The sequence below is a fragment of the Pseudomonas sp. 22526 genome (genome assembly GCF_052044735.1).
GTDB classification, from domain to species: domain Bacteria; phylum Pseudomonadota; class Gammaproteobacteria; order Pseudomonadales; family Pseudomonadaceae; genus Aquipseudomonas; species Aquipseudomonas piscium.
This window is the reverse complement of sequence record NZ_JBQENK010000015.1, coordinates 57124-114060: the sequence shown is the minus strand read 5'-3', so window position 1 is coordinate 114060 and position 56937 is coordinate 57124. Positions and strand designations below refer to the sequence as shown.

Here is a 56937-nt window from a genome sequence, read left to right as displayed (position 1 = left end):
CGAGGTTGGCGCCTCCAGGGTCTGCAGGGCCTGGACTATGGCTTCGACGGTCGACAAGGCCCCCGGCCCGGGTGCCTTGCGCAGCCGGTAACGGGACACCGCGCCTGCGGCCAGGGTCACCCGTGGCAGCGCCGCCAGCAGCGGATTGAGGTGCAGCAACTTGCGCGCCTTGCGCCAGGTGCCGTCGGGCACCACCAGCAGCAAGGGTTGTTCGTCCGGCGCACTGGAGTAGGCCTGCAACGGCTGCGCGTCCTCCGCCGGGAACAGCAGGCGCGCCTGATAGCCGGGGCAGTTCAGCAGCTTCGGCAGATCGTCAAACACCTCGCCGACGATCAACTCCGCATTGTTCAGCCCCAGCGCCGCCAGCCGCGCGGTGTTCAACGCGTGGTTCACTTCGCTGGGATGCTGCAACAGCAGGACCCGGGTGCGACTGTCCAGCCGTGGAATCAGCGGGCACAGGCAATGGGTTTTCGGGCGCAGACAACGCGGACACTGGACTCTCGACATACTGGCCTCCTCAGACCTGGTTGAGCTGCGCCTTGAGCAGGTCGCGGAACGTCTGGATCAACGGCTCCCGGCTACGGCCGCGGCGCACGATCATCGAAAACGGCGCCTGATAGCCGAAGGTGGCCGGCAGCAGCACGCGCAAATCGCCCTTGTCGGCCCAGGCCTGGGCGTAATGTTCGGGAAGGTAGCCGATATAGGCGCCGGACAGCACCAGGATCAACTGCGCCTCCATGCTCTCCACCGTCGCCGCGCTGTGCTTGAACCCATGGCGCGCCAGCTCGGCTTGGCTCCAGTAGCCGCGACCGACCATGCGCTGCTGGGTGATCACCTGCTCGGGGATGCGTCGCTCGTTGAACAGCGGGTGCCGGCTGCTGCAATACAGCCAGTGCTGCTCGCGGTACAGCGGCATGTACACCAGCCCGCTCATGCGCGTGGAGAACGCGCCGATGGCCAGGTCCAGGCGGTTGTCCTGCACACCGAGCTGCAATTCATAGGGGCTGAGCACCGACAGATGCAAATGCACCGCCGGGTGTTCCTGGCTGTAGGCACCGATGGCTTCGGCGAACGGCAGCGCCTTGTCGCTCACCGTCGAGTCGATCACCCCCAGGTTGAGGGTGCCGCGCAGCTCGCCCTTGAGCGCCGCGGCATACTGCTCGAAGCCTTCCAGTTCGCCCAGCAGGCGCAGGGTTTCCTGATGGAACAGCTCGCCCTTGCTGGTCAGGCTGAAACCGCCGCGGCCACGGTGGCACAGCACCAGCCCCAGGGCCGATTCGAGCTGGCTCATGTAGGTGCTGATGGCCGACGTGGAGAGGTTCAGTTCGTGCTGGGCATTGGCGAACCCCTGATGCCGCACCACGCTGACGAATATGCGCAATAGTTTCAGATCAGGTAAAGCGTTGGCCATGGGAGCTCCACAAGGAAAATCGACAACAGTGATCAGGGGTCAGGGTCGTCCGGACCTTATTGGCGTTCCTTCATGGAGGGCCGGGTGACCTGGATGATGGCTGCTGTGCAGCCAATCGCGGGCAAGCCTCGCTCCTNTGCCCGCGATAGCGTCAGCCCTGACACCACCCACCCTCGACAGCAGGAAGTCTATCCTCTAGCGCCGCCATTAGTTTAGAAAAATCTGAACTAAGTATTTGCCCGTAGCGATTCTTCCCGCCCACTACATTTCGCAGAATCGGCCCCACTCGGTTTCGCCGGCACCCGTTGCTGCGCTGAAAACCCCATAAATAAAACAATGATGAGGCCAATCCCGTGGACAAGATTCTCCACCAACCACTGGGCGGCAATGAAATGCCGCGCTTCGGCGGCATCGCCACCATGATGCGTCTTCCCCATGTGCCTACCCCGGCCGGCCTGGATGCCGCCTTTGTCGGCGTCCCGCTGGACATCGGCACCTCGCTGCGTGCCGGCACCCGCTTCGGGCCCCGTGAGATCCGCGCCGAATCGGTGATGATCCGTCCGTACAACATGGCCACCGGCGCCGCGCCCTTCGACTCGCTGAACGTGGCCGACATCGGCGACGTGGCGATCAACACCTTCAACCTGCTGGACGCCGTGCGCATCATCGAAGAAGCCTACGACGGTATCCTCGAGCACAACGTGATCCCGCTGACCCTGGGCGGCGACCACACCATCACCCTGCCGATCCTGCGGGCTATCCACAAGAAACACGGCAAGGTCGGCCTGGTGCACATCGACGCCCACGCCGATGTCAACGATCACATGTTCGGCGAGAAGATCGCCCACGGCACCACCTTCCGCCGCGCCGTCGAAGAAGGCCTGCTGGACTGCGACCGCGTGGTGCAGATCGGCCTGCGGGCCCAGGGCTACACCGCCGAAGACTTCAACTGGAGCCGCAAGCAGGGTTTCCGCGTGGTGCAGGCCGAAGAGTGCTGGCACAAATCGCTGGAACCGCTGATGGCCGAAGTCCGGGCAAAAGTCAGTGACGGCCCGGTGTACCTGAGCTTCGATATCGACGGCATCGACCCGGCCTGGGCGCCAGGTACTGGCACCCCGGAAATCGGCGGCCTGACCACCATTCAGGCGATCGAGATCGTGCGTGGCTGCCAGGGCCTCGACCTGGTCGGCTGCGATCTGGTAGAAGTCTCGCCGCCGTATGACACCACCGGCAACACCTCGCTGCTGGGCGCCAACCTGCTGTATGAAATGCTCTGCGTGCTGCCGGGCGTGGCGCGTCGCTGAGGCCCGGCCATGAACGAGCGCGAGCAGGTCCTCAACGCCGCCGCCGAGCTGGTGGCGGCCTTCGCCCGTAACGATCGCGAAGCCTACTTCGGGGCGTTCAGCTCTGACGCCAGCTTCATCTTCTACACCCTCGCCCAGCCCCTGCTGTCCCGCGACGCCTACCAGGCGCTGTGGGACAGCTGGCGCCGCGAGGATGGCTTCGAGGTGCTGTCCTGCACCTCGAGCAACGCGTTTGTCAGCCTGCAGGGGGACAGCGCGGTATTTATTCATGACGTCGCCACCGAGCTGCGCATGCAAGGGGAGCAACACTTCAGCCAGGAGCGCGAGACCATTGTTTTCCGTAAACAAGGGTCCGGCACACAACAACAAGGCCTATGGCTGGCCTGCCACGAACATTTGTCCGCAATGCCGGAAGGGCTGCCACCCCCTTAGTCAGATAGGTGACGCTCGCACACGATGAGCGCGCCTTAGTGATCGGAGCAGATCATGAATAACAACAACAAAGAAAAAAGCCTTAGCAGCATCGAAACAAACGGGGTCGAACAGATCCCCGACCATGAACGCGACGCCCGGCCCAGCGACCTGTTTCGCCTGATCTTCGGCGGCGCCAATACCTTTGCCACCGCCGTGCTCGGCAGTTTCCCGGTGCTGTTCGGCCTGTCCTTCCAGGCGGGTGTCTGGGCGATCGTGCTGGGCGTGATCCTGGGGGCATTGATCCTCGCGCCGATGGGCCTGTTCGGGCCGATCAACGGCACCAACAACGCCGTTTCTTCCGGTGCGCACTTCGGCGTGCACGGGCGGATCGTCGGCTCGTTCCTGTCGTTGCTTACCGCCATCGCCTTCTTCTCCCTCTCGGTGTGGAGTTCCGGGGATGCCCTGGTAGGCGGCGCCAAGCGCCTGGTCGACCTGCCGGAAACCGACCTGACCCTGGGCCTGGCCTACGGCCTGTTCGCGATCCTGGTGCTGACGGTGTGCATCTATGGCTTTCGCTTCATGCTGTGGGTCAACCGCATTGCCGTGTGGGCGGCGAGCTTGCTGTTCCTGCTGGGGATCTTCGCCTTCGCGCCGGCTTTCGACAGCCAGTTCGCCGGTACCGTGGCCCTCGGCCAGGCGGGATTCTGGGCGGCCTTCATCGGCGCCGCGCTGGTGGCCATGAGCAACCCGATTTCCTTCGGCGCCTTCCTCGGCGACTGGTCGCGCTATATCCCCCGCGAGACGCCGAAAGGCCGGATCATGCTGGCGGTGATCGCCGCGCAGATCGCCACCCTGATTCCCTTCCTGTTCGGCCTGGCCACCGCCACCATCGTGGCGATCAAGGCGCCCGACTACATCGCCGCCAACAACTACGTCGGCGGCCTGCTGGCGGTCTCGCCGAGCTGGTTCTTCCTGCCGGTGTGCCTGATCGCGGTGATCGGCGGCATGTCCACCGGCACCACCTCGCTGTATGGCACCGGCCTGGACATGTCCAGCGTGTTCCCGCGGGTGCTGTCGCGGGTCAAGGCGACCCTGTTGATCGGCGTGCTGTCGATCGCCTTCATCTTCATCGGGCGCTTCGCCGCCAACCTGGTGCAGAGCGTGTCGACCTTCGCCGTGCTGATCATCACCTGCACCACCCCGTGGATGGTGATCATGCTGATCGGCCTGCTGGTGCGTCGCGGCTTCTACTGCCCGGACGACCTGCAAGTCTTCACCCGTGGCGAGCAAGGCGGCCGCTACTGGTTCCAGCACGGCTGGAACTGGCGTGGCCTGGGGGCCTGGATCCCCAGCGCGCTGGTCGGCCTGTGCTTCGTCAACCTGCCCGGGCAGTTCGTCGGTCCGCTGGGCAACCTGGCCGACGGCATCGATATCAGCCTGCCGGTGACCCTGGGCCTGGCCTCGCTGGTGTACCTGGCCCTGCTCAACCTGTTCCCGGAACCGCCCGCGGTCTACGGCCCCAAGGATCCACGCAGCAAGAGCACGGATTCGCTCGGTAAACCGGTCATGCGCCAAACCGCCTGACTCAAGCATGACCTGTAGCAGCAGGCTCGCCGGCAATCACGCCTCACACGACGGGTCCGCCAGACCGCGTCGCCTTGATTGCGGCACGCCTAGCTCCTGCGGGAAGCCTCTATAAGAAAGACAATCGGAGACACGCCACCATGGCTTTAGATCTATTCGTCGTACTCATCTATGCCGCCGGCATGCTGGTGCTCGGCTATTACGGCATGCGCAAGGCCAAGACCCACGAGGACTACCTGGTGGCCGGCCGCAACCTGGGCCCGAGCCTGTACATGGGCACCATGGCCGCCACCGTGCTGGGCGGTGCCTCCACCGTCGGCACCGTGCGCCTGGGTTATGTCCACGGCATCTCCGGTTTCTGGCTGTGCGCGGCGCTGGGCCTGGGCATCATCGCCCTCAACCTGCTGCTGGCCAAACCCCTGCTCAAGCTGCGGATCTTCACCGTTACCCAGGTCCTGGAAAAACGCTACAACCCGATGGCCCGCCAGGCCAGCGCGGTGATCATGCTGGCCTACGCGCTGATGATCGGCGTGACCTCGATCCTCGCCATCGGCACCGTGCTGCAAGTGCTGTTCGGCCTGCCGTTCTGGATCTCGGTGCTGCTGGGCGGCGGCGTGGTGGTGATCTATTCGGCGATCGGCGGCATGTGGTCGCTGACCCTGACCGACATCGTCCAGTTCGTGATCAAGACCGTCGGCCTGATGTTCATCCTGCTGCCGATCTGCCTGTACCGCGTCGGCGGCTGGGATGAACTGGTGGCCAAGCTGCCGGCGGCAAGCTTCAGCTTCACCACCATCGGCTGGGACACCATCGTCACCTACTTCATGATCTACTTCTTCGGCATCCTGATCGGCCAGGACATCTGGCAACGGGTGTTCACCGCCAAGACCGAAAAAGTCGCGCAATACGCAGGCACCGTCGCCGGCTTCTACTGCATCCTCTATGGCCTGGCCTGTGCCCTGATCGGCATGGCCGCGCACGTCTTGCTGCCAGACCTGGACAACGTCAACAACGCCTTCGCCGCCATCGTCAAAGCCTCGCTGCCGGACGGCATCCGTGGCCTGGTGATCGCCGCGGCCCTGGCCGCCATGATGTCCACCGCCAGCGCCGGCCTGCTGGCCGCCTCCACCACCCTGACCGAAGACCTGCTGCCCAAGCTGCGTGGCGGCAAGCAGTCGAGCCTGGGGATCAACCGCCTGTTCACCCTGCTGACCGGCATCCTGGTACTGGGCATCGCTCTGGTGGTCAACGACGTGATCAGCGCCCTGACCCTGGCCTATAACCTGCTGGTGGGCGGCATGCTGATCCCGCTGATCGGGGCGATCTTCTGGAAACGCGCGACCACCGCCGGCGCCATCGCCAGCATGGGCCTGGGCTTCCTCACCGCGCTGGTGTTCATGTTCAAGGACGGCCTGGATGCCAACACCCCGATCTACTACAGCCTGGCTGTCGGCCTGATCAGCTTCGTGGTGGTGAGCCTGCTGTCTCGTCGCCCGGCAACCCTGGCCAACGCGATCTAACCTCAGGTCAGACGCCGTACATTTTTCTTCGGCGGGTGCAGCGTCGGTGGCTGCACCCGTTTTTTTTCGCCTGGAGGAAAGTCGATGAAGATTGTCAGCCGCGACCGCTGGTTCGAAGTCAGAAGCCTGAGCGACGGGATTCGGCTGATCCACGAGCCCTATATCCGGCCGTTCTATCGCTGCAACCTGTGGCATATCCAGGGCCGCGACCGGGACCTGCTACTGGACAGCGGCTCCGGTCTGGTCAGCTTGCGCGAGCAGTTGCCCTGGCTTACCGAACGGCCCTTGCTGGCGGTGGCCAGCCATTGCCATTTCGACCATATCGCCGGGCATCACGAATTCCCCGAACGCCTGGTACACCCGGCCGAAGCACAGATCCTCGCTGCGCCCGACGGCGCCAATACCCTGTCTGCCGCCTATGTCGGCGACGAGATGTTCGAGGCCCACCCGGATTGCCCGCTGTGCTACGCCGAATATCGGGTCAAGGCCGCCCCGGCGACGCGCCTGATCGAGGAAGGCGACGTGCTCGACCTGGGCAACCGTAGCCTTCAGGTGCTGCACACACCCGGTCATTCCCCCGGCGGTATCAGCCTCTGGGAAGCGGCCAGCGGCACCCTGTTCAGCGGCGACATCATCTACGACGGCCCGCTGGTCGAAGACGCCTACCACTCCAACCTGGAGGACTACGCCGCCAGCCTGGAACGCCTGTACCAGCTGCCGGTGCGTACTGTGCACGGTGGCCATTTCGGCAGTTTTTCGGGGGCGCAGTTGCGCGCGATGATCGAGGATTGGATCCGTCGGCACCCCTGAAGCTGTGCTGTACTGCACACAATCCCGCCCGCTTCAAAGACCATGCGCAGGCCCCTGGCGAAAAGAGCGACATGAATAGAGCCCAAATCCGACAAGCCGTGCATGACTTCATCAGCCGCCTGCTGGATGACAATGACGGATTTTCCGACGACCTGAGTCTGCAGGAATTGGGGTTGGACAAGCAGGATATCGAAGACCTGATCTTCCACCTGGAAGATGAGTTTGGAGTGACCGCCTTCACCCACGAAGAAGACCAGATGCTCAAGGCGGCGAACAGCGCCAACGACCTGAGCCGGTTTCTGCTGACGATTTCACGGCGCTAAAGACTTCACGGCGCTGGGCGCCATTGGCGGGTTGGATCAAAAGGCGGCAACCGTTCGCGAGTGAACCTGCCCTCGCGCGGCTGAAAAGTGACGGGAGCAGGCTGGATGCCTGCCCCACTCCCGAGTCGATGGTTAGCGGCGACGCTGTTGCCGACGTCGTTGCTCATCGTCTGTGCGAATTGGCACCGGCTGCAATGGCGGCTCGATCAGTCCCAGTGCGACCCCGAGGTCGTGAAGCCAGTTTTGCAGTTTCTCTTTCATAGTGCCCCCCTTAAGGGTCGTGCCCAGCGGCAGGGTTCTGGAGCCGCTCAGCTCTGATAATAGCGCTAAGTTCCGCGCATTGCTCAACCTGGATGGCAATGATCTGTTACCGGATTAATCTGAATCAGCCAGCCCGTTTCAGGCCGTCGCCCGCTGATCCGTCTGACTCGCCTGTTGCAGCTCGATCCAGGCATTGAGGTTGGCGCCGAGCATGCCCTTGCGCCACATCAACCAGGTAGTGGCGCTGGCGAACGGCTCGGCCAGCGGATGGGCCGCCACGCTCTCGCGGCCGGGCAGACTGGCGAGCATCGACTCCGACATCAGCGCCACCCCGGACCCGGCAATCACGCAGGCCAACATCCCCTGATAGGACTCGATTTCTATCGCCCGCCCCATGGCCGCATGGTCATGGGCGAACCAGGACTCCAGGCGCAGGCGGTACGAACAGCCGCGGCGAAAGGTGAATACCGCGCGTCCTTCGACATCCCGGGCGCTGCGGATCGGCGGGTGATCCGCTTCGCTGATCAACACCAGCTTTTCATCGCACAGCGGCACCCCGTCCAGGCTGGCCAGCTCCAGCGGACCGTCCACCAGCACCGCATCCAGGCGCCCGGCCAGCAAGCCTTCGAGCAACTCGCTGCTGGGCGCCGATTGCACCTGCAGGTTCACCGCCGGGTAGGCGCGGTGGTAACGCGCCAGCAGCGCCGGCAATTGAATCGCCGCCGTGCTGTACATGGTGCCCAGCACGAAATCCCCGGCAGGCTGACCGCCCTGCACCGCCCCATGGGCCTCATCGCGCAGGGCGAACAGACGCGCGGCGTAATCGAGCAGCACCTTGCCCGCCGGCGACAGTTGCAGCCGCTGCCGTTCCCGCAGAAACAGCTCGACCCCCAGTTGCTCTTCCAGTTGTTTGAGCCGCGTCGACAGGTTGGACGGCACCCGATGCAGGCGCTCGGCCGCCCGGGTGATGGAACCTTCCTCGGCGACCGCCTGGAAGATGCGCAGCTGGCTGAACTCCACGGATATTCTCCAAAAACGAACAAGTTACTTAATATTATTCATTTTTATAGAAAGTCAATCAGTCCTAGCCTGACGGTCATTGTCTCTTCGACGGAGCCCGGACCATGTCACCACTGATTCGCTTACTCGCCAGTTTCATCGCCCTGATGATGGCCATGGGTATTGGTCGCTTCGCCCTCACCCCGCAACTGCCGCACCTGCTGAGCGAGGGCCTGGTCGACCTGACCGACACCGGCCTGATCGCCGCCGCCAACTACCTGGGGTATTTCATCGGTGCGCTGGATGCCATGTGCGCCCGCCGCCCGGCCCAGGTTCGCCGGCGGCTGCTGGGCGGGCTGTGGCTGTGCGTGTTGTTGACCCTGGCCTCGTTCTGGGCCGGCGGCTTCTGGGCGCATTCGGTATTGCGCTTCGGCACCGGCGTGGCCAGTGCCTGGGTGATGGTGATGATCGCCGCCCTGAGCCAACCCCTGGCACACGCCGCCGGTCGGCCACGCCTGGGCGCCCTGGTGTTTGCCGGGCCCGGGCTGGGGATTTTCCTCACCGGCCTGCTGGCCCTGGGCTCGAACCTGCTGGGGCAAAGCTCCGCGACCCTGTGGCTGGTATACGCCGCGGCCGCCCTGCTGATGCTGCTGGCAATCCTGCCGACCCTGCCGCAACCCGCCACGCCCGCACTGACCGCACTGACCGCGCAGATGCCACAGGCCTCGAATCACGCCGGCATCCCCCGCCTCGGGCTGGTTTATGCGCTGTACGGCCTGGGTTACATCATCCCGGCGACCTTCCTGTCACAGATGGCCAGCGCGCGTTTTCAAGGGCAATGGCAGGCCGACCTGTTCTGGCCGTGCTTCGGCCTGGCGGCGGCCGTGGGGGTGGGGCTGGTCAGCCTGCGCCGACACAGCCCGAACGCCACCCGGCACTGGCTGATGGCGACCTTATGGCTGCAAGCCATTGGGGTCTTCGCCTGTCTGCTGGGCAATGGCGCCGGCCTGGCGCTGGGGGTGATGCTCTGCGGCACGCCGTTCCTGGCCTGCATGCAACTGGTGATGCAGCGCTCGCGGGAACTGGCGCCCCACGCCACTCAGCGCAACGCCGGTTTGCTCACGGCCTGCTTCGCCATGGGCCAGTTGAGCGGGCCACTGCTGGCGGCCCTGAGCAGCCATTTCAGTGGTGGCCTGCAACCGGCGCTGATCGTCGCCGGCAGCAGCCTGCTGCTGGCGGGGGTCTTGCTGTTGAGGCAACAACCGCTTGCCCGGGAATGCCACGCCACCGCCTGAGCCTGGGGTTACAGCAGGCTGCGGATCCGCCGGCGCAGCCACTGCTCGGCGCTGACGAAGGTGATGCCCAGCAACACCAGCACCGCGCCGATCACGAAGTTGAGGCTCAGGGGTTCGTCCAGCAACAGGACCCCGAAGGTGACGCCGAACAGCGGCGTCATAAAGGAAAACACCGCCAGGTTGGCGGCCAGGTAACGGCGCAGCAGCCAGAACCAGGTCAGGTAGCTGAAAAAGGACACCACCAGCCCCTGGAACAGCACGCTGGCCACCGCCACCGGGGTCAGGCTGACATGGGTGACCTGGCCGCTCAGCGCGGCAATCAGCAGCAGGCCGACAAAGCCGACGATCAACTGATAGAACAGGGTCAGGGTCGCCGGCGCCTCGGACAGGCGCGACGCGCGCACCACCACAGTGGTCGCGCCCCAGGCCAGGCCGGCCAGCACGCCCAGGGCGTCGCCCAGCAGCATGCGCGTGTCCAGGTTATCCAGCGAGATGCCGCCGGCGAAGGCAACGCCGATGCCGACGAACGCCAGCAGGATCCCCAGCCATTGCAGGGGCCTGAGGCGCTCGCTGGGCAGCAGCCAGTTCACCCCCAGCGCGGTGAAGATCGGCGCGGTATAGAGAAACACCGACATATGCGCGGCGCTGGTGAGCTTGAGGCCTTCGGCGATAAACAGGAACTCCAGGCCGAACAGGCCGCCGGCCAGCAAACCGCCGCGCCAGGTGCTGCCGATCTGCGACCAGCCGCCCTTCCAGCACATCAGCAGGGCCACCAGCAGCGCCGAGATGCCCGAGCGGGCGGCGGCCTGCATCACCGGCGCGATATCCGCCGCGGCCCACTTGATCATCACCTGCTGCACGCCCCAGATCAGGCACAGCCCCAACATCACTTGCAGGGCGAAACCATCGGCGCTACGCCGTTCGATGCTCACCGCAGCCCCTCAGGCAGATTCATGGACATGGCAGTTACTCGATAGAAACGACAAAGCCCCGGAACAGGTCCGGGGCGAAGAATGGATGTGCTGTCGATTATCAACCAAACGGACAGAAAAACATGCCCGAAAAAGAGCTTCGAGAGAACGAATACTCAGGTCAGTTCAATGCGGTCGGCATGAATAACGATCTGGCCGTTCTTGTACAAGGCACCTATGGCCTTCTTGAAGTTGCCCTTGCTGACCCCGAACAGGCCACTGATCACCGTCGGATCGCTCTTGTCGCTGACCGGCAGGGTGCCGTTGTTTTCCCGCAACTTGGCGAGGATCTTGGCGTTCAGGCTGCTGGCCAGTTCTTCGCCCACCGGTTGCAGGCTGAGGCTGATCTTGCCGTCGGCACGGATCTCTTTGATGAAGCCCTTTTCCTGTTTGCCCGGACGCAGGAACTTGAACACTTCGTTCTTGTGAATCAGGCCCCAGTGCTTGTTGTTGATGATCGCCTTGAAGCCCATGTCGGTGCTCTCGGCCACCAGCAGATCGACTTCCTGGCCAACCTTGTAGGTCACCGGAGCCTTGTCCAGGTAGCGGTCCAGGCGGGCCGTGGCGGTGATGCGGCGGGTGTGTTTGTCGAGGTAGACGTGCACCACGCAATACTCGCCGGCGGTCAGCTGACGCTTTTCCTCGGAGTACGGCAGCAGCAGGTCCTTGGGTAGGCCCCAGTCGAGGAATACACCGATGCTGTTAACTTCCACGACTTTAAGACTGGCGAACTCACCGACTTGAACTTTTGGTTTTTCGGTAGTTGCAATTAACTTGTCGGCGCTATCCAGATAAACAAAAACATTCAACCAGTCTTCATCTTCACTGGGAATATCCTTGGGAATATAACGATTGGGCAGCAATATTTCGCCGTCCGCCCCGCCGTCCAGATATAAACCGAAGTTAGTGTGTTTAACCACTTGCAAACTGTTGTAGCGCCCGACTAAAGCCATTTCCAATACCCTCATTGCGTGGGCGGCATTCTACCCGGTTTTCCGGGCCTGGTTGGCCCGAGTCGCCGGATAGCAGTGGATATTTTCCTGAATGCCTTGATTTTTATGGCTTTGCGCCAGCAACGGGTTCCGCCCGTCAGGCCAGCCGGCAGCGACTTTTGCCTCAGCGCCGCCGAGCAAGCCTTTGTTTGTGCCATTGTCTTTATTTAAAACAGCAGCTTATGGGGATATTCCCGAGATCAACTTAGGAATATTCGGGAGTTTTTCCGCTGTTATTTCAGGAGGATATTTACCAAGCAATTGTCAAGCATTTCATGTATGATGGCTGGCCAAATTAATTTTCTGAAGGTTAATGGCCGCCATGCGTGTAAAAGCATCCAACAGCAAAGCAAAGCCAGCTCCAGCCGTTGAAACCAGCGAATCGATCAACGATCAGATTGCTGCTTTCCTGAAGTCCGGCGGCGAGATCCAGCAAATTGCCAAAGGCGTCAGCGGCCAGACTTTCGGCCCGTCCAAGCAGATCAGCCTGGGCAAGAAGTAATCCCCCGCAATACCTCCTGGTCCCTATGCGCTTTGAACCTCAAGGCGCTAGGACTAGAGTTCTGATCCTTCCCCTCCTGTAAAAATCGACGAACGGCCCTCATCCCCGAGGTTTCGCCGGTATCCTTGCACACGTCTAGATCGGGCATTTCAGTAGGTTCCGCAGTTCCTGCTCCTTGCATTTCATGGAGTGAAGCATGCTCAAACCCTCCCATGTGCTGCTTGCCAGCCTCCTCGCCAGCCCCTGGGTCCACGGGCAGATCTTCCAGCGCGAACTGGGGGATTTCGACCTCAAGCTCAGCAGCACCCCCAGCCGCAGCATGGCCCAGGGCCTGGTCAAACCCTCGGCCAGCGGTTCGTTCCATGGCGGCCTGGACCTGACCCACGACAGCGGCTGGTACATCGGCCAGTGGTCGCCGAGCATGGGCCTGGGCGAGAGCGACCTGGAAGTGGACTCCTACCTGGGCTTCAAGCGTCCCTTCGATCAGACCCTGGGTTATGAGCTGGGGATGATCCACTACAACTACCCGCAACTGGCCCCGCAGGACAGCCAGGAGTTCTACGGCGGCCTGACGCTGCTGGGCAGCCGCTTCGGCGCCGCCTTCAGCCAGGACCCGGACAAGCGCAACAGCACCCTGTTCGCCGACCTGGGCGGCAACCAGCCCTTCGGCATCGGCGTCAGCATCAAGTACACCACTTATCAGTTGGGCAACCCGGCTTCAGTGAGCAACGGCTACGTCAGCAGCTTCAACGACTGGTCGATCAAGTTCTCCCGTCCCTGGATGGGCATCGACCTGAAACTGATCTACAGCGACTCCAACCTCAACGGCAGCGATTGTTCGGCCTATTCTGGACATAACGCGCAATGCGACGGGCTGCTCACCTTCAAGGCCGAGCATTCGTTCTATTGAGCGGCTGAACGGCCGGAAGCTTTCCGGGTTCAGATCAGAAACCCATGCCTTACAAACCCAGGCCTTCGCAAGGACTTGCCATGTCGCGTCGGTTGCAACACCTCACCCTGTTCTTGCTGTTAAGCCTGGTGCTGACCTCCTGCAACCGTGTCGGCCTGGCTTACCGCAACCTCGATGTGATCATTCCCTGGACGCTCAACGACTACCTGGAAATGAACCGCGAGCAGAAAATCTGGTTCAACGATCGCCTCAAGGAACACCTGAGCTGGCACTGCAGCACACAGTTGCCCAACTACCTGGACTACCTGGACCGCCTGCAGCAGATGGTCGAACGCAATCAGGTAAACGATGCCGAGCTGCAAGAATTCACCCGCGAAGCCAAGCAGGCCATTGCCCAGACCGCCCGCGCGATCGCGCCGTCGGCCATCGAGTTGCTGCGAGGCCTGGACGACCGACAGGTCGCGGAAATGAAGGCGGCCTTCGCCAAGGACATGCGCCAACGCCGCAGCAAATACCTCAAGCCGCCACTGGAGCAACAGATAAAACTGCGCGCCGAACGCATGGACAAACGCCTGACTACCTGGCTCGGCCCCCTCACGCCCGAGCAGACCCAGCGGGTGGCGGACTGGTCAACCTCCCTCGGCGAACAGAACCAGCTCTGGCTGGCCAACCGGGCCAACTGGCAGGCGCAGTTCAGTGCCGCGCTGGAGCAACGCCAGAGCAGCGACTTCGACAAACGCATCGAGCGCCTGCTGGTGGATCGCGAAAGCTTCTGGACACCGGCTTATCGCCAGGCCTATGCCAACAGCGAACAGGCGGCGCGCAGCCTGCTGGTGGACGTGATGGCCCAAAGCACGCCCGCCCAGCGCGAACACCTGCGCAACAAGCTGCAGAACGTGCGCAATGAGTTCGAGGCGTTGAAATGCATGAAAGAAACACGCCCGGAGTAACGCCTGAAGTGCTCTCGCCCCATGACGGGGCCTGAGTTCAGACCCCAGTTATAAGTCGCCATCCGGATTCAGCCTCCTCCAATTCGAACAGGCGGGCGACCGTTGGGCGGGACCGTCCGGCGGCTGTCGATCTGCCCGCGGGCGAAACGACTAGCCTGTGTAGGCACTGTCGCCGCGCCACCTTTGTCGCAGGAGAAGACATCATGCACCTCAACGATCATCCGGTCGTATCCCGGGAACAATGGATACAGGCCCGCAAGCAGCACCTCATCCACGAAAAGACCTTTACCCGCCAACGCGACCAGCTCAGCGCCGAGCGGCGTGCCCTGCCCTGGGTAAAAATCGACAAGCCCTACCGCTTCCAGGGCCCCCACGGCGAAATGAGCCTGGCCGACCTGTTCGGCGGTCGCAGCCAGCTGGTGGTCTATCACTTCATGTTCGCCGAAGGCTGGGACGAAGGTTGCCCGGGCTGCTCCTTCCTCAGCGATCACATCGACGGCGCCAACCAGCACCTGGCCCACCACGACATCGCGCTGGTGGCGGTATCCCACGCGCCCTTCGCCGAATTCCAGGCGTTCAAGCGGCGCATGGGCTGGAAGTTCGACTGGGTCTCGTCCGTCGGCTGTGATTTCAACTACGACTTCGGGGTCTGCGCCCGCCCCGAGGAGGTCGCCGCCGGCACCGCCACCTACAACTACGAAAAAACCGACGGCGCCGAAGAAGAGCTGCCCGGCCTCAGCGTGTTCTACCGCAATGAAGACGGCGAGATCTTCCACACCTACTCCACCTACGCCCGTGGCCTGGACCTGCTGGTGGGGGCCTACAACTACCTGGACCTGACGCCCAGGGGTCGCAACGAAGAACAGATCATGGATTGGGTCAGGCACCACGATCGTTATGACGACAAACCGGCCGCCAGTTGCTGCCATGGCGGCTCCTGAGCGCTAGACCGCGATCACGAACAAGCCCGCCCCAGCAGGAGCGAGCTTGCTCGCGATCTCGTCCGTCCTGTCACGACAAAAAAACCGGCCGACGCAAACCCACCGTCTCGCCCCCGGCTAAACTTGGCTCCATGAGCCCTGCCTATCACAGCCTCCACGAATACACCCAACGCATGAACCGGGTGCTGGAGTATATCGACCAACACCTGGACCAGCCGCTGGAGCTGGCCGAACTCGCGCAGGTCGCGCATTTTTCGCCCTTTCACTTCCATCGCCTGTTCACCGCCTGGGTCGGCGAAACCCTGGGCGACTATCTGCGCCGACGCCGCCTGGCCTGTGCCGCCTATCAGCTGGCCAGCCATCCGGAACTGAGCATTCTGGAGGTGGCGCTGGAAGTCGGCTTCAGCTCCGGCGAAGCGTTCTCCCGGGCGTTCAAGCAGCATTTCTCGGTCACCCCGAGTACCTGGCGCAGCACCGAACCCAAACGCTGGCACCGCCGCCTCAGCGACGTCCGCGAACGGCGCCTGCGCGAATTGAGCAATCCTGATCAGACACACATCCCGGCCTTCGACGATCCTGACGCCTTCATTCACCTGAAGGAGCTCACGATGAACGTCACCCTCAAGGAACTGCCACCGGTCCGCGTCGCCTACCTGCGCTATATCGGCCCCTACGGGCCGGGCATCGGCACCTTCTGGCGCGACACCGTCGCCCCCTGGATGGTCGAGAACGGTCTGCTGGGCCGCGTGCGGTACGGCATCGGCCACGACGATCCCTACGTCACCCCACCGGAAAAATGCCGCTACGACGCCTGCGTCGAAGTCCCCGCCGACTTCAAGGCCAGCGCCCCCGCCACCGTCACCACCCTGCTCGGCGGCCTCTACGCCGTCGCCCACTACCAGGGCAAAGGCCCCGACATCGCCGACGCCTGGACCGAACTGTGCCGCGACTGGCTGCCCAAGAGCGGCATGCAGTTCGACGCCCGACCAGCGTTCGAGCGTTATCCGGTGGAGGCGAAATACGATATGAAGACGGGGGAACTGGAGTGTGAGATCTGTATTCCGGTGAAGGCGTTGTAAGCCGCGCGGGGTTTGGGCGAAACGATACGGGGCAACCGTGCTGCCCCGTTTTTTTTCATCTCAGGAATGCTCGGTCTAGAGACTGTCGCTGGTAGAGAACCCGCCCCCACCCGTCGATCGGGAAGAACTGAACGAGCTGCTGGAACCTGAGCTACTACTCGAGGAACTGCTCGGGCGGCTGCTGGAACGGCTGCTCGAGTTGCCGCTGGAGCCGCTACTGGAACCGCTGCTCCAAAAACTCGGAGCCGGCCTGCTTGCGCGACGATGGCTCCCCACCTCATTCGCTACTTGGGAGAGGGACAGCGCGCCCTGCATGAACCCGGCAACCAGAGAGTCAAGATTCATACCTGCGGAATAGCTGTAGCTACTGCTGATATACCCACCCGACTGCAGATCGCGCTCAAGCTGCTTGGCTTTCGCATAGTCGCGCTCGGTATCCCTGCACTTCATCTCCAGGAACGGCACACGCAGCCGCAGGTCATCGAGTTCAGCGCGTAAATCACGCACCCTCTGCACCAGCTCGTCGTCCTGCTGCGTCGCTGTCTGCCCGGCCAGATGCTCAAGCTTGGCATCACTCATCTCGGCCAATTGTCGGGACAACAATTCAGCAACCTGAGCAAAATGCTCGTCCCCCTTGGAGACAAACAGCCCCAGGCGCTCATGAACGGCATTGGCCTGAGCCTTGCCGGCCTCCACCGCCTCGCGCTCCGTCTTCAGGCGCGCTTGCAGCACCGACAACAGGGTGCCAGCCAGGGCTTCCTGATACAGCCTTGCCAGCTCGGCCTCCTGGACGGCCCGCTGGCTGTCCCGTTGCCACTGGGCGCCCTCATTGGCTTCCTGCATGGCCAGAAGGCTCTGCTCGATCCCATTGTTCTGCGGGAAATTACACAGGCGGGCAATCCATCGATCCAATTCCCGAAAGAACGTTCGGCCAACATAACGATCCGTACCGAACCCGCGGCCCTTCAAGTAGAGGTACAGAGGCTCGGTCTGAAAAACCCGAAGCTTGCCGCGACATTCATCACGCAGCTCCTGGTAAGACGCAGCCGCCTCGTTGCAGCGCTCGACGGCCTCCGCGAGGATCGCAGCTTGCTGTTGGTACGCTGGCTCTACCATCAACTGCCGGTTGACATCAGCAACGAGGAGCTCGATCTCCTGGGAAACCCTCGACATCTCCTGCAGGTGCTTGGCAACCCCCGCCTCCGCCACCGCCAACTCCTCACGCAACCCGGACTCGGTCCGCTCCCGCTGATCCAGCAAACGCTGAACCTCGTCCGACACCCGAGCCCCGCCGACCAACTGAAGGTTGGCAATCTGTGGAAAGACGCCAGCGATCTGTTGTTGCAGGCGCAGCTCCTGCTCGTGGGCATTGGACAACTCGAGCTGGAACCTACGCAGTTCGGCCTCGTATCGCCGAGAGTTCTCGCCAAGGGACGCAATCATGCTGCTCGAGTTCATTACCACTCCAGGATGTAATCAGGTTTGGTTTTGACAGGCCCTTTAACGAAGGTAAAGGTCAGCGAGTTGGCAGCCTTTTTACCCATCAAGCGATCATCGACATGACCATCCAGAAGCTTGTCATTCTTGGCGGCCTGATAGGTTGCCTGACTGACGCGCACGCCAAAGATCGAGGCATAACGCCGTTCCCCGCTCTCGATGCTGGTGATGGGGACCGCCACCACATTGCCCGAGGCATCGCTGGCCTCGGTCAGCAGGTACCAGCTCTTGCCCCCTGTCGGGTCATAGTTGCGCTCGATCATCGACTTCTCGCCGGTACGGCTGACCACTTCCAGGGTCAAGGGCGTGGCTGCGACGGTCCGCAGTCGTTCGAGCTCCTGCAGGCCATGCTCGGCTGCCGCCGTATTCAACCCCAAGACAGCCTCATTCACCGCTGCCAACAGGGGTTGAAACTGAGCCAAGTCCTCTGTACTCAACCCCATCTTGCGGACCCCATTCTGTGCGTCCTGCAAGCGGGTGAGATAGGGGCTGATCATGTTGATCCGGGGGATCAGGGCGCCCAGCTTATCGACCGCTGTCCGCGCCGCCGGCACACCTTGGGTGTCGGCATGGTCCAGCGCGGATCGCGCATCGGCAGCCTTGGCCATCAATTCAGGGAAGGTACTGCTGAGTGAGGTGTACGGGGCAGAGGCCAGCAGCTCTCTCAATTTCGCTTCGGCAGCCAGGAGCTGCGACAGGTCATTCAACCAAGCCTCGACAGCCTGGAGATCAGCAGTGCCTTGCTGCAAACTCTTGTTCGCCTGGTCGACCAGTGCGAGGTCATTTTTCCGGCTCTCGGCGGAGACCTTCGACGGGAGTGTGATCCGCATCAGGCCACGAACCCGATCCAGCCGTTCTCTAGCCAGCTCGAACATGCGCTCTGCTGCCGGCACATTTGCCGCAAACATATCGGCCTCAAGCGCAGACAGGCGATTTTGCAGTTGCCCAAGCTGCACAGCCTCACTTTGTGCAAGCCCCTGGGCCCTGTCGACCTTGCCCTGGACAAGACTTGTCTTCATCCCGCCCAAAAAACTCGACGAGGCAGTAAAGCCGAATATCACCACCCCGCTCACGACAAAAGCGACGGACGCAGGTCCGAGCCATTTACTGCGACTGATGTAGAACTCAGCCAGAAGTCTTGACCAGAAGCCGAGCGGTGGGGACTGGTAGGTAAAACGGGCCGCAAAGAAATTGCGCACGCCCTCCTCGACCAGGGCGTCCTCGACCTCGATCCCCCTGGAGCGGTAAAACTCGCGAACCCGTTCAGCCACCAATTGCCGGTGCTTGGGCAGGTCGAGATGTTTCTGCACCTCGGCCTGGCTGTGCCGCAGCTCATCGATGAGGGCCATGGCCCCCATCTGTTCGGTGAGGGAGACACTGCTCACCTTAGAGTCCCTTTTGCAGGAGTGCGCTGAAACGACGTTTGCTGTCCTCGGTGATCGACTCGATCTCGGCGGCCGCCGAAGCGGACTCCTTGCGCAGCTCCTGGATCAGGCTCAGGCTGCTGGCCTGGAAGTCGACCACCGCCTCGGCCAGAGCCTTGACCGAACTGACTTTCAGGTTGGTCCCGTAGCCCGCTTTGAGCGCGGCCTCGAGCTGCTCCCCGCCGACCTTGGCCTGGGCCTCGAGGCTGGAGTTTATGCCGTCGTTCATGGCATTGAGGGTCTGGGTGACCTCGGCCAACCCGCCGGACGACGTGAAGCCCGCCGCCAGGCCGGTGAGCACGATTTCATTGGTGGCGAAAAAGCTCACGGCGCGCTGATACAGACGCTCCTTCACCGAGTGGTACTGGCTCAAACGCGCAAACACCAGCTCGGCTGCGTTGTAGGCCGCCTTCAACTGATCGGCGATGTCGGTGATGATCTGGTAACGCTTGTCCTCGTCCTGCAGATTGCGCAGCGCCACATCCCGCGCCAACTCCAGCTTCACCCGCTCGGCCGCCTCCAGCTCGGCGACCTCAAGCGCCGCGCCGGCATCCGCCAGGGTCTTACGCCCGGCATCGAGCTGCGCCTGAGCCACCTTCTGCACCTCACAGGCATCGACCTCGGCCGTCTTCATGGCCAGCCGATAGTCCTGATAAGCCTCCAGAATCAGGGTTTCCAACTGGATCTGCTCATTGGCCGACTTCGCCACCGCCAGATAACTCTTGCGAATGTCCTCGAAGCGATCCGGAATCGACCCACGGCGCATGTTCAGCCAGGCCAGCTGGATGCGCTCGGAGAATTGCAGCTTGCCGTCGGCCATCCACTCCATCATCTGCTGCGCGTCGGCCTGGATCGAATCGAAGCTGGCGGCGATGTCGGCATACCGGGTACTGATATCCATGCTCTGCAGCTTGTCGCGCACCGAGGCATTAAAGACCGTGGACTGTTGCAGGGTGGCAGCGATATTGGTCACCCGGTTGGCGTCATACACCGACACCTTGTCCAGCAGAGCCAGCACGGGTGCATCCTGGGTGGGAAAGTTGATACCGACCGAGCGGAGGGCGGACATGGAGCGTTCGAGGTAGTTCATGAGCGTATTCCCAGTGTGGAGCCTTGGTTCAAAAGCTCCATCATCCTTTGACAGGTGAATAGGCGAAGGGGCTTCCACCCCTCGGAATCAGGTACAGACAGGAGCATCGAAAGCACCGCAAGGGGCGATGCCTTCTAGAAATCCAAGTGATGTGCACGCACGCTCCGCACAAGGCGTTACGAGAGACAGACCGCCATCGGAACCTGTGGAAACAGCGGCCCCAAAGCCCTGCCGAACTGACGTGCGGGCGAAATAGTAACAGAGCCCGAGACTGAAAGTTCTTGCCTGGGCTGTCGATTTTGCCAATGGCTGACTTGGTCTTTCCCCCGTCTTCGTTCGGAACAAGCAAGCGTCAAACCAGGCGTTATTCCCGAAATCACCTCCCACCTTCAGAAGAGATCTCCTCCTTGAATACGGAGCCAGCCAAGGAGATCAACGACGAGTTGCAGAAGATGGACCTGAGCACGGCCAGCAAGGATCTGCCGGACAAGTGCCAGTCGATCGACCAGCGCCTGAAGGAGCTGGACGCGGCCGAGAGGAAAGCCAACAACTGATCGCCGGCCAATAAAAAGCCCGGACAGGGTCCGGGCTTTTTGTGTTGCGCTACGGCTTATTCGGCAGCCGGTGCCGGCTTGCGGCGCTTGAGCGGCGCCATGCCGTCCTGGCTGACCAGGGCATCGCTTTTCGGCCGGTTGGCGGTCTTGCGTTTGGTCGGGGCCTTGGCCGCGGCTTTTTTCTTGTCGCCCTTGGCGTCGGTCTTTTTCTTCTTCACGCCCGCGGCCTTGCCGGAGGCCTTGACCTTCTTCGGCCCGCCGTAGGTGCCTTTGACTTCCTTGATGGTGCGGCGCTCGAAGTTCTGCTTGAGGTAGCGCTCGATGCTCGACATCAGGTTCCAGTCGCCGTGGCAGATCAGCGAGATGGCCAGGCCGTCGTTGCCGGCACGGCCGGTACGGCCGATGCGGTGCACGTATTCGTCGCCGCTGCGTGGCATGTCGAAGTTGATCACCAGATCCAGGCCGTCAACGTCCAGGCCGCGAGCGGCGACGTCGGTGGCGACGAGGATTTTCACCCCGCCCTGCTTCAGGCGATCGATGGCCAGCTTGCGGTCCTTCTGGTCTTTCTCGCCGTGCAGGACGAACGCCTTGTATTCCTGGGCCACCAGGCGGCCGTAGATACGGTCGGCCATCACCCGGGTGTTGGTGAAAATAATGGCCTTCTGGTAGGTCTCGTTGGCCAGCAGCCAGTTGACGATCTGCTCTTTGTGCTGGTTGTGGTCGGCAGTGATGATCTGCTGACGGGTGGTGTCGTTCAGCTGGCTGACCGCGTTCAGTTGCAGGTGCTCAGGGTTGTTCAGGACCTTGGCGACCATTTCGCGCAGGCCCGAGCCACCGGTGGTGGCGGAGAACAGCATGGTCTGCTGACGGTTCGGGCACTCGTCCACCAGGCGCTGCACATCGTCGGCAAAGCCCATGTCGAGCATGCGGTCGGCTTCGTCGAGGACCAGCACTTCCACTTCTTTCAAATCGAGGTTGCCGGCATTCAGTTGCTCGATCAGGCGACCCGGGGTGCCGATCAGGATGTCCGGCACCTTGCGCAGCATGGCGGCCTGGACCTTGAAGTCTTCACCGCCGGTGATCAGGCCGGCCTTGATGAAGGTGAACTGCGAGAAGCGTTCGACTTCCTTCAGGGTCTGCTGTGCCAGTTCGCGGGTCGGCAGCAGGATCAGGGTCTTGATGCTGACGCGGATCTTCGCCGGGCCGATCAGGCGATTGAGGATCGGCAGGACGAAAGCGGCGGTCTTGCCGCTGCCGGTCTGTGCCGTCACCCGCAGGTCACGCCCTTGGAGCGCGAGCGGAATGGCCGCTGCCTGCACAGGCGTTGGCTCGACAAATTTAAGCTCGGCCACGGCTTTGAGCAGGCGTTCGTGCAGGGCGAATTGGGAAAACACGGGTGCTACCTCGAAGATATGCAAAAAAACAGCTGCATAGGGTAACGGTTTCGGGCGCGAAGGCCGAGTTTCTTTATGCAAACAGCAGCAAACAGCTGGTTTTTTGTTAGCCGGTTTGTCCTTAACGGTAACTTTCAACGGCTTAAATGTTCTAATCGATCCGTCTCGTCTCATAGAGGAAGCTTCTGACCCCATGGATTTCAAACAGCTCTGGCTCAACGTTCAAGACCTCTGGGGGGCGCTCGATGAGCACCCGCTCCTGCATTCCAGCCTGGCCCTGTTGGTGTTGCTGGTGGTGGCGCTGCTCGTCGGACGAGTGGCGCGCTACCTCATCCTGCACGCGGTCAAGCTGCTCGGCCGCCAGCCGTCCCTGCACTGGCTCAACGACCTGCGCCAGAACAAAGTGTTCCATCGCCTGGCGCAGATGACCCCGTCGCTGGTGGTCCAGTTCGGCCTGCACCTGGTGCCGGAGCTGAGCAAGACCAGCCTGGTGTTCCTCGGCAACCTGGCCCTGGCCTTCACCATCCTGTTCCAGGTGCTGGCCATCAGCGCCCTGCTCAACGCCCTGCTGGACATCTACGCCCGTACCGAACACGCGCGCACCCGTTCGATCAAGGGTTACGTGCAGTTGGCGAAGATGGTGCTGTTCGTGTTCGGCGCGATCATCATCGTCGCCACCCTGATCGACCGCTCGCCGCTGCTGCTGTTGTCCGGCCTGGGTGCCATGTCGGCGGTGATCCTGTTGGTCTACAAGGACACCCTGCTGTCGTTCGTCGCCAGCGTGCAGCTGACCAGCAACGACATGCTGCGGGTCGGCGACTGGATCGAAATGCCCCAGGTCGGCGCCGACGGCGATGTGGTCGATATCACCCTGCACACGGTCAAGGTGCAGAACTTCGACAAGACCATTGTCTCGATCCCCACCTGGCGCCTGATGTCCGAGTCGTTCAAGAACTGGCGCGGCATGCAGCAGTCCGGCGGCCGGCGGATCAAGCGCAGCCTGTACATCGACGCCAGCGGCGTGCGCTTCATCAACGATGAGGAAGAAGCGCGCCTGGGCAAGGTCCACCTGCTCACCGACTACATCAGTCGCAAGCAGGCCGAGCTCAAGAGCTGGAACGAAGCCCAGGGCAATGTCGCCGCCATGTCGGCCAACCGCCGCCGCATGACCAACCTGGGGACCTTCCGCGCCTATGCCCTGGCGTACCTCAAGAGCCATCCGGACATCCAGCCGAACATGACCTGCATGGTCCGCCAGATGCAGACCACCGCCCAGGGCATTCCACTGGAAATCTACTGCTTCACCCGCACCACGGCGTGGACCGACTACGAGCGCATCCAGGGCGATATCTTCGATTACCTGCTGGCGGTGATGCCGGAGTTCGGCCTGAGCCTGTACCAGCAGCCGAGCGGCAACGACCTGCGCGCCGGCCTGCTGCCGGCGGTGCTGGGCGCCAGCCATATCCCCGAAGCGGAAAAACGCGCGTTGTAACCCCCGCCTGATCGCCCCGTCCCCCGGGGCGATCAACCCAATCCTTTGTAGGAGCGAAGCTTGCTCGCGATAGCGATCTGGCAGGCAACGCAAAGTCAGGCCGCTGCGCGGATCGCGGGCAAGCCTCGCTCCTACAAGATCGTGGCCTTCGTGCCGCGACGGCTGATCCACACCGCAGCCAGAATCACCAGCGCCCCCAGGAACAGACGCCCCAACGCTTCATGCTGGTTCCAGATCAACAGGTTGATCAGCAGCCCCACCGGCACATGCAGGTTGTTCATCACCGCCAGGGTCGCGCCAGTGACCAGGCAGGCGCCCTTGTTCCACCAGTACAGCCCCAGCGCGGTGGACACCAGCCCGAGAAACAGCAGCACCGCCCATTGCAACGGCGCTTCGGGCAGGAAGTCCGGCTTGCCGAACAGCAGGAAGGCCGGCAACACCACCGCCAGCGCCCCCAGGTAGAAGTAGCCGAAACGCCGGTAATGCGGCAGGTCGCTCGGATAGCGCGCCACCAGGTGCTTGTACAACACCTGCCCGGCAGCGTAGGTGAAGTTGGCCAGTTGCAGCAGCAAGAAGCCCATGAAGAAATCCGGGCTGATGCGGTCGTAGCGGATCACCGCCGCCCCGGCCACCGCCACCAGCGCCGCCAGCAGGCCCCAGGGGTTGAAGCGCCTATTCAGCGCGTCTTCGATCAGGGTCACATGCAGCGGCGTGAGGATGGTGAACAGCAGCACCTCCGGCACCGTCAGCACGCGGAAACTCAGGTACAGGCAGACGTAGGTCACGCCGAACTGCAAGGCGCCGATCAGCAGCATGCCGCGCATGAACGCCGGCTCCACCTGGCGCCAGCGGGTCAGCGGGATGAACACCAGCCCGGCCAGCAGCACCCGGACCAGCACCGCGAAATAACTGTCGACATGCCCAGCCAGGTATTCGCCGATCAGGCTGAAGGAAAACGCCTGGATCAGCGTGACAAAAAGTAGATAGCCCATGGCTCGCCTCATCTTGAAGAGGCGGCGACGATAGCGGTTTTGCCGCGAACAATGAAACACCTTCCCCGTAGGAGCGAAGCTTGCTCGCGATAACGATCTGACAGGCACCGCAAAGTCTGGCCGCTTGCGCGGATCGCGGGCAAGCCTCGCTCCTACAGACGCATCAGAAAATCGCGGGCAAAAAAAAGCCCGATCTCGCAAAGCGTTCAATCGGGCGGGAGCACTCAGGAGCAACAAGTGCAAAGGGAGGTTCGATGCGCAAAACAAACTTGAAGGGGAGCGCAGGGCCTACTAGACCACTGCGCGATTATCTGGCGATTAACGGATCAGGCGACCTGGGCCAGTTTGGCGTTGGCCTGGTTCAGGCCCTTCTCCTGGAAGTCGCCGCCCAGGTTCATGCCTTCGGCGTGAATGAACTCGACGTCGTGGATCCCGATGAAACCCATGACCTGGCGCAGGTAGGGTTCCTGGTGATCCGCAGTGCTGCCGGCGTAGATGCCGCCACGGGCGGTCAGCACATAGGCACGCTTGCCGTTGAGCAGGCCCTGGGGACCGGTTTCGGTGTACTTGAAGGTCACACCGGCACGCAGCACGTGGTCCAGCCAGGCTTTGAGGGTGCTCGGGATGGCGAAGTTGTACATCGGCGCGGCCATCACCAGCACGTCGGCGGCCAGCAGTTCATCGGTCAGTTCGTTGGAACGCTGCAGCGAGGCCTCTTCGATCTCGTTGCGCTGCCCGGCGGGTTTCATCCAGCCGCCCAGCAGGTTGCTGTCCAGGTGCGGCACCGGGGTTACCGCCAGGTCACGCAGGGTGATCTGGTCGGCCGGGTGGGCCGCTTGCCATTGCTTGATGAAGGTCTGGGTCAGCTGGCGGGAAACGGAATCCTGCTGACGGGCACTGCTTTCGATGATCAGAACGCGGGACATGGGATGTAGCCTCCATCGGGAATGCTGTAGGTCGATGGAGCGCAGATTAAACAGAGTCATATCGATGAAAAAGCGCAAATAACTGCTATAACCAATCAATAAATTCGTTTATAAGCGGAGCAGGTCGCGCACCCTGCTCCGCGTTGCGCTTACTTGGCGGTACAGGTCAGGTCGATGCGCAGCTTGATGATGCTGCGGTTGAACTTGGCCGTGGCGTTCTTGAACTTGCCGGCCGCCACTTCCACCTTGCGCGTGCGCGGGGCTTCGGGGCCGTTGCGGAAGACCACCGTGCAGGCGGCGTCGGTGGTGCCGTAGTTGTTCACCTGGATCGAACCGATGTCGGCATCGGTGTCGTAGGCGGTGTAGTCGATGCTCACGCCTTCGAGGTGTTTCTTCACGTCGATGGGATAGGCGAACGCACTGAGCGGCAGCAGGGCCAGCAACACACAACAGATTTTTCTCATTCGGCAGTCTCCAATAAGGAGCGCCAGCTTAGGACAAGAGGAGCTCCTCATGAAAGCGCCCCGCGTTACCCTCGATCAATGGCGGACGCTGCAGGCCGTGGTCGACCACGGCGGCTTCGCCCAGGCCGCCGAGGCGCTGCACCGTTCGCAATCTTCTGTCAGCTACACCGTGGCGCGCATGCAGGACCAACTGGGCGTGCCGCTGCTGCGTATCGACGGGCGCAAGGCCGTGCTCACCGAGGCCGGCGGCGTACTGCTGCGCCGCTCGCGGCAACTGGTGAAACAGGCCAGCCAATTGGAAGACCTGGCCCACCATATGGAACAGGGCTGGGAAGCCGAGGTGCGCCTGGTGGTGGACGCCGCCTACCCCAACGCGCGCCTGGTCCGCGCCCTGACCGCCTTCATGCCGCAAAGCCGCGGCTGCCGGGTGCGCCTGCGCGAGGAAGTGTTGTCCGGGGTCGAAGAGGTGCTGCTCGAAGGCGTGGCCGACCTGGCCATCAGCGGCTTCAATATCTCCGGCTACCTGGGCACGGAAATGAGCTCGGTGGAGTTCGTCGCCGTGGCCCACCCGGAACACGCCCTGCACCGACTGAACCGCGAGCTGAATTTCCAGGACCTGGAAAGCCAGCTGCAGGTGGTGATCCGCGACTCCGGCCGCCAGCAGCCGCGGGACGTCGGCTGGCTCGGCGCCGAACAGCGCTGGACCGTCGGTAGCCTGGCCACCGCCGCCACCTTCGTCGGCAGCGGCCTGGGCTTTGCCTGGCTGCCGCGCCATATGATCGAACGCGAACTCAGGGAAGGCCTGCTCAAGGTGCTACCGTTGGACCAGGGCGGCAGCCGGCACCCGACCTTCTACCTGTATTCGAACAAGGACAAACCCCTGGGCCCGGCCACGCAGATCCTCGTCGAACTGCTGCGCACCTTCGACACCGCGCCGCTGGACGCGCCGTTCGCCGCCCCGGAACAAGCCTGAACCCGCACTTGAACCCTCCACGCGCCTGAACAGGAATTCAGCCATGGCCTATTTCGAACACGAAGGATGCACCCTGCACTACGAGGAATACGGTCATGGCGAACCGCTGGTGCTGGTTCACGGGCTCGGTTCCAGCACCCTGGACTGGGAAAAGCAGATCGCCGAGCTGTCCGCCCATTACCGCCTGATCCTGCCCGACGTGCGCGGCCATGGTCGCTCCGACAAACCCCGCGAGCCCTACAGCATCGCCGGTTTCAGTGCCGACCTGGTCGCCCTGCTGGAGCACCTGAACCTTTCGCGGGTGCATCTGGCGGGCCTGTCCATGGGCGGCATGATCGCCTTCCAGCTCGCGGTGGATCAGCCCGGCCTGCTGAAAAGCCTGTGCATCGTCAACAGCGCGCCCGAGGTGAAGATCCGCAGCGCCAACGATGCCTGGCAGTGGTTCAAGCGCTGGAGCCTGATGCGCCTGCTCAGCCTCGAAGCCATCGGCATTGCCCTGGGCGGCAAACTGTTCCCCAAACCGGAGCAGGGCGAGCTGCGGCAAAAGATGGCCGAGCGCTGGGCAAAAAACGACAAACGTGCTTATCTCGCAAGCTTCGATGCCATCGTTGGCTGGGGGGTCCAGGAACGACTTTCACAAGTCGCCTGTCCAACCCTGGTCATCAGCGCCGACCGTGACTACACCCCGGTCGCACTGAAAGAAAGTTATGTGAAACTGCTGCCCGACGGGCGCCTGGTGGTGATCGCCGATTCGCGTCACGCCACCCCGCTGGACCAGCCGCAACGCTTCAACCAAACCCTGCTCGAGTTTTTAACCGCAGTCGACACCACCACCCAGGATCACTGACCCATGCTGAAAAAAATCGCCCTCGTCGCCGGCTCCGTTCTGTTCGCTGCCAACCTGATGGCCGCCCAACCGGCCAAGGCGCCTCACGTCCTGCTGGACACCAGCTTCGGCAAGATCGAAGTCGAACTGGACCCGGTCAAGGCGCCGATCTCCAGCAAGAACTTCCTCGACTACGTCGACAGCGGCTTCTACACCAACACCATCTTTCACCGGGTGATCCCGGGTTTCATGGTCCAGGGCGGCGGCTTCACCCCGCAGATGGTGCAGAAGGAAACCCGCGACCCGATCAAGAACGAAGCCAGCAACGGCCTGCATAACGTGCGTGGCACCCTGTCCATGGCCCGCACCTCGAACCCGAACTCGGCCACCAGCCAGTTCTTCATCAACGTCGCCGACAACGCCTTCCTCGATCCGGGCCGCGATGCCGGTTACGCGGTGTTCGCCAAAGTGGTGAGCGGCATGGACGTGGTCGACCAGATCGTCAACTCGCAGACCACCACCAAACAAGGCATGCAGAACGTGCCGATCGACCCCGTGCTGATCAAGTCGGCCAAGCGCATCGACTAATGCGTCACCGGGAGTCCCGGCGCAGCGCTGACACAGCGCTGCGCCTGCTTACTGATAAGGAGAGCCCGCCACGCGGGCGTCAGATCCCATGCTCTATCGTCGTTTTGAACAGCTGATCGATATTTTCCGCGACGCTCCCACTGCCGCTCCCCCCAACCGCGTACTGCCCTTCTACCTCTATTACATCAAGCAAGTCTGGCCAAGCTTCGTCGCCCTGCTGGTGGTCGGCCTGTTCGTGGCACTGATCGAGGTGTCGCTGTTCAGCTACCTGAGCACGATCATCGACCTGGCCCAGGGCACGCCCAATGTCGAGATCTTCAAGACCCACGGCCTCGAACTGGCCTGGATGGCGGTGGTCGCGCTGATCTTCCGCCCGCTGTTCGTCGCCCTGCATGACCTGCTGGTGCACCAGACCATCAGCCCGGGCATGACCAGCCTGATTCGCTGGCAGAACCACAGCTACGTGCTCAAGCAGAGCCTGAACTTCTTCCAGAACGATTTCGCCGGGCGCATCGCCCAGCGCATCATGCAGACTGGCAATTCGTTGCGCGACTCGGCGGTGCAGGCGGTGGACGCGCTGTGGCACGTGCTGATCTATGCGGTCAGCGCCCTGGTGCTGTTCGCCGAGGCCGACTGGCACCTGATGATCCCGCTGCTGATCTGGATCGCCAGCTACATCGGCGCGCTCTGGTACTTCGTGCCGCGGGTCAAGGAGCGCTCGGTGATTTCCTCGGACGCCAATTCCAAGCTGGTCGGCAGGATCGTCGACGGCTACACCAACATCACCACCCTCAAGCTGTTCGCCCACACCCACTTCGAGCAGAACTACGCCCGCGAAGCCATCGGCGAACAGACCGAGAAAAGCCAGCTGGCCGGTCGTGTCATCACCAGCATGGACGTGGTGATCACCGCCATGAACGGCCTGCTGATCGTCTCCACCACGGGCCTGGCCCTGTGGCTGTGGACCCAGTCGCTGATCTCGGTCGGCGCCATCGCCCTGGCCACCGGCCTGGTGATCCGCATCGTCAACATGTCCGGCTGGATCATGTGGGTGGTCAACGGCATCTTCGAGAACATCGGCATGGTCCAGGACGGCCTGCAGACCATCGCCCAGCCCATCAGCGTCAGCGACCGCGAGCAGGCGCCGCGCCTGGCGGTGGCCAGCGGCGAGGTGCGTTTCGAGCATGTGGACTTCCACTACGGGAAAAAGACCGGGGTCATCAGCGACCTCAACCTGATCATCAAGCCCGGGGAAAAGATCGGCCTGATCGGCCCGTCCGGCGCCGGCAAGTCGACCCTGGTCAACCTGTTGCTGCGGCTCTATGACCTGGAGAGCGGTCGCATCCTGATCGACAACCAGAACATCGCCGAGGTGACCCAGGAAAGCCTGCGCGAACGGATCGGCATGATCACCCAGGACACTTCGCTGCTGCACCGCTCGATCCGCGACAACCTGCTGTACGGCAAGCCCGACGCCACCGACGAGGAACTCTGGGAAGCGGTGCGCAAGGCCCGCGCCGACGAGTTCATCCCGTTGCTGTCCGACGCCCAGGGCCGCACCGGCTTCGATGCCCATGTCGGCGAGCGCGGGGTGAAACTCTCCGGCGGCCAGCGCCAGCGCATCGCCATTGCCCGGGTGCTGCTCAAGGATGCGCCGATCCTGATCATGGACGAGGCCACCTCGGCCCTGGACTCGGAAGTCGAGGCGGCGATCCAGGAAAGCCTGGAGACCCTGATGCAGGGCAAGACCGTGATCGCCATCGCCCACCGGCTCTCGACCATCGCCCGCATGGACCGCCTGGTGGTCCTGGAAAAAGGCCGCATCGCCGAGAGCGGCACCCACGCCGAGCTACTGGCCCATGGCGGTTTGTATGCACGCCTGTGGCAGCACCAGACTGGAGGTTTTGTCGGTATCGACTGAACCGCCGAGAACCCGCCAAAAACGCCAGCGCCCTCCCGGGCCCTGGCGTTTTTTACATCTCCACGCCCCACCGCATCCCTGTAGCCGCTGCCGAGCTTGCAAGGCTGCGTTCGAGGACGTAGTCCTCGCAAAACCTGGGCACGCGGTATTCCAGAAAGAACAGGTTGTCCGGTTTTACGACCGCTACGCGGCCGAGCGCAGCCTCGCAAGCTCGGCAGCGGCTACAGGTGACCTGAACTGGAATTGTAAAAAAAGCCTGCTGTACTCAGACCCTAGGTTCTGGAGCAGGGCCTGTAGCCAGGCTGCACGGCTGCATAACGGCTTTATCGGATCGATAAGGAATAACTTCTATGTCGCTGTTCAAACGTTCAGTCACTGAGTTGTTAGGTACCTTCTGGCTGGTATTGGGTGGTTGTGGCAGCGCGGTACTGGCGGCCGCGTTTCCGGATGTCGGGATCGGCCTGCTGGGCGTGTCGCTGGCCTTCGGTCTTACCGTCCTGACGATGGCCTTCGCCATCGGCCATATCTCCGGCTGCCATCTCAACCCCGCGGTGTCTGTCGGCCTGGTGGTGGGCGGGCGTTTTCCGCTCAAGGAACTGCCTGCCTATGTGGTCGCGCAAGTGATAGGCGGGGTGATCGCCGCAGCGCTGCTGTACTTCATCGCCAGCGGCAAGCCCGGTTTCGAGCTGGCCAGCGGGCTGGCCTCCAACGGCTATGGCGAACATTCGCCGGGAGGTTATTCACTGACGGCGGGTTTTGTCAGTGAGCTGGTGATGACCGGGATGTTCGTGGTGATCATCCTCGGCGCCACCGATAAACGTGCGCCGGTGGGCTTCGCACCGATCGCCATCGGCCTGGCGCTGACGCTGATCCACCTGATCTCGATTCCGGTGACCAACACCTCGGTCAACCCGGCGCGCAGCACCGGGCCGGCCTTGATCGTCGGTGGCTGGGCGATCCAGCAGCTGTGGCTGTTCTGGCTGGCGCCGATTCTCGGCGCGGTGGTCGGCGGCGGCATCTATCGCTGGCTGGGCAAGGAAGACAGCTGACAGCAACCCCGAGGGTCACGCCTGCCGATAGGGCAGCGCGGCCCTCGCCTCTTCGGCGTAAGCCAGCACGCCCACCCGCTCCTGCTGGAGAAAATCCTCCACCGCCGCTTTCAAGCCGGGGTGCCGCAGGTAGTGCCAGGACCGGGTAATCACCGGCTCGAACCCGCGAATCAGCTTGTGCTCGCCCTGGGCCCCGGCGTCGAAGCGCTGCATGCCCTGGGCAATGGCGTAGTCCATGCCCTGGTAGAAACAGGTTTCGAAATGCAGGCGATCGAACTCCGCCAGGCAACCCCAGTAACGCCCGTAGAAACTGTCGCCGCCGATCAGGCTGAAAGCCATGGCCACCGGCCTGGCGTTCTGCTTGGCCAACACCACCCGGATGGCCTCGGGCATGCGCTCGGCCAACAGGCTGAAAAAGGCCCGGGTCAGGTAGGGTGACTGGCGCCGCACCGCATAGGTGTTGGCGTAACAGGCGTAGACAAAATCCCACTGCGCCTCGCTGAGCTGCCGACCTTCGAGCCACTCGAACTCGATGCCCTGCCCCGCCACCTGCTCGCGCTCCTTGCGCATCTGCTTGCGTTTGCGCGAGCTGAGGCTATCGAGAAAGTCCTGGAAGTCCCGATAGCCGCGGTTCTGCCAATGGAACTGGCAACCCAGGCGCTGCAGCCAACCGACTTGCCCGGCCAGGGCAGCATCGGTAAAGGCATCGGTGAAGTTGATATGGGCGCTGGAGAGCCCTTCGATCTCCAGGTAACCGGGCAGGCTTTGCAGCAGTTCGAGGCCGTCTTCCAGGCTCGCCGCCAGCAGCCGCGCGCCGCTGACCGGGCTGAAGGGCACGGCGCTCAGCAGCTTGGGGTAATACTCGATGCCGGCCCGGGCGCAGGCGTCGGCCCAGCCATGGTCGAACACGTACTCGCCGTAGGAATGCCACTTGCGGTAGCTCGGCAGCGCCGCGATCAGGCGCCCGTCTTGCACATGCAACAGGTGCTCGGCCTGCCAGCCGGAACGCGGGCCGAGGCTGCCGCTGTCTTCCAGCGTGCTGAGGAAGGCGTGGCGCAGGAACGGCTGGCCGTCACTGAGCAGGCCGTCCCATTGCTGCGGATCGACGGCGGCCAGGCTGGTCAAGGATTGCAACGGCATTGGGTTCCCCACAAGTGATGCCACGAACGCGCCGAGTATCGCCCATCACTGCCCCAGGTGCAGCAACAGGAAATCGATGAACGCCCGCGACTTGTGCGGCAGGTGCGAACTGTTGGGAAACACCACGTTCACCGACTGCGAAGGCAAGGCGTACTCGGGCAGCAGGCGCACCAGCCGGCCGCTCGCCAGGTCGTCCTCGACCACCCAGCCGGGCAGTACCGACACGCCGAGGGACGACAGGGTCATGGCGCGGATGGCGGTGGAGGAATTGGACTCGAAGTGATTGGGCCCGTTGACTTCGACCTGGCCCAGTTGCGGGTGGCTCAGGGTCCAGTTGGTCGGCCCTTGCAGGTTGCTGTTGGCGATCCACGGCACGCTGTTCAGGTCCAGGGGCTCGACCAGCGGATGGCGCACCAGAAAGTCCGGGCTGGCCACCAGGACGATCTCGTAATCGGCCAGCTTGCGGCTTTTGAAAGCCGAGTCGGCGAGGTTGCCCAGGCGGATCACCAGATCGAGTTTTTCCGCCACCAGATCATTCAACGAAGAGTTGAAGTTATAACAAAGACGGATCTCCGGATAACGCTCGGTGAACTTGGAAATGATCGGCAGTATATAGCGCTCTCCATATTCGCTAGTTGAACTGAAGCGCAACTTTCCGGAGATACGATTATGCCCGTGCAGGACATTTTCGAAGGCATTGTCGATGTCCGCGACAATCCCCTTGAACTCGTTATAAAAGTCCTGGCCTATTTCCGTCAGGGATATATTGCGGGTATTGCGGATCAACAGGGTCGCCGACAAAACTTCCTCGAGCGCCTTGACATGCAGGCTGGCCATGGCTTTGCTGATGCACAGGTAGTTGGCCGCCTTGGTATAGGAACCGAAATCGACAACCGCCAGGAATGTCTGGACGCGATTTAGATGCGTGTGCATGTTATGGCTCACCGTTTTTGCAAATCATTGTTAAATTCCATCAAACAATGTTTCAAGTATAGGCGTATCGACACCCTCGGTCTATCGCTCCTATGATCCCGCCGCAAAAGGGAGATCATATGACTTATCGCTACAAAGTGGCTCTTATATTCCTCATCGGATTCTTTATCGACTGTATAAATATATTCATGTCGGCAGTGGCTTTACCGAGCATTGCCCATGATATGCAAGTTTCGACTTCATCCGTGGCCTGGGTGGCCAATGCCTATATTCTCGGCCTGACCCTGATCATTCCAGTGAGCACCTGGCTGGCCGGACGATTCGGCAGCCGCGAAATCCTCACCGCCTCGATGCTGCTCTTCAGCGGCGCCGTGTGGATGTGCGGGATGGCCGGCAGCTTCCATGAACTGGTGATCTGGCGTTTCGTCCAGGGCATCGGCGGCGGCTTGCTGATCCCGGTGGGCCAGGCCCTGACCTTCAACCTGTTCCAGGGCCCGCAACGAGCCAAGATCTCCACCCTGGTGATGGCCGTCGCCCTGATCGCCCCGGCCATTTCGCCGACCATCGGCGGCGTGATCGTCGACAGCAGCTCCTGGCGCTGGGTGTTCCACAGCAACATTCCGTTCTCGCTGATCGCCGCCGCCCTGTCCTGGCTGTGGATCAAGGAAGCCCGGCCCGCCAGCCTGGCGCGCCCGGACATCAAGGGCCTGCTGCTGGTCAGCGCGGCCCTGGGCAGCCTGCTGATGGGCATGTCGCTGTACGGCGGCGACTACCCGCCGCTGGCCGCCCTGAGCTGCCTGATGCTGGGCGTCACCTGCGTAGTGCTGTATGTCCTGCACTACCGCCGCTGCGACAACGCCATCGTCGAGTTGAGCCTGCTCAAGAGCAAGAAGCTCAGCACCTCGATCTTCATCTACTACGCGATTCCCGGGGTGTTCACCGGGGTCAACCTGCTGAGCATCTTCTTCCTGCAGAACAGCCTGCACTTCAGCGCCAAGCTGACCGGCATGTTCATGATCCTCTACGCCAGCGGCGCCTTCATCGCCATGCTGGTCTGCGGCCGGGTCTACAACCGCTTCGGCGCCCGGCGCCTGTTCACCCTCGGCATGCTCCTGCACAGCGCCGGCATCGCCACCCTCTGCCTGGTCGACAGCGCCGCCGACCTGCCGATCATTGTCATTGCCTACTGCCTGATGGGCATCGGCGGCGGCATTGGCGCCAACACCGCGCAAACCACTTCGCTGATGGACTTCGAAGGTGCCGATACCCACAAGGGCAGCGTGATCTGGAACATCAACCGGCAGATGTCCTTCAGCATCGGCGCCGCGCTGTTCCTGATGATCTACAACCTGCTGCTCGCCAGCCTGGCGTCTACCCCGGCCTATCACCTGACCTTCGTCATCGCGGCGGTGATGGGTCTGTTACCCCTGTTGCAGATGAGCAACCTGACCACGCAAAAGGAATGTCATGCACAACACAATCGTTGAACAGGCCAAACACAGCATCCATGCGGTCCACGAACTGATCCACGCGGTCTTCACCGACCAGGACGGCAACGGCGCCGCCGCCATCGACCGCCTGCTGCCGGCCTTCGCCGAGCACTTCAGCATGGTCACCACCGCGGGCGCCATCGTCAGCCGCGAGCAGGTCGAACAGATGTTCCGCGGCGCGGTCGGTGCCCGCCCCGGCCTGGAGATCCTTGTCAGCGACCTGCACACCGTGTGGCACGAAGGCCACAGCGCGGCGATCCGCTACAAGGAAACCCATCGCCTGGAGCAGAAGGAAACCTCGCGCCTCTCGGTGGTGGTGATCCGTATCCATGAGCACTCGGCCCAGTGGCTGTACCTGCATGAAACACCGTTAAGCTGACAGCGAGTCACCCCATGAATTACCAGATCACCCAGTGCCTGATGCTCTCGCCAAGCATCAAGGAAATCACTCTGGCGCCTCTTGTGCCGGCCCCCTGCGAGGCCACCGCCGGGGCCCACTTCAAATGGTGGATTCCCCAACTCGAGCAATGGCGTCACTACTCCCGGGTCGAACTGGCCGAACATGAGCTGCCCCAGGGCAGCCTGGTGTTCGCCATTCGCCTGAACCCCGACTCGTCCAGCAGTGCTTATATCCGCCAGCTGAATATCGGCGACCAGGTACGACTCGACGGCCCGTTCAACGCCTTCGACTACCAGCTGGACGACAGCGACGGCGCCGACATCGCCCTCGCCGGCGGCATCGGCATCACGCCGTTGACCGGCATCCTCGGGCATCTGCGGGCCCGGCAGCGCCCGGCGCGGCTGCACTATTTCGCCAAAAGCGCGGGCGACGCCGCCTATGCCGCGCAAATGCGCGAACTGTTGCAAGACAGCCTGAGCCTGCACTGCTCCGACTCGGCCGAGGGGCGCCCGTCGGTGGCCGCGGTGCTGGGCCAGCTGCAACCCCGGGACCGCCTATATGTGTGCGGCCCACAAGCCATGCTCAACGACGTGTTCAGCCATGCCCAGAACCTGGGCTTTCCTCGCGAACGCATCCACTTCGAAATCTTCAACACCACGCTGGCGGAAGACGAACCCGGCTTCGCCGTGCATGCCGCGGACTCCGGCATCGACCTGCGGGTGCAGCCCGGCCAGTCCCTGCTCGACGCTCTCGAAGAGGCCGGCCTGGAGCCGCTCTACGACTGCCGGCGCGGCGAATGCGGGGTGTGCGAGCTGGACGTGCTGGAAGGTGAAGTCGATCACCGCGATTTCATCATGAGCCCGCAGCAGGCCGCCTGCAGCAACAAGATCTACCCCTGCGTATCCCGGGCCAAAAGCCCAAGCCTGAAACTGGTCATCTAAAGAGAGAACCTCGTTGGACAACTACTTCAACGGCAAGGAAGTGCATCGCACGCTGTTCCTTGATCCGTCGCTCTTCGAGCGAGAACAACAACAGGTATTCGCCGCCAGCTGGTGCTACCTGGGCCATGAAAGCCTGGTGCCGGAAACCGGCGACTTCTTCACCGGCGACATCGCCGGCCAACCGCTGGCCATGGTCCGGCAGAAAAACGGCGAGATCGTCGTGCTGCACAACCGCTGCCCGCACAAGGGCGTGAAAGTGCTGGCCGAGCCGCAAGGCAATGTCGGCCGCTTCATCCGCTGCCCGTACCACGCCTGGACCTTCAAGACCGACGGCCAACTGCTGAGCATCCCGGTGAAAAAGGAATACGACGACTGCGACCTGAGCAGCTGCGCCGCCCACAAGGGCATGCAGCCGGTGGCCGCGGTGGAGAACTACCGGGGCTTCGTGTTCGTGCGCCTCAAGGAACAGGGCGTCGGCTTCAACGAGTTCTTCGGCGACTCGCTGTCGACCCTGGACAACATGGTCATGCGCTCGCCCCAGGGGCAATTGCGCGCCATCGGCCAGCCCTTGCTGCACCGCCATCGCTGCAACTGGAAGATGGTGGTCGACAACCAGACCGACACCTGCCACCCGATGGTCGCCCACGAATCCTCGGCCGGCGAAGCCATTCGCCTGTGGAAGGAAACCGGGCATGACGGCCAGCCGCCTATGGCCGTGGAACTGTTCTCGCCGTTCATGGCGTCCTACGAGTTCTTCAGCGCCATGGGCATCCGCACCTGGCCCAACGGCCACGGCCACACCGGCGTCAGCAACTCGATCCACAAGGCCTATTCCAGCATCCCCGGTTACTGGGAGCTGATGGTCGAGAGCTACGGCGAAACCCAGGCCGCGGCGATCCTCGACGACACCCGGCACAACACCGTGTATTTCCCCAACCTGATGGTCAAGGGGCCGATCCAGACCCTGCGGGTGATCCGCCCGATCTCGGCCAGCGAGACCGTGGTCGAGTCGTGGATCTTCGAACTGGTGGGCGCACCGGTGCAGTTGCTGGAAAGAACCGTGCAGTACAACAACCTGATCAACTCGCCGTGCTCGATGGTCGCCCACGACGACGTGGAAATGTACGAGCGGGCCATGGACGGGCTGCGCAGCCAGGCCAACGACTGGGTGAATGTCGCCCGCCTGTTCGAACCTGGCGAATCCCATGAGCAGACCCAGGTGGTGTCCGGCACCAGCGAACGGGCCATGCGCAACTTCTACAACACCTGGCAGCAGCTGATGCAGGCCCAAGACGGATCGACCGCCCATGGATAATTCGCCCCTCGAACAGCTGATCTACCAAGAGATCGCGCTTCTCGACCAACAGGATTTCGCCGCCTGGCAACAGCTGCTGTGCGACGACTTCCACTACTGGATTCCCCTGCGCCACGATCAAGCCTGCCCGTTGCGCGAATCCTCCCTGCTGTATGAGGACCGCTTCCTCACCACCCTGCGCATCAACCGCCTGGCCAGCGCCCGCAATTTCTCGCAGCAGCCCAAGAGCCGCGGCCTGCACATTGCCCAGCGGCCGGCGATCAGCCTCGACCCGGACGGCCTGAGCGCCCGTTGCCTGACCCCCATGCTGTATTGCGAAGCCCGTGGCGACAGCGAATGGCATTACCCGGTGACCGTGGAACACCAACTGCTGTGCCTCGCCGGCCAGTGGAAAATCCAGCGCAAGAAAGTCCTCCTGCTCAATCCGTCCCGCGCGTTTGAAAGCCTGCAGCTCATCATCTGATTTCCGAGACCCTTACCTGTGAACTCCTCCCACTCCGGTTTCGAAGAAACCCAAGGCACCCGCTCGTTCCCCAACATCGACCTGTTGTACGACTATGGGCAATTCCTGCGCCGTGCCACCCAGGCCATCGGTCACCTGCCGCCGGCAATCGCCGACAAGCACATCGGCATCGTCGGCGCCGGCCTCAGCGGCCTGATCGCGGCCTATGAACTGCTGCGCGCCGGTGCCACCCGCATCACCCTGTTCGAAGCCTCGAAAGACCACCTTGGCGGACGTTTCCTGACCCAGTGCTTCGACGAGACACAACCGCAGTTCATCGCCGAGATGGGCGCCATGCGTTTCCCGCCGAGCGAAGTCGGCCTGTTCCATTACCTGGACCGTTTCGGCATCGGCACCACCGAGGCCTTCCCCGACCCGGGCGTGGTCGACACCGAAATCCACTACCGCGGCGAAACCCACCACTGGCCGGCCGGGGAGAATCCGCCGCCGATCTTCAACACCGTGCACCGGGGCTGGAACGCCTTTCTCAAGGAGGGCGTGCGCCTGGACGACGGCACCTACCTGGCGCCGCCGCTGCTGCTCACCGACCTGCTGGAAAAGCAGCAGTACGAGGAAGTGCAGCCGGAATGGCAACGCTACCTGGACTGCTTTGGCGACCACTCCTTCTACTCGGCCATGGTGCAGATCTTCACCTCGAAAAACCCGCCGGGCGGCAAGCACTGGCGCAAGCCGGAAGACTTCCACCTGTTCGGCTCCCTGGGCATCGGTTCGGGTGGTTTCCAGTCGGTGTACCGGGCCTCGTTCACCGAGATCCTGCGCCTGGTGATCAACGCCTTCGAGGTCAACCAGCGGCTGGTGCCCAACGGCATTTCCACCCTCTGGGAGCGGATCGCCGACGAGGAATTCCATGGCATCGCCCTGCGCGACCGGATCTGCCGCACCCGCATCGAATCCATCAGCAAGGGCGCCGACGGGCAGATCCTGCTGCAGGGATGCAACGGTGAAACCTATGGCTGCGACCGGGTGATCACCACCGCCACGACCCGCGCCCTGCAAGTGAACATGCGCCTGACCCAGGCCGAGCAGTTCGTCAATCGCGATGTCGCCCGGGCGATCAACGAAACCCACATGGTCGGCTCGTCCAAGCTGTTCATCCTGACCCGCGACAAGTTCTGGCTCAAACATGGCCTGGCGCAGAACATCCAGACCGACACCCTGGTCAAGGGCGTCTACTGCCTGGACTACGCCCCGCAGGACCCGGACTCCTGGGGCGTGGTGCTGATCAGTTACACCTGGGAAGACGACTCGCACAAAATGGTTTCGATGACCGACAAGGTCCAGCGCTGCAAGCGCCTGGTGGACGAACTGGCGATGAGCGCGCCGGAGTTCGCCAGTCACCTGGTGCCGCTGGACGGCGACTACCAGCGTTACGTACTGGAATATGACTGGCTCACCGACAAGCAGGCCCTCGGTGCGTTCAAGCTGAATTTCCCCGGCGACGACCTGTACTCCCAGCGCCTGTTCTATCAGTTCAAGACCGCCCTCGACCCGCAGCAGGACACCGGCCTGTACCTGGCCGGCTGCGGCAGTTCGTTTACCGGCGGCTGGGCCGAAGGCGCAGTGCAGACCGCCCTGAACGGCGCCTGCGCGGTGATCGCCAGCCTTGGTGGCGAGCTGCTGGAAGGCAACCCGCTGTTCGATCTGCAATCGCACTTCCGCTATTGCTGAGCCCAGGCCCCTACCGACTTTCGTTGAGACTTTTTCATGTACAGCCAGCTTTCGATCGAAGCGCTCGTTGACGGGTTTCGCCAGGGCAGCCTCTGCCTGGATTCCTGGCACCGCGCGCTGCTCGACCAATACGCCGACGCCGGGCACCTGAACAGCTTCATCAGCTTCGCCCCGCAGGCATTCAGCGGCGACACCGGCACGCCAGAGCAGCGCCAGGCGCCGCTCTATGGCATCCCGGTTTCGTTCAAGGACAACATCAATGTCAGCGGCCTGCCGACCACCGCTGGCACGCCCGGCCTGGCCGACTACCAGCCGGCCGCGGATGCCGGCATCGTCCAGCGCTTCAAGGCGCTGGGCGCGCGGGTCGCCGGCAAGAACAACATGCACGAGCTATCGTTCGGCGTGACCTCGGCCAACCTGAGCTACGGCGCGGTGGTCAATCCGCGCCACCTGCAACACAGCGCCGGCGGCAGCAGCGGCGGTTGTGCCGCGGCGGTGGCCGCCGGCCTGGTGCCCTGCGCGGTGGGCACCGACACTGGCGGCTCGGTGCGGATTCCCGCGGCCTTCTGTGGCGTGGTGGGTTTCCGCCCGAGCACCGGGGTCTACCCGGGCGACGGCATCGTCCCGGTGTCCCAGACCAAGGACTCGCCGGGCCTGCTGACCCGCAGCCTGGAAGACGCGCTGTTCGTGCATCGGCATCTGACTGGCGCGTCCTTCGCCTCGCCAATTGAGCCCAAGCGCCTGCGCATCGGCATTCCCCAGCAGTTCTTCTGGTCCGAGCTGGAGACCAAGGTGCACAGCGATTGCCGCGCGGCGATCGACTGCCTGGCCGATCAGGGTGTGGAGATGGTGCCGGTGGACGACCGCCTGATCGGCGAGATCAACGAAAGCATCCAGTTCCCGTTGCCGATCTTCGAGTTCTTCATCGACTTCCCGCGGTTCCTGCTCAAGGCCGGCCAGGGCGAACGCTTCCTCGACATCCTCGGCCAGATCCGCGACCCGCAGATCAAGAAGACCCTTATGGCGCAGCTGGAAAGCCCAGCCATTTCCTACGAAGACTATGTGCAGGCCTTGATGAGCAAACTGCGCCTTGACCGCGAATATGCCGGACTGTTCCAGCAGCACCGGCTCGACCTGATCGCCTACCCGACCGTCAGCTGCACCGCGCCACTGCTGAGCGACAGCGGCGCCCAGGAGCATTTCGAGCATTTCGTGCGCAACACCGACCCGGCCAGCAACCTGGCGGCGCCGAGTGTCAGCGTGCCGGTGGCCGAGCCGGGCAGTCTGCCGGTCGGGCTGTCGTTCGACGCCTTGCCCGGGCAGGACCACCAGCTGCTGCAAATGGCGCAGCAACTGAGCCGCCTGCTGGCTCTGCGCTGAATCGCCGCCCGGGTGCGCGGGAGCCGGCCTGCCGGTTTCCCGCACACCCGAGGCGCACCCTCGCTAACTCCAATAACAATTTCATTGCAGGCCTTGCCATGCGCGGTACGTCCATCGCTTCATCCCCTTCAACCTCCCACTGCACGGTCGCCGAACGCCGGCCCTCGGTCATCGGCGGCGCCATGATCATCGGCGGCACCATTGTCGGAGCGGGCATGTTCTCGCTGCCGGTGATGATGTCGGGGCTGTGGTTCCAAGGCTCCCTCGCGGTGCTGGTGCTGTCGTGGTTCTGCACCCTGCACTCGGGGCTGATGATCCTCGAAGCCAATCTCAACTACCGGCCGGGGGCGAGTTTCTCGACCATCACCCGCGACCTGATCGGCCGGCGCTGGAGCCTGTTCAACGGCGCGACCCTGGTGTTCGTCCTGTACATCCTGACCTACGCCTATATCTCGGCCAGCTGCTCGGTGATCCGCCACACCGCCCACAACCTGGGCCTGGAGATTTCCTCGCGCAACGGCGGCCTGGTGTTCGCCCTGGCGGTGGCCCTGGTGGTCTGGCTCAGCACCGCGGCGGTCAGCCGCATCACCACCCTGGTGTTCGGCGCCAAGATCCTCGCCTTCTTCCTGACCTTCGGCGGCCTGCTCGGCCATGTGCAGCCGCAGGTCCTGCTCGATCGCGGCAACCCGCAACCGGACTACCTGCCCTATCTGTTCATGACCCTGCCGTTCTGCCTGACCTCCTTCGGCTTTCACGGCAACGTGCCGAGCCTGATGAAGCACTACGGCAAGGACCCGCAGCGCATCCGCAACTGCCTGCTGATCGGCACCCTGATCGCCCTGGTGCTGTACACGGTGTGGATGCTCTGCACCATGGGCACCCTGCCCCGCGATCAGTTCAAGGACATCGCCCGCCAGGGCGGCACCATCGATGTATTGATCAGCGCCCTGGGCAGCATGCTCAACAGCGCCCGGGTCGATCTGTTGCTGACCCTGTTCTCCAACTTCGCCGTGGCCTGTTCGTTCCTCGGCGTCACCCTCGGCTTGTTCGACTACATCGCCGACTCCCTGGGCTTCGACGACAGCCCCCGGGGCCGCCTGAAAAGCGCGCTGGTCACCTTCGCCCCGCCGATCGGCTGCGCGCTGGTCTGGCCGGAAGGCTTCATCCTCGCCATCGGCTTCGCCGGCCTGGCGGCGACCGTCTGGGCGGTGATCACCCCGGCCCTGCTCGCCCATGCATCGCGCAAACGCTTCGCCAGCCCGCTGTACCGGGTCTGGGGCGGCACGCCAATGATCGTCCTGGTGCTGCTGTTCGGCCTGGCCAACGCCCTGGCCCACCTGCTGTTCAGCTTCGACCTGCTGCCGGTCTGGCGTTAGCTGCCGGCCTCGGCCCAGGCAAAAAAAGGGGGCTCCTCGTCAAAGCGCCCCCCGATTTCACATATAAGGCGTTATGGATAACGCGGTGTCATCCTACACACGGAGCATTAGGGTTAAGGTTTGAGTTGCAAGGCGATGTAGTTCGGACGTTTACGGCAAAGGCTGGGCTGGATCTACGACGTTCCGAGCATTGTGTTCCTGCATACGGGTTACAACGTGTACACCCCAGCAGCAGGCCGCACGACGGTCGCGGCGGATCGGGCAAAAGCATCCCGTGCGGATGGTGTTCCTCGGCTACGCCGGTAGCTCGCAGTTCACCTGTCTGAGGCCTTTTTTTGCAGTTGAACCAGAAATGCTTCTGCCGATCTTCACTGCGGAACAGGACAACTCTTGGCCGCGGCCTGGAGCGCCTTGGCGTAGTCCACATAGGTTTCGGGATCGTAGGGTTCGGCGGTTATGTCAAAACTCGACTCGCCGTCGTACTCGATTTCCTGCCAAACTTTCAAGATCCACTGCCTACCTTCATGCTTGGCCAGCAAGTCAAAGACATGGCTATTGAGATCACTGTTCTCGTCAAGAACGGAGCTGTAATAACTCAGGCTTTTGTACCAGTCGGGCATCGCCGTGACGGCTCTGATGGCCACTTTCGCGAGTTTCTCATCGGCGTCACTCAAGGTGTACATATCGCCAATAGTGAGCTTATTGGCTCGTTTCAGCTCCGTCACAGGCACGGGTAGCGGCTGGCGGCTGATGAGGCGTGTGCGGCCGCAATGGAAAACCCAGCGGCTGGTCTTCACATAGTCGTCGGCATAGATTACTACGCCGTTGCCCATGTCCGTCTTGTATACGCTCGTCATCATTTTGAACCCGTAGTAGCTCGCGACCAGTAGCAGCGAAGAGAAAATGGCTGTTGCGATCCAGAAAGTCTTACTTCGGTAAAAACTCAAAATGCCCTCCCGGTACGCCAAGGGGCGTGTCGCCTGAGATCACGGGATTTATGGCACCCATGGTCTGGTAAGTGAAATCAAACATGTAGGCATTATTCTTGCGTTCCTTGGCCAGCGCACGCCATTTTCTACACCACTCTTCCCCGGGTGCGGCGTTATCGCTGATCCCGCACAGTTTGCCCAACTGACGCTCTTCGAACGAACCCCAGGTGTTCTTGTAGTCCGAACGTCGAACAAAGGCGTGCACCTTGATCTCCAGGTGATTGGCCAGCAACTGCGCCAGACTTTCGTTGGTCTGTGGAAAGAACTGGATGCCATCTTCGACAGGGAAGTCCGACCGATTGCCCATACCTGTCCTACAGGCGTAGCTGTCGATCTGCGCCGAACGGGCAAACGCCGAAGGTGAAATCTTGTCGTAGCTCAGTACGTCCAGGGACATTTGGAAGTCCCCGGCAAGCTGATAGCCGAAGGCAATCCGATGCGGCACGCCGTGGCTGAACAGCGATAAGTGTTCGATGGGTGATTGCTTGCGGTCCTTGCCCTGGTTCAGGTAGTCGATCAGTTCCTGGACGTTGGCTACGCCAATAAAGCCAGCACCATAGGCGTCGGCGGATTCGCGTGCAGCACTGAGCATTGTTTCACTGTATGACGGGGTGAACACCATCAGCGTCCGCGTCAGGGCGGGCTTGCTGCGTTTGAATTCGGCCAGCTCGCGCACGGCTTGGCCGATGAACATCATTTGGTTGCCCGCGCTTTTGTCGTGCTGACTACCGGCGACTGCTATTAGCTCGGGAGTCAACGGCTCCTTGGGGGCTGTTGAGGACGAACTGCCGGGTTGTACCAGAGCGCCCGAGAGCAAGGCGCGCTGCTCCAGTTGTGAGTCGGCCAGCAGCTCAGACATCAGTTGATCATTCACTGAGCCGTCCGGGCGCACGGCGCCGAGCTTGGCGAAGTCAACGATAACCTGGATTGCTGCGCCGCCGAACTGGAAGCCGCCGAAGGTATCGGGACTGCCCGAGATGATCGTTCCACCGTGACTGGTCGGGCTCCCTAAGTGGGCCATGGGGCGGCCATTCAGGATGATCGAGGGAAACCCCGTGGTGATGACCGCGCCACAACCGCAAGTGTCACCGACTCGGGCTGCTCCCATGAAGTTGATGTTGATGTCACCAGAAGCGCAAGCAATAGGTGTCGTACCGTGACCGGGAAGCGGGCAGACGTGTTTGTCGCCCAGGCGAGCAGAAGAGAGCATTTATCGTCCTTGCATTAGCTGATCCGTGGGAGAAAAACTCGGCTCCTCATAGAGCTTTGCGAACCTAGCAAGTAACGATGGGTAAGGCTTTAGGACGATTCTGAACTATTGTTCCGTGGCTGTTGTGGTAGATCATCTACTGTAGGCGTGACCTCCGTATTTGCTCTTACGTGGCATGGTCTGATTTTCCTGCTTACTTCTCGGCTTCCTGTTCCTGGGTCAATACATGGGTCATGGCTACTTTTCCGTGGTCAATGGGGGTAATTCGTTGCCGATAGCCGCAACCTGTTTATTGAATTTGTCCATGGCTGCAAATTTCATAGCGACCCAACCCGCAAGGGCAGATAGCCGTACATGCCTTGAGCAGCCCACCCCTGCAAAGGCATCTGCTAGTTCTGGAAGTTCGCGCAGATCGAAAGCGATTTTCTTGCCATCAGTCGTGATGCTGCTAACGATGTACAGCATGTCTACTTCGGCTTTCAGCACTGTCCCTACCGATACGGTTTCACCGCTTGCCAGCACAGCAATGGTTTGAGGCCCGGCGCGATAGTCACTCGCCATTCTTTACATGGTCATTTCCATTGTGTCTGTGACTGTCGGTAGCCGACTCGCTGAATCAGCTCTCGACAGGTCTGGTTAGCTTCAGGCCTGCATTCGCTTAAATTTCAGTAGCCGACATTCACTCCGGCACGGTCTGAGGGGACAGGCAAAGAAAAAAAGCCCCGCCGAAGCGGGGCTGAAACGAAAGGAGCTTTAACGGATGAGAAAGAGCTCTTTACAGCAAGTGCATCGACATCAGAACACGTACTGGGCGCGAACGATGAAGCCGTCGCCGTCGTCGTCACCGGTACGTGCGGCTGGAGTACCACCGCTGGCGGCCGTGGCGTTGGTGACCTTGTCGGTCTTGGCCTTGACGTAGGTGGCGGAGATTTTCACTGCTTCGTTGGCGTACCAGTTCACACCCAGGTTGTGCACCTTGACTTCGGCATCGCCGACGTCGCGGGTCAGGCTGGCGGTGGTGATGTTGTCGTCTTCGACGGTCATGCTGTCGTAACGATAGAACAGTTCCCAGGCGCCGAAGGCTTTGTTGGCCGGCTTGATGGCGTCGAACTTGCCAACCTTGTAGCCGCGGGATTCGCCGGTCAGGGTGTAGGCGCCCTGCACGTAGAAACCGTGGCCCTTGATGTCTTCGAAGGCGCTGGAGTCAGCCTTGGTCTTGCGGGTGATGTATTCACCCTGGATCGAGGCCGGGCCCATGGCGAACGCGGCTTCCAGACCAAAAGCGGTGTCACGGTCGTAGGAGCCGGCTGGCGAACTGGAGCTGCCGCCCAGCACCGGACGGTTGCCGTTGGTGCCGGCATCGTTACCACCCAGGGTCTCGACGCCACGCATGCCCATACGGGTGCGATAACGGGAGTCGAAAGCGGTGTCGGAGACATCGCGCGAAGCCACGTTCACACCGAAGTGCAGGACGTTGCCGGCATCGTGCATCGGGGCGAAGACGAAGCGACCGTTGACCTGCTTGACGCTGTCGCCGTCGGTGTCGTCGGTGTCCTTGCTGAACACGCCGGCCGAGGCATAGAAGGAGTCGGCGAAGGTGCTGGAAGCCTGCAGGCCCATGCCGTTCTGGTGGGTGTTGGCCCAGTCGACCATGTCGTAGGCGATGTTGCGTTCAGGTGCGGTGACCCACTTGGAGCTGGTGGCTTTTTCCAGGCCGAAGTCCGGGTCGAAGCGACCGACCTTGATCGACACCGGCTTGAAGCCGTTGTAAGCCAGCGAGGCTTCGTCGAAGTAGCCGTTATCGGAGTCACCGGTGTTGTGGGAGAAGTCGTAGTTGATGGTGTAGGCCCAGTCGGTGTACAGCACGCCGGACAGCTCGAGGAACGCGCGACGGAAGTAAGCGGCGTCGGCGCTGTCACCGTTCTTGGTGTAGACACCGTCGAAGCGGCTGTAGTCGGCTTGCAGGCGACCACCGAGCTTGAAGCTGAACTCTTTGTCTGTGGTGGCAACCTCAAGGCCGCCCTTGGTCTTGACTACGATATCGGCGCCATCGGTGGTGACGGTGCCAGCGAAAGCCTGGGCGGTAACTGCCAGGGCCAGGGCGCTGGCGGCAAAACCGGCGAAGTGCTTACGGATCATCGAAGATTTCCCCTAATTGGTGGTCTGTAGCGCTGGAAAAAACACGCGAGTCAGGCCCGCTTGTGTTGGGAGGGAATCTTGGCGGCGGGTTATTTCAGGGGAGTTGCTGCTAGATAAATATTTGATGACAGCGGAACTTTTTTACTTCCAAACGAAATAAGGCAAAAAGCCTGCTCTAGAGCCTTGGGCGGGGGATTTCGGAAAAAACGGGATCCAATGTAGCCGCTGCCGAAAGCTGCAATCGGCCCGGGCCGCGTTCGGAGAACGGCCGCAGCGATTTCAAGGTCGCCGAAGGCCTTCGGCCTTATCGCAGCCTGCGGCAGCGGCTACAGGAATGCGTACGCCTTGCATGCGTTGGTGTAACCGCTGGCGAAGCCTGCAATCGGCCCGGGCTGCGTTTGGAGAACGGCCGCAGCGATTTCAAGATCGCCGAAGGCCTTCGGCCTTATCGCAGCCTGCGGCAGCGGCTACAGGGATGCGTACGCCTTGCAGGCGTTGGTGTAGCCGCTGGCGAAGCCTGCGATCGAGCGCGAAGCGGTCGCGCTCTTGAGGACCTTGAGGCTTCAGCGGCTACGGGAGGATTGTCGGGTGAATCAGGTGTCGCGCTTGCGCTCGGCAGCCAGGCGTTCGGCCAGGGCGTCGACATCGGCGACGGGCGCTTGCGGCATCTTGCGCAAGGTGGCTTGCATCAGGCGCATCTGCCGCAGGAAACGCCGGCAATTGGGGCAGAACAACAGGTGATGGCGCTGGATCAGGCGCTGGCGAAAGCTCAGCTGACCATCGAGATAGTCGCTGGAGCGTGCCACTTGTTCCTTGCAGGTCAGCATTGGCCGGTCTCCTCGAAGTGCTCCACCGTGGCAAAAATCTTCAGCCGCGCCCGGTGCAGCAGCACCCGGACATTGGAGAGGGAAATGTCCAGAAGATTACAGATCTCCTCCAACTCCAGGCCCTGGCGCTCGCGCAGGGTCAACACGCTGCCTTGCAGTTCCGACAGGCTCAGCAAGGTGTGCTCCAGGCATTCGCGCAGCTCGGCCTCGGTGAGCAGGGCTTCCGGGGTGTCGGCGTGCCAGGCGAACGGCGCCACCAGCCAGTGCCCGTCAGAGGAAGAAAAACGTTCGTCGCCAATGGTGCCATGGGGGGACGGCAGGTCATCCAGCAGGACTTCCCGGCGGTTCTGTTTGTAGCGGCTTTTCGCCGAGTTGGCGGTGATGGTCAACAGCCAGGTCTTGAGGCTGGAACGCCCCTGGAAACCGGCCAGGTTGCGCACCACCGACAGCCAGGCATCCTGCACCACTTCATCGGCGTGGCGCTGGCCGACAATGGCGTAGGCCACAGCGCGCATGGCGCTCTGGTAGGTATTGACCAGTTCCTTGTAGGCCTTTTGCTCGCCGGCCAACAGGCGTTCAAGCAGTTGCGTGTCGTCAGCTGCGGACATTCATGCCTCGTAATCGGAATCAGGGATCACAGCCGGCCGGCGCCGTCGTCTCCCGGCAGGAACCGACGGCCGCCAATCAGCGGCTGCGATCCATAAGACTGTCAACGCTTGCGCAGAAGCACACTGCCAATCGAATAACCGGCGCCAAACGAGCTGAGCACCGCTAGCGAGCCGCTGCTCAGGTCATCCTGGTTCTTGTGGAAAGCGATCACCGAACCAGCCGAACTGGTGTTGGCGTAGGTGTCGAGAATCACCGGCGCTTCCTCTTCGGTGGCCTCGCGGCCCAGCAGCTTCTTGACGATCAGGTGGTTCATGCTGAGGTTGGCCTGGTGCAGCCAGAAACGCTTCACGTCGCTGACGTTCAGCTGGTTTTCCTGCAGGTGCTCGGCGATCAGTTCCGCCACCATCGGGCAGACGTCGCGGAACACCTTGCGGCCTTCCTGCACGAAGAGTTTGTCCGGCGCGCCGATGCCCTCTTCCGCGGCGCGGTTGAGGAAGCCGAAGTTGTTGCGGATGTTGTTGGAGAACTTGGTCAGCAGCTTGGTGCTGATGATGTCGAACTGGTACGGCGAGGTGGCCAGGTCAGCCCGCTCGATGATCACCGCGGTGGCCGCGTCGCCGAAGATGAAGTGGCTGTCGCGGTCGCGGAAGTTCAGGTGGCCGGTGCAGACTTCCGGGTTGACCATCAGGATCGCCCGGGCCTGGCCCAGCTGCACGCTGTTGCAGGCGGCCTGGATGCCGAAGGTGGCCGAGGAGCAGGCCACGTTCATGTCGAAACCGAAACCGGCGATGCCCAGGGCTTCCTGGACTTCGATGGCGATGGCCGGGTAGGCGCGTTGCAGGTTGGAGCAGGCGACTATCACCCCGTCGATGTCCGCGGCGGTCTTGCCGGCGCGTTGCAGGGCCTGTTCGGCGGCGCCGATGGCCATCTGGCAGAGCACCGACCATTCGTCGTTGGAACGCTCGGGCAGGCGCGGAGCCATGCGCTGCGGGTCGAGGATGCCGTCCTTGTCCATGACAAAGCGGCTTTTGATGCCGGAGGCCTTTTCGATGAAGGCCGCGCTGGATTCGGTCAGGGCCTGAACGTCGCCGCGCTCGATCGCTTGCGCGTTGTCGGCGTTGAACTGATGCACGTAGGTGTTGAAAGACTCCACCAGCTCTTCGTTGGAGATGCTGTTGGCCGGGGTGTACAGGCCAGTGCCGCTGATGACGACGTTATGCACGGTCATTCCTCTAGTTCTGTTGAGGCAGAAGGTATTGGCACCGTCGTACCAAACCGTAAATGGTCTATCCCGATTGGCGGAATCGGACCTGACATCGCTTTATTCCGCTTTGCCCGGGCGGCGAAGGCTCAAAACCGCGGGGCCGGCATTTATAACGGCGAAGTTTGCCATAAACGCTGGCGTTTGGCCCCATCGGCAAGCGTAATCGCCGTAACGCCGCCGATCCCTGTAGCCGCTGCCGTAGGCTGCGATAAGGTCCGAAGGACCTTCCCGCGATCTCAGGGAGCATGCCCTCTTCGAGGTCGATCGCAGCCTGCGGCAGCGGCTACAGGGATGACTACGATCAGGCTTCCACCTGGCTCCACTGTTTGTTCAGGCGCTTGTCGGAAATCGGCGCCTTGGTGCCCAATTGCTGGGCGAACAGCGATACCCGGTATTCCTCCAGCCACCAGCGGTACAGCTCCAGCTGCGGGTCGCGCTTGCCTTCCTGGGCATGCTTGCCGGCACGGGCCTGGTACTGGTTCCACAGGCCGGCCAGTTCGGTACTCCAGACCCGGTCCTTCTGCACCTGGCTGCCGAGTTTCTCGAAACGCAGCTCGACGGCCTTGAGGTAACGCGGCAGTTCCTTGAGCCATTGCGTCGGGGTTTCGCGGACAAAACCCGGGTACACCAGATGGCCGAGCTGTGACTTGATGTCGTTCAGCGCTACCGCCTGGGCCAGGTCGATCTTGCCCTTGAAGCGCTTTTGCAGGCCGTGCCAGAGCTTGAGGATGTCCAGAGTCAGGCGCGCCAGGCGCTCGGCGTGCTCGGTCCAGCTGCCGCGCTTGCGCTCGGCCAGCGATGCCAGGCCGGCGCCGTCCCGGGGCAAGCTGTCCTCGCCTTCCAGCACGCAGCTGTCGAGGCTGGCCAGCAGGATGTCTTCCACCAGGGCATCGACACGCCCCAGTTCGCGATACAGCAGGCCCAGCTCGGTCAGCCCAGGCAGCTTGTTGCGCAGGAACTTGGCCGGCTCGGCCAGCTGTTGCAGCAACAGGCGCTGCAAGGCGCGACGATGCTGGAACTCGGCTTCGGCCGGGGTGGAGAAGCGCCCCTCCTTGACCGTGCCCCCCTCTTCTACAAGCGCCGGATACACCGTCATCGACAGCCCGGCGATCTTCTGCTGGGTCTTCTCCGCCACCGCGGCGAACACCTTGGCCTCTACCGGTTGCTGGCTTTTCGCAGTTTGCGGCACGGCCAGGGCAGCCTGGCTGGCTTCGGCGAAACGCGCGGTCAGCTCGGCCAGGTCGCGGCCTTCGCCGAGGAACTTGCCCTGGGCGTCGACGATTTCCAGGTTCATCCGCAGGTGGCTTTCCACCTGTTGCGCCGACTCGGCCCAGGCCTCGTCGCTGACCCGCGCCCCGGTCATGCGCAGCAGTTCGCGACCCAGCGCCTGGGGCAGCGAGCCCTGGGCGAAGTCGATACGCGCCAGGGCCGCCTTGACGAAGTCCGGCACCGGCACGAAGTTCTTGCGCAGCGCCTTGGGCAGGTTGCGCACCAGGGCGATGCACTTGGCCTCCACCAGCCCCGGCACCAGCCATTCCAGGCGCTCGGCGGGCAAGGCCGGCAGCAGCGGCGCCGGCACCCGCAGGGTCACGCCGTCCCGTGGGTGGTTGGGCTCGAAGTGGTAACTCAGGGCCAGTTCCAGGTCGCCGATCTGCAGAGTGTCCGGGTACTGCATGGCCGTGACTTCACTGGCCTCGCGGGCCAGCACGTCTTCCTCGCGCATGATCAGCAGCTGCGGGTCTTTCTGGCTGTTGACCCGGTACCAGCTGTCGAAGGTCGCGGTCTGGTGGATCTCCGCCGGCAGGCGCGCATCGTAGAAGGCGAACAGGGTTTCCTCGTCAGCGAGGATGTCGCGGCGCCGGGCCTTGGCTTCCAGCTCGTCGAGCTGTTCCAGCAAACGGGTGTTGGCACTCAGGCACTTGGCTTTCGATTGGATCTCGCCACGCACCAGGCCTTCGCGGATAAACAGCTCGCGCGACACCAGCGGGTCCACCGGCCCGTAATGCACCGGACGGCGGCCGACCACGATCAGGCCGAACAGGGTGATCTGCTCGTAGGCCACCACCTGCCCGCGCTTCTTCTCCCAATGGGGTTCGAAGTGGTTCTTCTTGATCAGGTGCCCGGCCAGCGGCTCGATCCAGTCCGGTTCGATCTTGGCCACCATGCGCGCATAGAGCTTGGTGGTTTCCACCAGCTCGGCGGTCATCAGCCACTGCGGACGTTTCTTGCCCAGCCCGGACGATGGATGTACCCAGAAGCGCCGCTGACGGGCACCGAGGTAGTCGCCCTCCTCGGTCTTCTGGCCGATCTGGCTCAGCAGGCCGACCAGCACCGCCTTGTGCAGCTTGGGATAGTCGGCCGGTTCCTTGTTCAAGCTCAGCTGCAGGTCGCGGCAGATCAGGCTCAGCTGGCGATGGGAGTCGCGCCACTCGCGCAGGCGCAAGTAGTTGAGGAAATTCTTGCGGCACCAGTTACGCAACGGGCTGGCGGTCAGCGCCTGGCGCTGCTCTTCGAAGCCGCGCCACAGATTGACCAGCCCGGCGAAATCCGAGTCGGCGTCCTTCCATTGCGCATGGGCCTGGTCGGCCGCCTGCTGGCGCTCCGGCGGCCGCTCGCGCGGGTCCTGGATCGACATGGCGCTGGCAACGATCAGCACTTCCTGCAAGCTGCCCAGCTTCGCCGCTTCCAGCAGCATGCGGCCCATGCGCGGGTCCACCGGCAGCCGCGCCAGCTGGCGGCCCAGCGGCGTCAGCTGGCTGTTGCGGTCCACCGCCGAGAGCTCTTGCAGCAGGTTGAAACCGTCACTGATGGCCTTGCCGTCCGGCGGCTCGATAAAGGGGAAGGCAGTGATTTCACCGAGGCGCAGATGGAGCATCTGCAGGATCACCGCCGCCAGGTTGGTGCGCAGGATTTCCGGGTCGGTGAATTCCGGACGGCCGTTGAAATCCTCTTCGCTGTACAGGCGCACGCAGATACCCGGCTCGACCCGGCCGCAGCGGCCTTTACGCTGGTTGGCGCTGGCCTGGGAAATCGCTTCGATGGGCAGGCGCTGGACCTTGGCCCGGTAGCTGTAGCGGCTGATCCGTGCCGTGCCGCTGTCGATCACGTAGCGGATACCCGGCACGGTCAGCGAGGTCTCGGCGACGTTGGTCGCCAGCACCACCCTGCGGCCCGGGTGCGACTGGAAAATCCGCTGCTGCTCGGCCGGCGACAGGCGCGCATACAGCGGCAGGATCTCGGTGTGTTTGAGCTGGGCCTTGCGCAGCATTTCGGCGGCGTCGCGAATCTCCCGCTCGCCCGGCAGGAACACCAGCACGTCACCCGGGCTGCGGCGTTCGCTGCGCTCATGGGCGGCGATTTCATCCAGGGTGGCGAGGATCGCCTGGTCCACCGTCAGGTCGTCCTCGACCCGGTTGCCCTCTTCGTCCTGCTCCAGGGTCAGCGGGCGATACCAGGTTTCCACCGGGAAGGTGCGGCCGGAAACCTCGACGATCGGCGCGTCGTCGAAGTGCTTGGAGAAGCGCTCCAGGTCGATGGTCGCCGAAGTGATGATGACCTTGAGGTCCGGACGCCGCGGCAGCAGGGTCTTCAGGTAGCCCAGCAGGAAGTCGATGTTCAGGCTGCGTTCGTGGGCTTCGTCGACGATGATGGTGTCGTAGCGTTCCAGGTAGCGGTCGTTCTGGGTTTCCGCCAGCAGGATGCCGTCGGTCATCAGCTTGATCAGGGTGTTCGAGTCGCTCTGGTCCTCGAAGCGCACCTGATAACCCACCAAAGCACCTAGCGGCGTCGCCAGCTCTTCGGCGACCCGGCTGGCCACGCTGCGCGCGGCGATCCGCCGAGGCTGGGTGTGGCCGATCAGGCCGTGCTGGCCGCGACCGATTTCCAGGCAGATCTTCGGCAACTGGGTGGTTTTACCCGAGCCGGTTTCGCCGGCGATGATCAGCACCTGGTGCTTTTGCAGCGCCGCCTTGATCTCGTCGCGCTTGGCGGCGATCGGCAGGCTGTCGTCGTAGCGAATCGACGGCACGCTGGCGCGCCGTGTCAGCACCTGGGCGCAGGACGCCTGCATGCGTTCGACCCACTGCCCAAGCTTGGCCTCGTCGGGCTTCTTGCGCAGCTCAAGCAGCTGCCGGCGCAACCGGTGACGGTCGGCGAGCATGGCTTGGTCGAGGTTTTTCAGCAGTTGGTCGATTGCAGGCGATTCGGAAGTCATCAGGTACGCAAGGGTCGTCTATTTATGCAGGGGGCGGATTGTCGCAGATTTGCGCCGGTAAATGCTGCATGGGCATTCGCCCCTCCTTGTAGGAGCGAGCTTGCTCGCGATCGAGTGCGCAGCACTCGCCGAGCAGACAGGATGGCGTACCAGGTGGAGCAGTGGCGCTGGCAGGAGCGGCCTGCGGCCTATCGCGAGCAAGCTCGCTCCTACAGAGGTGGTACGGGGTTATTCGTTATCCCGCTCCTTGCGCCGGTAGGGGAACACATCGATCACCTTGCCGGCGCGAATGGCGTCCTGCAGGCCTTTCCAGTAATCGGCGTTGTACAGCTCGCCGTGCAACTGGTCGAACAGCTTGCGCTGCCCGGCGTCGGCGAACAGGAACGGCGGGAACTCCTCGGGGAACACGTCCAGCGGGCCGATGGAGTACCAGGGCTCGGAGGCCATCTCGTCCTCCGGGGTGCGCGGCGCCGGGATATGGCGGAAGTTGGCTTCGGTGAGGAAGCAGATCTCGTCGTAGTCGTAGAACACCACCCGGCCATGGCGGGTGACGCCGAAGTTCTTCAGCAGCATGTCGCCGGGGAAGATGTTGGCCGCGGCCAGTTGCTTGATCGCCAGGCCGTAGTCCTCCAGCGCTTCGCGCACCTGGGCCGGGTTGGCGTGGTCCAGGTAGAGGTTGAGCGGGGTCATGCGCCGCTCGGTCCAGCAGTGGCGGATCAGCACCGTATCGCCCTCCACCGACACCGTCGACGGCGCCACTTCCAGCAGTTCCGCCAGGCACGTCGGGTCGAACTTGCCCAGGGGAAAGCGGAAATCGGCGAACTCCTGGGTATCGGCCATGCGCCCTACCCGGTCGACGCTTTTCACCAGGCGGTACTTCTCGATCACCGTGGCGCGGTCGACGTTTTTCGACGGCGAGAAGCGGTCCTTGATGATCTTGAACACGGTGTTGAAGCCCGGCAGGGTGAACACGCTCATGACCATGCCGCGCACGCCCGGGGCCATGATGAACTGGTCGTCGGTGTTGGCCAGGTGGTTGATCAGCGCCCGGTAGAACTCGGACTTGCCGTGCTTGTAGAAACCGATGGAGGTGTACAGCTCGGCGATATTCTTGCCCGGCAGGATGCGCTTGAGGAAACCGATGAACTCCGCCGGCACCGGTACGTCGACCATGAAATAGGAACGGGTGAAGGAAAAAATGATCGACACATCGGCTTCGTCGGTGATCAGCGCGTCGATCTGGATGCCCCGCCCTTCTCGGTGCAGCAGCGGAATCACCAGCGGCCACTGCTCGTCGTGGGTGTAGATGCGTCCCACCAGATAGGCGCCTTTGTTGCGGTACAGCACCGAGGAAAACAGCTCCACCGCCAGCTCCGGGTCCTTGCACACCCAGTCCGGCAGGTTCTCCCGCAACTGCGACTCCAGACGCCGCAGGTCGCCGGGCAGGTCGGCATAGGCTTCGCTGAAGCTGTAGTCGACGAAGATCTGTTCGAGCATCGTCGACAGATGGCCTTGCGGCCGGTAGGTGCGGGTCTGCGCGGCCCGGGCGCGACGCAGGCTCGGCCGCGTGGTGTGGATGAACATGCAGCCGTCGCTGATCAGATCGTGGCTGAACAGGCCGCAGAAGGCCGAGTTGTACCAGGTCTCGGACAACTCATCGTCGAAGCGCAGGTCGATCAGGCTGATATAGGCGCTCTTCACCAGCGGCCACTGATTGACGTCGAGCAGGGTCTCCAGATCGAAGGCCGCGCGCAGCCGCTGCACGGTCTCGCCGACCTTTTCCTCGTACAGGTTGATCCGTGCCGCCGAGGCGGTCTGCGCCTCCTGCCACTGCGCCTGCTCGAAGCGTGCCCGGGCACCGTCGGTGATCTGGCGAAAGTGCTCGCGGTAATCGTCGAAGCCATCGAGGATCGTTCGAGCGATATCGGCGGCGGGCCATTTCTGCGGCATGGTGAGACCTCTGCGGGAATTCGGAAAAGCCTGAGCTTAGCCAGTGAACCGGGTGCAGGAGAAGTGCAATTTTCCGCCGATGGCGAGAGTCGCCGCCAATTCGACCGCAAGATAGCGATTGCTCGCGCCCCGTCTCTCGGCAACACTCTCGCCCTGCTGAAAAAAGGGCCCTTGCAAGGGCCATTAAAGGAGTTGCGCCGTGAGACTTGTCGATACCCTGCGTTTGTTGTCCCTGGCCGCGATCTGGGGCGCGAGTTTTCTGTTCATGCGCATCATCGCTCCAGTGATCGGCAGCATTCCCACGGCATTCTTTCGTGTCTCCATCGCCGCCACCGGCCTGCTGGTGATCCTCGCGCTGATGCGCATCAGCTGGGACTTCCAGGGCAAGTTCAAGACCGTGCTGCTGCTCGGCGTGATCAACTCCGGCATCCCCGCCACCATGTATTCGGTGGCGGCCCTGGTGCTGCCGGCCGGTTACTCGGCGATCTTCAATGCCACCACGCCCTTGATGGGCGTGCTGATCGGCGGGCTGTTCTTCCACGAGAAACTGACCCCGACCAAAATCGCCGGGGTCAGCCTGGGCCTGTTCGGCGTGGGCATCCTGACCCGCGCCGGCCCCATGACATTCGACCTGGAACTGCTGCTGGGCGCGCTGGCCTGCCTGCTCGCCACCACCTGCTACGGTTTCGCCGGTTTCCTCGCGCGGCGCTGGCTGGACCAGGCCGGCGGCCTCGACAGTCGCCTCTCGGCCCTGGGCAGCATGCTCGGCGCCAGCCTGTTCCTGCTGCCGATCTTCGCCTACAGCGCCATCAGCCAGCCGCCCGCCAGCTGGGGCGGCTGGAGCGTCTGGCTGTCGTTGCTGGGCCTGGGGCTGGCCTGCACCGCCTTTGCCTACATCCTGTATTTCCGCCTGCTGAGCTCGATCGGCCCGGTCAAATCCATGACCGTGACCTTCATGATCCCGCCGTTCGGGGTGCTGTGGGGCGCGTTGCTGCTGGATGAGCCGCTGTCCATGGCCCACTTGTATGGCGGCGTGCTGATCGCCGCGGCCTTGTGGCTGGTACTCAAGCCTGGGGCCCGGGTCGCCTCGCCCCAGGAACTGGCGGATCGCTGA

The 56937-nt window shown here is 62.6% G+C and carries 53 protein-coding genes (1 of these 53 only partly in view); 29 read left to right on the top strand and 24 right to left on the bottom strand.

The genetic code is table 11. From position 1 onward, the window contains the following. On the bottom strand, window positions 1–507 hold the 5' portion of the coding sequence (locus ACTJKT_RS22200; RefSeq protein ID WP_440788590.1) for a tRNA-uridine aminocarboxypropyltransferase. Its footprint begins 111 nt before the window's first position; only the first 507 of its 618 coding nucleotides appear in the window; it begins with the start codon at window positions 505–507; its stop codon lies beyond the left edge, outside the window. 10 nt (window positions 508–517) lie between these two features. Next, entirely contained in the window at window positions 518–1411 is an 894-nt protein-coding gene (locus ACTJKT_RS22195) for a LysR family transcriptional regulator (RefSeq protein WP_009047635.1), read from the bottom strand. Window positions 1412–1764: 353 nt separating this feature from the next. On the opposite strand from ACTJKT_RS22195, the gene speB reads away from it, so the two are divergent. From speB to ACTJKT_RS22165, 6 genes are all read left to right on the top strand, one after another. Next, window positions 1765–2715: an agmatinase gene (speB, locus tag ACTJKT_RS22190; RefSeq protein WP_440788589.1), complete on the top strand. Its 951-nt coding sequence runs from the start codon at window positions 1765–1767 to the stop codon at window positions 2713–2715. Window positions 2716–2724: 9 nt separating this feature from the next. Next, window positions 2725–3147, top strand: coding sequence for a YybH family protein (locus tag ACTJKT_RS22185; protein WP_440788588.1), 423 nt, complete (start codon window positions 2725–2727; stop codon window positions 3145–3147). Between the two features lie 54 nt (window positions 3148–3201). Beyond that, a complete protein-coding gene (locus tag ACTJKT_RS22180) occupies window positions 3202–4713 on the top strand; it encodes a purine-cytosine permease family protein (RefSeq protein WP_440788587.1) in 1512 nt (503 codons plus the stop codon). Between the two features lie 140 nt (window positions 4714–4853). Next, window positions 4854–6233: a sodium:solute symporter gene (locus ACTJKT_RS22175; RefSeq protein ID WP_440788586.1), complete on the top strand. Its 1380-nt coding sequence runs from the start codon at window positions 4854–4856 to the stop codon at window positions 6231–6233. Window positions 6234–6317: 84 nt separating this feature from the next. Continuing rightward, on the top strand, window positions 6318–7043 hold the full coding sequence (locus ACTJKT_RS22170; protein WP_210475134.1) for an MBL fold metallo-hydrolase: 726 nt from the start codon (window positions 6318–6320) through the stop codon (window positions 7041–7043). Between the two features lie 71 nt (window positions 7044–7114). Beyond that, complete coding sequence (locus ACTJKT_RS22165) at window positions 7115–7366, top strand: acyl carrier protein (protein WP_440788585.1); 252 nt, start codon at window positions 7115–7117, stop codon at window positions 7364–7366. A 132-nt stretch (window positions 7367–7498) separates the two neighbouring features. Here ACTJKT_RS22165 and ACTJKT_RS22160 read toward each other — a convergent pair whose 3' ends face one another. Both ACTJKT_RS22160 and ptrR read right to left on the bottom strand, forming a co-directional pair. Next, window positions 7499–7627 (bottom strand): PA1414 family protein, encoded by a 129-nt coding sequence (locus ACTJKT_RS22160; protein WP_009042667.1) that lies wholly within the window; start codon window positions 7625–7627, stop codon window positions 7499–7501. A 138-nt stretch (window positions 7628–7765) separates the two neighbouring features. Further along, window positions 7766–8647 (bottom strand): putrescine utilization regulator PtrR, encoded by an 882-nt coding sequence (ptrR, locus tag ACTJKT_RS22155; RefSeq protein WP_025805122.1) that lies wholly within the window; start codon window positions 8645–8647, stop codon window positions 7766–7768. Between the two features lie 104 nt (window positions 8648–8751). Between ptrR and ACTJKT_RS22150 the strand changes: the two genes are divergently transcribed. Further along, the gene (locus tag ACTJKT_RS22150; RefSeq protein WP_440788584.1) at window positions 8752–9921 is read left to right on the top strand and encodes an MFS transporter; all 1170 of its coding nucleotides are present in this window, start codon (window positions 8752–8754) and stop codon (window positions 9919–9921) included. A gap of 8 nt (window positions 9922–9929) precedes the next feature. Here ACTJKT_RS22150 and ACTJKT_RS22145 read toward each other — a convergent pair whose 3' ends face one another. Continuing rightward, window positions 9930–10853: a DMT family transporter gene (locus ACTJKT_RS22145; protein WP_025805120.1), complete on the bottom strand. Its 924-nt coding sequence runs from the start codon at window positions 10851–10853 to the stop codon at window positions 9930–9932. 155 nt (window positions 10854–11008) lie between these two features. Further along, window positions 11009–11845 (bottom strand): CvfB family protein, encoded by an 837-nt coding sequence (locus tag ACTJKT_RS22140; RefSeq protein WP_023968236.1) that lies wholly within the window; start codon window positions 11843–11845, stop codon window positions 11009–11011. Between the two features lie 75 nt (window positions 11846–11920). Here ACTJKT_RS22140 and ACTJKT_RS22135 point away from each other — a divergent pair, with 75 nt between their 5' ends. The 6 genes from ACTJKT_RS22135 to ACTJKT_RS22110 all read left to right on the top strand — a co-directional run bounded on the left by ACTJKT_RS22135 (window position 11921) and on the right by ACTJKT_RS22110 (window position 16266). Next, window positions 11921–12055 (top strand): hypothetical protein, encoded by a 135-nt coding sequence (locus ACTJKT_RS22135; RefSeq protein ID WP_440788583.1) that lies wholly within the window; start codon window positions 11921–11923, stop codon window positions 12053–12055. Window positions 12056–12197: 142 nt separating this feature from the next. Further along, the gene (locus tag ACTJKT_RS22130; protein ID WP_016702300.1) at window positions 12198–12386 is read left to right on the top strand and encodes a hypothetical protein; all 189 of its coding nucleotides are present in this window, start codon (window positions 12198–12200) and stop codon (window positions 12384–12386) included. 196 nt (window positions 12387–12582) lie between these two features. Then, on the top strand, window positions 12583–13296 hold the full coding sequence (locus tag ACTJKT_RS22125) for a TorF family putative porin (protein ID WP_440788582.1): 714 nt from the start codon (window positions 12583–12585) through the stop codon (window positions 13294–13296). 80 nt (window positions 13297–13376) lie between these two features. Next, window positions 13377–14246, top strand: a complete 870-nt coding sequence (locus ACTJKT_RS22120; RefSeq protein ID WP_440788581.1) for a DUF6279 family lipoprotein — start codon at window positions 13377–13379, stop codon at window positions 14244–14246. Window positions 14247–14449: 203 nt separating this feature from the next. Next, window positions 14450–15187: a DUF899 domain-containing protein gene (locus tag ACTJKT_RS22115; RefSeq protein ID WP_440788580.1), complete on the top strand. Its 738-nt coding sequence runs from the start codon at window positions 14450–14452 to the stop codon at window positions 15185–15187. Window positions 15188–15318: 131 nt separating this feature from the next. Continuing rightward, window positions 15319–16266: an AraC family transcriptional regulator gene (locus tag ACTJKT_RS22110; protein ID WP_440788579.1), complete on the top strand. Its 948-nt coding sequence runs from the start codon at window positions 15319–15321 to the stop codon at window positions 16264–16266. 75 nt (window positions 16267–16341) lie between these two features. Here ACTJKT_RS22110 and ACTJKT_RS22105 read toward each other — a convergent pair whose 3' ends face one another. The 3 genes from ACTJKT_RS22105 to ACTJKT_RS22095 are packed head-to-tail and all read right to left on the bottom strand — an operon-like array spanning window position 16342 to window position 20277. After that, on the bottom strand, window positions 16342–17724 hold the full coding sequence (locus ACTJKT_RS22105; protein ID WP_440788578.1) for a hypothetical protein: 1383 nt from the start codon (window positions 17722–17724) through the stop codon (window positions 16342–16344). Next, on the bottom strand, window positions 17724–19148 hold the full coding sequence (locus ACTJKT_RS22100; protein WP_440788577.1) for a DUF6384 family protein: 1425 nt from the start codon (window positions 19146–19148) through the stop codon (window positions 17724–17726). The genes ACTJKT_RS22105 and ACTJKT_RS22100 overlap by 1 nt, the downstream gene beginning before the upstream one ends. A gap of 1 nt (window position 19149) precedes the next feature. Beyond that, window positions 19150–20277 (bottom strand): merozoite surface protein 3b, encoded by a 1128-nt coding sequence (locus ACTJKT_RS22095; protein ID WP_440788576.1) that lies wholly within the window; start codon window positions 20275–20277, stop codon window positions 19150–19152. A 407-nt stretch (window positions 20278–20684) separates the two neighbouring features. Here ACTJKT_RS22095 and ACTJKT_RS22090 point away from each other — a divergent pair, with 407 nt between their 5' ends. After that, complete coding sequence (locus ACTJKT_RS22090; protein WP_440788616.1) at window positions 20685–20831, top strand: hypothetical protein; 147 nt, start codon at window positions 20685–20687, stop codon at window positions 20829–20831. A gap of 56 nt (window positions 20832–20887) precedes the next feature. Here ACTJKT_RS22090 and ACTJKT_RS22085 read toward each other — a convergent pair whose 3' ends face one another. Further along, entirely contained in the window at window positions 20888–22225 is a 1338-nt protein-coding gene (locus tag ACTJKT_RS22085; protein ID WP_097302455.1) for a DEAD/DEAH box helicase, read from the bottom strand. Between the two features lie 193 nt (window positions 22226–22418). On the opposite strand from ACTJKT_RS22085, the gene ACTJKT_RS22080 reads away from it, so the two are divergent. After that, window positions 22419–23717: a mechanosensitive ion channel family protein gene (locus ACTJKT_RS22080; RefSeq protein WP_440788575.1), complete on the top strand. Its 1299-nt coding sequence runs from the start codon at window positions 22419–22421 to the stop codon at window positions 23715–23717. A gap of 131 nt (window positions 23718–23848) precedes the next feature. Here the strand turns inward: ACTJKT_RS22080 and ACTJKT_RS22075 are convergent, their stop codons facing one another. From ACTJKT_RS22075 to ACTJKT_RS22065, 3 genes are all read right to left on the bottom strand, one after another. Further along, window positions 23849–24709 carry a carboxylate/amino acid/amine transporter gene (locus ACTJKT_RS22075; RefSeq protein WP_440788574.1) on the bottom strand — a complete coding sequence of 287 codons (861 nt, stop codon included), beginning with the start codon at window positions 24707–24709 and terminating at the stop codon, window positions 23849–23851. A gap of 326 nt (window positions 24710–25035) precedes the next feature. Continuing rightward, window positions 25036–25635, bottom strand: coding sequence for an FMN-dependent NADH-azoreductase (locus ACTJKT_RS22070; RefSeq protein ID WP_440788573.1), 600 nt, complete (start codon window positions 25633–25635; stop codon window positions 25036–25038). Between the two features lie 149 nt (window positions 25636–25784). Continuing rightward, window positions 25785–26099 (bottom strand): hypothetical protein, encoded by a 315-nt coding sequence (locus ACTJKT_RS22065; RefSeq protein WP_025805104.1) that lies wholly within the window; start codon window positions 26097–26099, stop codon window positions 25785–25787. Between the two features lie 49 nt (window positions 26100–26148). Here ACTJKT_RS22065 and ACTJKT_RS22060 point away from each other — a divergent pair, with 49 nt between their 5' ends. The 5 genes from ACTJKT_RS22060 (at window position 26149) to aqpZ (ending at window position 31456) form a co-directional block, all read left to right on the top strand. After that, complete coding sequence (locus ACTJKT_RS22060; RefSeq protein ID WP_025805103.1) at window positions 26149–27072, top strand: LysR family transcriptional regulator; 924 nt, start codon at window positions 26149–26151, stop codon at window positions 27070–27072. A 43-nt stretch (window positions 27073–27115) separates the two neighbouring features. Then, window positions 27116–27919, top strand: a complete 804-nt coding sequence (locus ACTJKT_RS22055; protein ID WP_097302450.1) for an alpha/beta fold hydrolase — start codon at window positions 27116–27118, stop codon at window positions 27917–27919. A gap of 3 nt (window positions 27920–27922) precedes the next feature. Continuing rightward, window positions 27923–28486 (top strand): peptidylprolyl isomerase A, encoded by a 564-nt coding sequence (locus ACTJKT_RS22050; RefSeq protein ID WP_007920626.1) that lies wholly within the window; start codon window positions 27923–27925, stop codon window positions 28484–28486. Window positions 28487–28574: 88 nt separating this feature from the next. Beyond that, complete coding sequence (locus tag ACTJKT_RS22045; protein WP_440788572.1) at window positions 28575–30407, top strand: ABC transporter ATP-binding protein; 1833 nt, start codon at window positions 28575–28577, stop codon at window positions 30405–30407. Between the two features lie 350 nt (window positions 30408–30757). After that, window positions 30758–31456, top strand: a complete 699-nt coding sequence (aqpZ, locus tag ACTJKT_RS22040) for an aquaporin Z (RefSeq protein ID WP_097302448.1) — start codon at window positions 30758–30760, stop codon at window positions 31454–31456. Window positions 31457–31471: 15 nt separating this feature from the next. Here the strand turns inward: aqpZ and ACTJKT_RS22035 are convergent, their stop codons facing one another. Together ACTJKT_RS22035 and ACTJKT_RS22030 are read right to left on the bottom strand one after the other, a co-directional pair. After that, window positions 31472–32596 (bottom strand): GNAT family N-acetyltransferase, encoded by a 1125-nt coding sequence (locus ACTJKT_RS22035; protein ID WP_440788571.1) that lies wholly within the window; start codon window positions 32594–32596, stop codon window positions 31472–31474. 45 nt (window positions 32597–32641) lie between these two features. Continuing rightward, window positions 32642–33529, bottom strand: a complete 888-nt coding sequence (locus tag ACTJKT_RS22030) for a LysR family transcriptional regulator (RefSeq protein ID WP_440788570.1) — start codon at window positions 33527–33529, stop codon at window positions 32642–32644. Window positions 33530–33648: 119 nt separating this feature from the next. Here ACTJKT_RS22030 and ACTJKT_RS22025 point away from each other — a divergent pair, with 119 nt between their 5' ends. From ACTJKT_RS22025 to mtr, 8 genes are all read left to right on the top strand, one after another. Beyond that, window positions 33649–35016, top strand: coding sequence for an MFS transporter (locus ACTJKT_RS22025; RefSeq protein ID WP_440788569.1), 1368 nt, complete (start codon window positions 33649–33651; stop codon window positions 35014–35016). Further along, window positions 34997–35398, top strand: coding sequence for a hypothetical protein (locus tag ACTJKT_RS22020; protein WP_038581331.1), 402 nt, complete (start codon window positions 34997–34999; stop codon window positions 35396–35398). The genes ACTJKT_RS22025 and ACTJKT_RS22020 overlap by 20 nt, the downstream gene beginning before the upstream one ends. Before the next feature lie 14 nt (window positions 35399–35412). After that, window positions 35413–36360, top strand: coding sequence for a flavin reductase family protein (locus tag ACTJKT_RS22015; RefSeq protein ID WP_440788568.1), 948 nt, complete (start codon window positions 35413–35415; stop codon window positions 36358–36360). A gap of 13 nt (window positions 36361–36373) precedes the next feature. Next, window positions 36374–37675 (top strand): Rieske 2Fe-2S domain-containing protein, encoded by a 1302-nt coding sequence (locus ACTJKT_RS22010; RefSeq protein WP_307950268.1) that lies wholly within the window; start codon window positions 36374–36376, stop codon window positions 37673–37675. Further along, a complete protein-coding gene (locus ACTJKT_RS22005; RefSeq protein ID WP_210689938.1) occupies window positions 37668–38138 on the top strand; it encodes an aromatic-ring-hydroxylating dioxygenase subunit beta in 471 nt (156 codons plus the stop codon). The genes ACTJKT_RS22010 and ACTJKT_RS22005 overlap by 8 nt, the downstream gene beginning before the upstream one ends. Before the next feature lie 18 nt (window positions 38139–38156). Further along, window positions 38157–39866, top strand: coding sequence for an FAD-dependent oxidoreductase (locus ACTJKT_RS22000; protein WP_440788567.1), 1710 nt, complete (start codon window positions 38157–38159; stop codon window positions 39864–39866). 36 nt (window positions 39867–39902) lie between these two features. After that, window positions 39903–41246, top strand: a complete 1344-nt coding sequence (locus ACTJKT_RS21995; RefSeq protein WP_440788566.1) for an amidase family protein — start codon at window positions 39903–39905, stop codon at window positions 41244–41246. A 98-nt stretch (window positions 41247–41344) separates the two neighbouring features. Next, complete coding sequence (mtr, locus tag ACTJKT_RS21990) at window positions 41345–42622, top strand: tryptophan permease (protein ID WP_440788565.1); 1278 nt, start codon at window positions 41345–41347, stop codon at window positions 42620–42622. 368 nt (window positions 42623–42990) lie between these two features. Here the strand turns inward: mtr and ACTJKT_RS21985 are convergent, their stop codons facing one another. From ACTJKT_RS21985 to aceK, 9 genes are all read right to left on the bottom strand, one after another. Then, window positions 42991–43569, bottom strand: coding sequence for a hypothetical protein (locus ACTJKT_RS21985; RefSeq protein WP_440788615.1), 579 nt, complete (start codon window positions 43567–43569; stop codon window positions 42991–42993). Beyond that, window positions 43550–44821 (bottom strand): PAAR domain-containing protein, encoded by a 1272-nt coding sequence (locus tag ACTJKT_RS21980; RefSeq protein WP_440788564.1) that lies wholly within the window; start codon window positions 44819–44821, stop codon window positions 43550–43552. Before ACTJKT_RS21980 ends, ACTJKT_RS21985 begins: the two co-directional genes overlap by 20 nt. 237 nt (window positions 44822–45058) lie before the next feature. Continuing rightward, on the bottom strand, window positions 45059–45382 hold the full coding sequence (locus tag ACTJKT_RS21975; protein ID WP_440788563.1) for a hypothetical protein: 324 nt from the start codon (window positions 45380–45382) through the stop codon (window positions 45059–45061). A 234-nt stretch (window positions 45383–45616) separates the two neighbouring features. After that, window positions 45617–46960 (bottom strand): OprO/OprP family phosphate-selective porin, encoded by a 1344-nt coding sequence (locus ACTJKT_RS21970; RefSeq protein ID WP_097302436.1) that lies wholly within the window; start codon window positions 46958–46960, stop codon window positions 45617–45619. 593 nt (window positions 46961–47553) lie between these two features. After that, window positions 47554–47787, bottom strand: a complete 234-nt coding sequence (locus tag ACTJKT_RS21965) for an anti-sigma factor family protein (protein WP_440788562.1) — start codon at window positions 47785–47787, stop codon at window positions 47554–47556. Further along, window positions 47781–48395 carry an RNA polymerase sigma factor gene (locus ACTJKT_RS21960; protein ID WP_097302433.1) on the bottom strand — a complete coding sequence of 205 codons (615 nt, stop codon included), beginning with the start codon at window positions 48393–48395 and terminating at the stop codon, window positions 47781–47783. Before ACTJKT_RS21960 ends, ACTJKT_RS21965 begins: the two co-directional genes overlap by 7 nt. Window positions 48396–48496: 101 nt before the next feature. Continuing rightward, window positions 48497–49618, bottom strand: a complete 1122-nt coding sequence (locus ACTJKT_RS21955) for a beta-ketoacyl-ACP synthase III (protein ID WP_210478732.1) — start codon at window positions 49616–49618, stop codon at window positions 48497–48499. A gap of 343 nt (window positions 49619–49961) precedes the next feature. Then, window positions 49962–53873, bottom strand: coding sequence for an ATP-dependent RNA helicase HrpA (gene hrpA / locus ACTJKT_RS21950; RefSeq protein ID WP_440788561.1), 3912 nt, complete (start codon window positions 53871–53873; stop codon window positions 49962–49964). 228 nt (window positions 53874–54101) lie between these two features. Next, complete coding sequence (gene aceK / locus ACTJKT_RS21945) at window positions 54102–55823, bottom strand: bifunctional isocitrate dehydrogenase kinase/phosphatase (protein WP_440788560.1); 1722 nt, start codon at window positions 55821–55823, stop codon at window positions 54102–54104. 199 nt (window positions 55824–56022) lie between these two features. Between aceK and ACTJKT_RS21940 the strand changes: the two genes are divergently transcribed. After that, window positions 56023–56937, top strand: a complete 915-nt coding sequence (locus ACTJKT_RS21940) for a DMT family transporter (RefSeq protein WP_063428895.1) — start codon at window positions 56023–56025, stop codon at window positions 56935–56937.

Excerpts from the sequence above, each read along its gene's own strand:
- ACTJKT_RS22095 (WP_440788576.1), bottom strand. The coding sequence starts at position 20,277 with ATGAACTACCTCGAACGCTCCATGTCCGCCCTCCGCTCGGTCGGTATC.
- ACTJKT_RS22050 (WP_007920626.1), top strand. The coding sequence starts at position 27,923 with ATGCTGAAAAAAATCGCCCTCGTCGCCGGCTCCGTTCTGTTCGCTGCC.
- ACTJKT_RS21975 (WP_440788563.1), bottom strand. The coding sequence starts at position 45,382 with ATGGCGAGTGACTATCGCGCCGGGCCTCAAACCATTGCTGTGCTGGCA.
- ACTJKT_RS22055 (WP_097302450.1), top strand. The coding sequence starts at position 27,116 with ATGGCCTATTTCGAACACGAAGGATGCACCCTGCACTACGAGGAATAC.
- ACTJKT_RS22160 (WP_009042667.1), bottom strand. The coding sequence starts at position 7,627 with ATGAAAGAGAAACTGCAAAACTGGCTTCACGACCTCGGGGTCGCACTG.
- ACTJKT_RS21995 (WP_440788566.1), top strand. The coding sequence starts at position 39,903 with ATGTACAGCCAGCTTTCGATCGAAGCGCTCGTTGACGGGTTTCGCCAG.
- ACTJKT_RS22115 (WP_440788580.1), top strand. The coding sequence starts at position 14,450 with ATGCACCTCAACGATCATCCGGTCGTATCCCGGGAACAATGGATACAG.
- ACTJKT_RS22170 (WP_210475134.1), top strand. The coding sequence starts at position 6,318 with ATGAAGATTGTCAGCCGCGACCGCTGGTTCGAAGTCAGAAGCCTGAGC.
- ACTJKT_RS22080 (WP_440788575.1), top strand. The coding sequence starts at position 22,419 with ATGGATTTCAAACAGCTCTGGCTCAACGTTCAAGACCTCTGGGGGGCG.
- aceK (WP_440788560.1), bottom strand. The coding sequence starts at position 55,823 with ATGCCGCAGAAATGGCCCGCCGCCGATATCGCTCGAACGATCCTCGAT.
- ACTJKT_RS22045 (WP_440788572.1), top strand. The coding sequence starts at position 28,575 with ATGCTCTATCGTCGTTTTGAACAGCTGATCGATATTTTCCGCGACGCT.
- ACTJKT_RS22195 (WP_009047635.1), bottom strand. The coding sequence starts at position 1,411 with ATGGCCAACGCTTTACCTGATCTGAAACTATTGCGCATATTCGTCAGC.
- mtr (WP_440788565.1), top strand. The coding sequence starts at position 41,345 with ATGCGCGGTACGTCCATCGCTTCATCCCCTTCAACCTCCCACTGCACG.
- ACTJKT_RS21970 (WP_097302436.1), bottom strand. The coding sequence starts at position 46,960 with ATGATCCGTAAGCACTTCGCCGGTTTTGCCGCCAGCGCCCTGGCCCTG.
- ACTJKT_RS22150 (WP_440788584.1), top strand. The coding sequence starts at position 8,752 with ATGTCACCACTGATTCGCTTACTCGCCAGTTTCATCGCCCTGATGATG.
- ACTJKT_RS22125 (WP_440788582.1), top strand. The coding sequence starts at position 12,583 with ATGCTCAAACCCTCCCATGTGCTGCTTGCCAGCCTCCTCGCCAGCCCC.
- ACTJKT_RS22130 (WP_016702300.1), top strand. The coding sequence starts at position 12,198 with ATGGCCGCCATGCGTGTAAAAGCATCCAACAGCAAAGCAAAGCCAGCT.
- hrpA (WP_440788561.1), bottom strand. The coding sequence starts at position 53,873 with ATGACTTCCGAATCGCCTGCAATCGACCAACTGCTGAAAAACCTCGAC.
- ACTJKT_RS22120 (WP_440788581.1), top strand. The coding sequence starts at position 13,377 with ATGTCGCGTCGGTTGCAACACCTCACCCTGTTCTTGCTGTTAAGCCTG.
- ACTJKT_RS22035 (WP_440788571.1), bottom strand. The coding sequence starts at position 32,596 with ATGCCGTTGCAATCCTTGACCAGCCTGGCCGCCGTCGATCCGCAGCAA.
- ACTJKT_RS22065 (WP_025805104.1), bottom strand. The coding sequence starts at position 26,099 with ATGAGAAAAATCTGTTGTGTGTTGCTGGCCCTGCTGCCGCTCAGTGCG.
- ACTJKT_RS22005 (WP_210689938.1), top strand. The coding sequence starts at position 37,668 with ATGGATAATTCGCCCCTCGAACAGCTGATCTACCAAGAGATCGCGCTT.
- ACTJKT_RS21965 (WP_440788562.1), bottom strand. The coding sequence starts at position 47,787 with ATGCTGACCTGCAAGGAACAAGTGGCACGCTCCAGCGACTATCTCGAT.
- ACTJKT_RS22015 (WP_440788568.1), top strand. The coding sequence starts at position 35,413 with ATGAATTACCAGATCACCCAGTGCCTGATGCTCTCGCCAAGCATCAAG.
- ACTJKT_RS22060 (WP_025805103.1), top strand. The coding sequence starts at position 26,149 with ATGAAAGCGCCCCGCGTTACCCTCGATCAATGGCGGACGCTGCAGGCC.
- ACTJKT_RS22185 (WP_440788588.1), top strand. The coding sequence starts at position 2,725 with ATGAACGAGCGCGAGCAGGTCCTCAACGCCGCCGCCGAGCTGGTGGCG.
- ACTJKT_RS22030 (WP_440788570.1), bottom strand. The coding sequence starts at position 33,529 with ATGCACACGCATCTAAATCGCGTCCAGACATTCCTGGCGGTTGTCGAT.
- ACTJKT_RS22180 (WP_440788587.1), top strand. The coding sequence starts at position 3,202 with ATGAATAACAACAACAAAGAAAAAAGCCTTAGCAGCATCGAAACAAAC.
- ACTJKT_RS22075 (WP_440788574.1), bottom strand. The coding sequence starts at position 24,709 with ATGGGCTATCTACTTTTTGTCACGCTGATCCAGGCGTTTTCCTTCAGC.
- aqpZ (WP_097302448.1), top strand. The coding sequence starts at position 30,758 with ATGTCGCTGTTCAAACGTTCAGTCACTGAGTTGTTAGGTACCTTCTGG.
- ACTJKT_RS22020 (WP_038581331.1), top strand. The coding sequence starts at position 34,997 with ATGCACAACACAATCGTTGAACAGGCCAAACACAGCATCCATGCGGTC.
- ACTJKT_RS22165 (WP_440788585.1), top strand. The coding sequence starts at position 7,115 with ATGAATAGAGCCCAAATCCGACAAGCCGTGCATGACTTCATCAGCCGC.
- ACTJKT_RS22175 (WP_440788586.1), top strand. The coding sequence starts at position 4,854 with ATGGCTTTAGATCTATTCGTCGTACTCATCTATGCCGCCGGCATGCTG.
- ACTJKT_RS21960 (WP_097302433.1), bottom strand. The coding sequence starts at position 48,395 with ATGTCCGCAGCTGACGACACGCAACTGCTTGAACGCCTGTTGGCCGGC.
- ACTJKT_RS22140 (WP_023968236.1), bottom strand. The coding sequence starts at position 11,845 with ATGGCTTTAGTCGGGCGCTACAACAGTTTGCAAGTGGTTAAACACACT.
- ACTJKT_RS22105 (WP_440788578.1), bottom strand. The coding sequence starts at position 17,724 with ATGAACTCGAGCAGCATGATTGCGTCCCTTGGCGAGAACTCTCGGCGA.
- ACTJKT_RS22110 (WP_440788579.1), top strand. The coding sequence starts at position 15,319 with ATGAGCCCTGCCTATCACAGCCTCCACGAATACACCCAACGCATGAAC.
- ACTJKT_RS21980 (WP_440788564.1), bottom strand. The coding sequence starts at position 44,821 with ATGCTCTCTTCTGCTCGCCTGGGCGACAAACACGTCTGCCCGCTTCCC.
- ACTJKT_RS22070 (WP_440788573.1), bottom strand. The coding sequence starts at position 25,635 with ATGTCCCGCGTTCTGATCATCGAAAGCAGTGCCCGTCAGCAGGATTCC.
- ACTJKT_RS22025 (WP_440788569.1), top strand. The coding sequence starts at position 33,649 with ATGACTTATCGCTACAAAGTGGCTCTTATATTCCTCATCGGATTCTTT.